This window comes from Rhizobium sp. SYY.PMSO (assembly GCF_046840415.1).
Taxonomy (GTDB): Bacteria; Pseudomonadota; Alphaproteobacteria; order Rhizobiales; family Rhizobiaceae; genus Rhizobium.
Genome location: NZ_CP177350.1, coordinates 514052 through 570858, shown reverse-complemented (window position 1 = coordinate 570858; position 56807 = coordinate 514052). Strand labels below are relative to the sequence as shown.

Genomic DNA, 56807 nt, shown 5'->3' with positions numbered 1-56807 from the left:
CTTACCGTAAACTGATTGGCATTGGCCGGATCGGTGGCGACGGTAACCGTCAGCTTGCTCTTGTTGATAAAGGCATCGTCGATGGTCGAGCGCGTGACGAAATCCTGAACCATCTGGCTGCGCTCATCCGCCGACAATCCCGCGATCGCGGTGCGCGCGGCGTCTGCCGTCAGTTGCTGCAGGGAATGGGCGGCGGTGAGATAGATGGCAAAAGCAATCAGCGTTAGAAGCAGAAGGACAAAAAGCGGGGCGATTAAAGCGAATTCGACCGCGGCGGCTCCCTCTTTCGCCCTGTTGAAATGAGAAACACGATACATGGTCCCGTCTCCTGCAATCGGCCTTCATCTATGCGATGACGGCCAGAAAGACTCTAGACTCCGGACGTTAATTTTATATTTCTAAATAAGATGTTTTCTAATATTATCATATCTTAAATATACTAAATACTGGACGAAATTGCCGTCGCACTCTTGACGTATGCCCAGTCGATCTACGAAGGCAGAGCAAGTGGGCCGATACACGAATTTACAACTTCCGGCGATGTCCCGCTCCTTCACCGGCCTGACGTTCTCCGGCCATGCCAGCGCAGCATGAACGGCATGCGTGTCGGCACGGGCGCTGCGTGTGAATAGCGACATTGATCCGGCGCTGACGTTGCATGACAGGACACCATCATCCTGACGCAGCGACGGGACTGCGAAAAAATTGCCGGTAAACATAAGTTGGGGTTATGAATCGGCCGCGCGTGTTGCGGCGATCGGCAGAACCAGGCCCTTCGGGCTTTTCGTCTTCAGGCCGGGTGCGTCCTGAGCATTTGCTGGACTTCGTGCAGCGGCATTCCCGGCTGATCGCCGGCCGCGGTCATCATTCCCCGCCCGTTCTTGCCGCCGCCCTCCTGGAGGGCCCTCATCGCATCGATGACTTTCTCGAAATCCTCGCCGCCCTCCGGGTAGGATGGCGACGTGAAGCCGTCAACCACGCCGCTGTAGACCATCTGGATCTTGTAGACGTGCCGCGGCTCGTCGGCGCCCCGGTGCTCGATACCCTTTGACACCCGGTAACACATGTTGCCGGGATGCGGTTCGCTTGCCGGCACGTCGATATAACTTATCGGGAAGTAGACTTTAGGCATCGCAAATTCCTCAATCCATAGCCCTCACGGAACCCGGATGAGAGAATCGTGTGCTGTCGACAGCCCCCGCACGCCCCCAGAGCCCCATAGCAGAACCCCGCCGAAAATATCGAGCGGGGCCATAATCTGGATATCTGCTCCTGGAAAACGATTTTTCCACCCCCAAAACGGGTAAGATGCGAAAAATAGGACCCTGGATATCGCCACGCGGATCGCGGTTCGGACCACGAACGGTTCCGAACCCGCGCGTCATTGGACCCGAGGTATCGCCGCCAGAAAAAAGCGGCCGGTGGGGACGGGGTCGGATTTTGACCGCAGCACGAATGCATCGGTATGATTGTCGATCGCGCTATACAGATCGTAGCCTTCTTCGAAGACAGCCAGCACATCGCGGTTTCGGCCGCCGAATTGCCCGATCGTGTCGTCTCCATGAACTTCGATGAGCCAGGACGCCGCCGATCCCAATGTCTCGCGCGCGCCCTTCAGAGCATGCACCTCGAAACCCTCGATATCCATGTAGACGAGGTCGGGAACGCCGTAGGTCTTCGTCAGCGTGTCGATGGAGACGCCGTCGACGCTCGCGGCCCGGAATTCCTTTTCGCTCAGCGCAATCGACCCGTTGCCGCGCTGCGTAAATAAAACGGGGCCATCTTCATGCACGACGGCCGCGTGGCGCACTTCGATATTGTCCATGGAATTCATGTCGGCGTTGCGCTTTGCCAGTTCCGCATTGCGCTGGGAAGCCTCGATTGCGACGACCCTTCCGTTTGGACCGACCTGCTTGGCAAGCATCATGGCAACCACACCCTGATGGGCGCCGAGATCGAATACCAGCGCGCCGAGATTCAGCCCCCGCCCCGCAAGCAAGGTAAATTCCTGTGGCAGATCGATGTCGCGCCCATACCACTGTTGAGCGACCCTATCCTCTATAATGACGCGAAGGCGATGTCCGCCGTACATCTGATTCTTGATGTGCGGCCGGAAACTCATGTCCGAGACCAGATGCTTTACGGTACGCATCTTGTTCGTCAAATTTGGAAATAGTTCGAACGCTGACTGCTTGATTGAATCATACATGGATAATACTGAAGCCCGTCGCTGAAATTGAATATTCCCGCTTGATAAATACTATCCACAAGGTTGTCATCCGAAACCGATCATGATGGTTAAATCGAAGATCTGATCCGGCGATCGCAGGCATTGTCCATAAATGGCACTCCGCGGCGTTCTGTCCCTTCGGCGGTCATGTCTGCTTCGCCAAGGACGCAGGGAAGCACCCCTTCCATATATCGCGTCCATGATTTCGCCTGATTGATACCGGATGCGGGAATTGGCGTCGTTGTGCCTGTATCGAATTGATCCATCGGGAATTAACCTTAATCGGATCCTCGCGGAGGCTTGGCGTGTCCGGACGTGCATGCGAATGCCCGGGAACGCGGTTCCGCACCGCCGACCCCAGGCGTTACCCCGCCATTTCGGGCCATAAACGGTCCGTTAGGGATTTATTGACCATAATTGGAGGCATAGCGATGCCGCGAGCGCGGCGCCTCTGATCTCTGTGTCTATTAGCAAAGGCGAAAATCGTATCGTGCATCACGCGATCTTTTCCATCTCGGCGACAGCCTTCGCCACGGTCTCCTCATTCGTCGCTTGCCGTGTGGCATTGATCGCGATGCTGATGCTCGGCGCCCTTGCCGGCTCCGCCGCAGCCGAGGACAGGGCGCTCAAGCTCTTCTTCACGCATACGGGCGAACGAGCGACGATCGTCTTCAAACGCGGCGGCAAATACGATCCGAGGGGCCTTGCCCAGATCAACCGCTTCCTGCGCGACTGGCGCAAGAACGAGCCGACGCGGATCGATCCGGAACTGCTCGATCTCGTCTGGGAAGTCTATCAGCGCAGCGGTGCAAGGGAATCCATTCACGTCGTCTCCGCCTATCGCTCGCCATCGACCAACAGCATGCTGCGCAACCGCTCGCGCAGCTCCGGCGTCGCAAAGCACAGCCAGCACACGCTCGGCAAGGCGATGGATTTCTATATTCCCGGCGTGAAGCTTGCGAGCCTGCGCGCGATCGCCATGCAGATGCAGATCGGCGGCGTGGGTTTCTATCCCAATTCCGGATCGCCCTTCGTCCATCTGGATGTCGGCAGGGTCCGCGCGTGGCCGAGAATGCCGCGCCAGGAACTTGCGCGGCTCTTCCCGAACGGGAAGACGCTCCATGTACCGGCGGATGGCAGGCCGCTGCCGGGCTATGAGGTGGCGGTCGCGCAATCCAGAAAGCGTCCGTCCCAGACGGCAGCCAGGCTCGCGGCGATTGCGGACGACGATGAGGGCGCCGGATCGTCGACAAGCCCGCGTGGCGATACGCCCGGCGGCAGCCTTCTGACCAGCATGCTTCCGACGCCCAGAAGCCGGGATGCGAACGGGCTGGAGCTTCAGCTCGGCAAACGAATGGCCGAGGAAGACAAGGCCCGGCCGTTTGCGGATCTGGCGGCCTATGCCGTTCCGCTGCCGGCATGGCGGCCGGCCAGCATTGTCGCAATTCCCGCGGCTGCCCCCGAAAGACCGGCCCCCGTCGCGCTGGCAAGCCTCGTGGTAGGGCGAAACGATGCGGGCAATCTGGTCGTTGCGGATCATGCGGGGCACGCGAAGGACAGCCCCATGGCGAAGATGCAGCCGATGGCGAACCTGCCGGCCTCCGCGGCACAGGACGTATCGGCAGGCGTCGGAGCCATGTCGACCGGAGCCATCGTCGCCTGGGCGCTGCAGCCGCCGGGCATGGCGGTCGCGATGACGCTTCCGAGCCTCGTCAGCGCTCCGATTCCCATGCGGGAGGATATGGCCGACATTCAGGGCGGCGCCGCCAGCTATGACGGCGACGATTTCGATGTCGAACGGTTCGGCTTCGAAGGGTAAAGCCGTCCGCCGCCTTGCGAAGCGTCGCCAACCGTTCGACATCGCATGCTGAGCGGCGCCTGCAAGTCAGTCCGATTGATCCCGTGACGGCGTCGCCTGCGCCGACAACGCAAGCTGGGCAAGGCCGCCCAGGGTAAAACGCACCAGCCGATCCGCCAGCTCTTCGTCCGTGGTCGTCTGCCGGCCGAGTGGCGGAATGATCTCGGTCAAACGCTTCTCGGCCACCAGGAGCATGAAGCACGGCGCCATCGTCGAAAGCGCGGCCTGAGCGACCAGCGGATGGTCCGGCGCCACGCCGATGATCTGGCCGATGACATCGAACAGCAATGCCTTCTTCGGCTCGATCTCCTCCCGGCGCAGCTTGTCGATGTGGGGCGTGGGCGCAATGAGCTCGCGCACGATCACCTTGGCCGGCCATGAATTCTCATTGCCGGTGCGCACGACTTTGACCAGAAGGCCGATAAACCGGCGCAGCTTCTCCTTCGGATCGATATCCGCCGACACGGCCCGCACCAGCACGTCATAACTCATCAGGCGATGATGCGCCTCGGCAAGAACGTCTTCGTACAAAGCCTCGATACCGCCGAAATGATAGTTGACCGCGGCCGCATTCGTTCCGGCGCGCAAGGCGATTTCCTTTGCGGTGGCGCGGTCGAAGCCGAATTCGGCGAAGACGGCGCCGCCTGCTTCGAGCAGGCTCGTACGCGTCGCCGCGCCATCCTGCCTGTCCCGGGATCGTGCCGTTCGCCTGCTGCCTCTGGCCATGCTCTCCGCCTTCCATTAATTCAAATATTAATTTGAAATTTGAATTTCACAAGTGCTATAATCTGTCCGGATCGACCTCGATCCCCATTCGTTTCAGCACCGCCGGCATCTCGTTCGGAGTTCAAATAAAGCATGCAGCGCGTCATCGTCATTCTGGTCCTCATGATCGCCGTCGCGGGCGGCGCCTGGTGGTATCTACATCGGGATAGCGGCTCCGCCGAGCTTGTCCTTTATGGAAACATAGACTTCAGGCAACTCTCCCTCGCCTTCAACGGCAGCGAACGTGTGGCCGAAGTCCTTGTCGAAGAAGGCGCGCAAGTCAAGAATGGGCAGATCCTCGGCAGGCTGGATACGAGCAGGCTGTTGCCTCAGGTCGCCCAGGCGGAGGCGCAGGCGGCAAGCCAGCGCGCCAATCTCGCTCGCCTCAGGAACGGCAGCCGCCCCGAGGAAATCGCTCAATCCCGCGCAAGTCTGGAATCGGCCAAGGCGGAGGCCGTCAACGCCCGCGCCCAGTTCGACCGTCAGAACGCGCTTGCCCCCAAGGCTGCGGTCAGCCAGCAGGCCCTGGACGAGGCGCGCTCGGCAGCGGCCGTCGCCGACGCCAAGGTTCTCGCAAACCAGAAGGCGCTCGATCTGCTCGTCGCAGGCTCCCGAATCGAGGATATCGAGGAGGCGAAAGCGCAGCTGCAAGCCGCAGAGGCCAATGTCTCGCTCCTGCACCAGCAGCTTGCGGATGCCGAACTGAAAGCCCCCGTCGATGCGATCGTCCAGTCCAGGCTTATCGAGCCCGGCGAAATGGCCTCGCCCACGCGGGCGGCCTTCTCGCTTGCAACCATCAGCCCGAAGTGGGTGCGTGCCTATGTTTCCGAAACGCAGCTCGGAATGCTCCGCCCCGGCATGAGAGCCGCCGTCACCGTGGATTCACTGCCCGGACATACGATTGACGGATGGATCGGTTTCATTTCCTCGGTTGCCGAGTTCACGCCGAAATCGGTCCAGACGGAAGAGCTGCGCACCAGCCTCGTCTATGAGGTCAGGGTGTTCGTCAAGGACCCCGATAATGCGTTGCGGCTCGGCATGCCGGCAACCGTGAGGCCGCTTCCGGGCGAGCCGGCGAATCCTCCCGCCGCGCAACAGCAATAGAACGAGGATTCCATGAGCCTCGGCGATCTCTCGGTAATAGCAAGCAATGTCCGCAAGACGTTTCGCCGAAATACCGGAGAAACGGTGGAGGCGCTCGCCGATGTCTCGCTCGACGTCAGGAAGGGCGCACTGACAGCGCTCGTCGGCCCGGACGGCGCCGGAAAGACGACATTGCTACGCCTGGCATGCGGCCTCATCGTTCCGGACGGCGGCAAGCTGCAGGTGATCGGCATCGACATCGCCGCGGATCCTCAAGGTGTCCAGGACCGGATTGGCTACATGCCGCAGAAGTTCGGCCTGTACGAAGACCTGAGCGTTCAGGAAAATCTCGATCTCTACGCCGATCTGCACGGAGTAACGCAATCCCAGCGCGACGAAGTCTATCCGCGTCTCTTCGAGATGACGCAGCTTGGCCGGTTCAAGCAGCGGCCGGCGGGGAAGCTGTCGGGCGGAATGAAGCAGAAGCTCGGCCTCGCCTGCACGCTGGTAAGGGCGCCGGAACTGCTGCTTCTCGACGAGCCGACCGTCGGCGTCGACCCGCTGTCGCGCCGCGAACTATGGGAAATCGTGTTCAGGCTGGTGAAGGAAGACGGCCTTTCGGTGATCGTGGCGACCTCCTATCTCGACGAGGCCGAACGCTGCGAGCACGCCGTTCTCATGCACGCCGGCAAGATCCTGGACCAGGGGCCTCCCGCCGAGATCACGGCAAAGGCGGACGGCTGCTGCTTCATGGTCCGAAGCCCCGACGGCATGCCGGCAAGATCCCTGCAAGCCCGCCTTTTCGCGCTGCCGGGCATTGTCGACGCCGTCCCGGAGGCCGGCCGCGTCAGGATCGTGCGCAAGCCCGACCGGAAGGATGAGCCGCTATTGCTGGATGACGCCGCGGTCGAGACCGAAAGCGTGGCGCCACGGTTCGAAGATGCTTTCATGATGCTGTTCGATGCGGTCGCCGGCGACGCCGAGCGCAGGACCCATACCGGCCCGTCGTCGGGCAACGGCAATGGCGTCGAAACGGTCGTGCAGGTTCACGACCTTGTTCGCACCTTTGGGGATTTCACGGCTGTCGATCATGTCAGCTTCAGCGTCCGCAAGGGTGAAGTCTATGGCCTTCTCGGTCCGAACGGGGCAGGAAAAAGCACGACGTTCCGCATGCTTTGCGGCCTGCTTCCCGCAAGCGGCGGCACGCTGATGGTCGCCAGCTCCGACCTGTTGACGGCGGGCGCCAGGGCGCGACAGCGGCTGGGCTACGTCGCACAGAAATTTTCGCTCTACGGCCAGCTCAGCGTCGACGAGAATCTCGAATTCTTCGCAAGCGCCTATGGGCTGCGCGGCAAGCGCAGAAAGGACAGGATCGCCGCATTGAAAACCCAGTTCGAGCTCGACCGGTTCTCGAAATTGCCCAGCGGACAGCTTCCCGGCGGCTTCAAGCAGCGGCTTGCCCTTGCCGCCGCCCTGCTGCATGAGCCCGACATCCTCTTCCTCGACGAGGCAACCAGCGGCGCCGACCCGCTGGCGAGGCGGCAATTCTGGGGCCGCATTACCGCGCTGTCGGAGCAGGGCGTGACCGTCATCGTAACCACGCATTTCATGGAGGAAGCCGAATATTGCGACCGCATCATCATTCTCGATGCCGGCAGGAACCTGGCAGAGGGAACGCCGGTTGAAATACGCGCCCATGCCGGAGCCCACGGCGAGGCCGCGGCGACGATGGAAGAGGCCTTCATCGCAATCGTCGAGAAGGAACGCCACAGGCAGGCGGAGAAGGCCGCATGAACGAGCCCGTCAACACCCCAGGCCAGGGATTGCGCGCCGCCTTGCGCCGCATACGCGCCCTCGTCCGCAAGGAGACGTGGCAGCTCCTGAGGGACCCGAGCAGCATTGCGATCGGCATCGTCATGCCGGTGGCGCTGCTGATCCTGTTCGGATACGGCATCAATCTCGACGTCAGGAACGTTCCCGTCGCCATCGTCATGGAAGAGAACTCGGCCGAGGCGCGCGGACTGGCCTCGGCCTTCGAGCTTTCCAGCTACTTCTCGCCGAAGCCCGTCAAAACGATGGCCGAAGCCGAAGAAATGCTTCTGGCCTCGCAGGTCCGGGCAATCCTGCGCATTCCCCCGGATTTCGCGCGCAAGGCGGCATCGGGCAATGGTGAGGTCCAGATCGTCGTCAACGGCAGCGATGCGAACACCGCGCGCATTTCGTTGAGCTATGCCCAGGCGGCGGTCGGCATATGGGCCGCCAAGGAAGCGGCGCGCGGTGCGATATCGAACGGCGCCGGCGTGACGATCCAATCCCGCCTGTGGTTCAACGAAGCCAACGACAGCAGCTATTTCCTCGTGCCCGGGCTCGTCGTTCTCGTCATGACCTTGATCGGCGCCCTCCTTACGGCCCTCGTCATGGCGCGGGAATGGGAGCGCGGCACTTTCGAGGCCTTGTTCGTGACGCCCGTTCGCTCGAGCGAAATCCTGCTCGGCAAGACCGTTCCCTATTTTCTCCTGGGGCTTGCCGGGCTCGCGCTCTGCGTCGTCGGCAGCAGGCTCCTCTTCGGCGTCCCGCTTCGAGGATCGCTGCTGGTCCTCACCGTCGTATCCATGCTCTACCTTCTGGTTGCACTCGGGCTCGGCCTGGCCATATCTTCGGTCACGAAGAGCCAGTTCATCGCGAGCCAGATCACCGTGCTCGCCACATTCCTGCCGGCCATGATGCTTTCGGGCTTCATGTTCGATCCCCGGAGCATGCCCTGGGCCGTGCAGATCGTCACCTACATCTTTCCGGGCCGGTATTTCGTCACCCTTCTGCAGACCCTGTTTCTCGCCGGCAATATATGGACCGTCATCCTGCCCAATGCCGCCGTTCTGGCCGGCATGGCCACGGCGCTTCTGGCTCTCGCCGTGCGAATGACGCGCAAGAGGATCGCCTGACCATGCTGATCGCATCGCTTCTGCGCATCGCAACCCTGATCCGCAAGGAGCTCCTCGTGATCCTGAAGGACCCGAGAAGCCGGACAAGCCTTGTCATCCCGCCCATCCTTCAATGCCTGATCTTCGGCTATGCCGCCACCTATGACCTCAATACCGTCCCCTATGCGCTCGTCGATCAGGACAGAACGACGGCATCGAGGGACCTGGTCGCGAAGCTGGAGGGATCGGGCATCTTCGAACGGGCGGCGACGCTGGCACAGACCGGCCAGGCCGTCAGGCTGCTCGATACCAAGCAGGTGCTCCTGATCGTCGTCATCGAGCATGATTTCGAAAGACAACTGGAGGCCGGCACCTCCGGCACGGTGCAGATCGTCGCGGACGGCAGGAATTCCAACACGAGCGGCATCGCCCAGGGCTACGCCAATACGATCGTCAGTGACTTCGCATCAAACTGGCTCGCGCAGAAGGGAAGTACCGGCAGCGGCGTGCAGGTCACGACCCGCGCATGGTACAACCCGCAACTGGAAACGCGGTGGAGCATGGTGCCCTCGCTCATCGGGACGATCACCATGCTGATGACGATGATGCTGACGGCCATGTCCGTTGCCCGCGAACGCGAGGAAGGAACCTTCGACCAGCTGCTGGTCGCCCCGTTCACGCCGACCGAGATCATGATCGGCAAGGCCGTGCCGTCGATGATCGTCGGCATCACGCAGGCAACCACGATCCTGCTGGTGGCGTTGTTCTGGTTCCATATCCCGTTTGCAGGCTCCTTTCTCACGCTTTATCTGGGGCTAAGCCTTTTCCTTGCCGCGGCCATCGGCTTCGGGCTGTTTCTGTCGTCAATCGCGGCCAACATGCAGCAGGCGATGATCCTGTGCTTCGTCTTCCTGATGCCGTTCATGCTGCTGTCCGGGCTGATGTCGCCGACGGACAACATGCCGGAAATTCTGCAATATGCGACGATGATCAATCCGCTGAAATATGCGATCAGCATTACCCGCAGCGTCTATCTCGAAGGCGCGGGCATCGATACGCTGCTTCCGGACATGCTGGCGCTGGTCGCCATCGCCGCAGTAACGATGCCGATCGCCGCATGGATGTTCCGCCACAGGTTGAACTGAAGCGGTTCCGCATGAAATCGCAGGCCCGCACCAACTTGTTTTTCCGCAATTCCGAACGATCGCGGCGTGGCCTTCCGCCTTTGCATGCTCCCGCCGCCGACGCCGTATTGACGAGCGCCTGCCGTGACATCAGTCCGCCATATACTGAATGTTGCAGCGACCGTGCACGGAGGATTTCTGGACATGCGCGCGCACGCCGAAAACCCGCGCGATCAGCTCCTGCGTCAGGACCTGCTCCGGCGGGCCGGCGGCGACCACCTCGCCTTTCTGCAACACGGCGAGTTGGTCGCAGAACATGGCCGCCAGATTGAGATCGTGCAGCGCGACGATGGAGGTCACATCGAGCCTGGAGACGAGACCGAGAATGTCGAGCTGATGCTGGATATCGAGATGATTGGTCGGCTCGTCGAGCAGCAGTTCGCTCGGAGTCTGGGCAAGCGCCCTGGCGATATGGACGCGCTGCCGTTCGCCGCCAGACAGGGTCTGCCATGACTGCGCGGCGCGATCCCGCATGCCGACGCGGGCAAGCGCTTCCGAGACGGCGGCATCGTCGCCGGCACTCCACGATGACAGCGGACCGCGATACGGCGTGCGACCGAGGCGCACGACGTCCATCACCGTGACCTGGGTGTCGGTCGTCGCCTGCTGTTCGACGAGCGCGATGCGGCGGGCGATATCCCCGCGCGAGATCGAGGCGATATCGCTGCCGCCAAGCCGGATGACGCCGCTCCTGACCTTTCGCAACCGGCAGATCAGCCGCAGCAGGCTGGATTTTCCGGAGCCATTCGGCCCGAGAAGGCCAAGGACCTTGCCCTTTTCGACCCTCAGGCTGACGCCGTTGACGATCAACGTATTACCGGCAGCAAATGTCACCGTATCGACTGCGATGCTCATGCCGTCCTCCGGGCACGATAGAGAATGATTGCGAAGGCCGGAGCGCCGAACAATGCCGTGACCACGCCGATCGGCAAGATCTGCTGGGGTATGATGATCCTCGAAATGATATCCGCGCCGACCATGAAGATGGCGCCGCTCAGCGCCGCCACCGGCAGCAGCCGGTCGTGGCCCGGGCCGACCGCAAAGCGGGCCGCATGTGGAATGACGAGGCCAACGAAACCGATCGACCCGACGATGCTGACGACCGCAGCCGTCATGAAGGCCGTCGCGCCGAGCAGGACGATCTGGGCCCGCCGCACGGCAATTCCGAGCGAGGCGGCGGCATCCGTGCCGAAGACAAAGGCATCGAGAACGCGGACATGCGCCATGCAGACCGCAAACCCGAGGATGGCGACCGGCCCCGAAAGATAAACGTCCGGCCAGCGCACGCCGCTCATGGAACCGAGCAGCCAGAACATGACGCCTCTTGCCTGCTCGGCATTGGCCGAGGTGGTGACGATATAGGAGGTAAGCGCATTGAAAAGCTGCGAACCGGCGACACCGCATAGAATGATACGCTCGCTCGTGCCGCCGACGCCTGCCGCGAGCAGGCCGACAAACAGAAAAGCCGCGACCGCGCCGAGAAAGGCGCCGGTGGAAAGACCCACGATCCCGTAACCGAGGCCGAGGATCATGATGCAGACCGCCCCCGTGGACGCGCCGGCGGAAATGCCGAGCACATAGGGCTCGGCAAGCGGATTGCGAAGCAGCGCCTGCAACACCGCCCCGCTCAACGCCAGCGACGCGCCGGCGCTTGCGGCGACCAGCGCACGGCTGAGGCGATAATCCCAGACGATGCCCTGATGGATCCGGCTAAGCTCGAACTGCGTCCCGAACAGCCGGTTCGACACGGCCTTGGCCGTCGTCGACAACGGGATCGAAATCTCGCCGATGGACACGGCGAGACTGATCATGAAGGCCAGAAGCACGAGCGCAGCCATGATAAGCACCGGAAGTGCCCACCATGACCGCCATCTTGAAAACAGGCGCAATTTACTGCGCCATGCCGAAGGACTTGATGCCCTTGGCCAATATTTCGATGCCGTCGATGGTCCGGATGGTCGGGTTCATCGATTGCGCATCCATCATGACGAAATGCTTGTTCTTGACGGCATCGAGCTCGCTCGTGACCGGGTCCTTCTCAAGGAAGTCGAGCTTCACCTTCGGATCGTCGGCCGCATAGCGGCGGCGATCCATCGTCGCGATGACGATGACGGCCGGATTGGCCTGTGCGATCGTTTCCCAGCCGACCAGCGGCCATTCCTCCTCGGTCGTCACGACATTCCTGGCGCCGAGCGTCTTCAGGATATAGGCCGGCGCGCTGTTCTTGCCGGCAATATAGGCATCGCCGTTGACCTCCTTGCTGGAAAACCAGAACACGATCGGCAGATCCTTGGATCTCGCGCCGGCGATCGAGGCGACCGCATTCGCTTCTCGCGTCTTCAGGTCGGCGATCAGCGCATCGCCGCGATCCTTGACGTCGAAGATCTGCGCGAGCTCATCGATCTCCTGGTAGACCAGATCCATCGTGAACAGCTCCTTGCGCACGCCGTCGCCGCCATCCGTATTGACCTTGGCGACGCAATCCGTCGGCGCGATATAGGTGTTGATGCCAAGCGCGGAAAATTGCTCACGCTTGCCGACGGCGCCCTGCGGGCCGACGTGCCATTCGAATTCGGCGGCGACCAGATCCGGCTCCTTGCCGACGACGGACTCAAAGCTCGGATCGTTGTCGGCAAGGCGCGGGATCTTGCTGTTGGCTTCGGCGTATTGCGGCAGGACCGGGCCGACCCAGACGGCCGTTCCCGCAATCTTGTCGGCAAGGCCGAGCGACAGCAGGATTTCGGTCATGCCCTGCCCGATCGAAACGATCTTGGCCGGCGCCTTCTCGAAGGTGATCTTCTGGCCGCAATTGTTGATGGTGAGGGGATATTGCGTTGCGGCGAAGCCGGACGCGGCAAACCCGGTCAAGCCGAGTGCAAATGTAGCGATCGTCAAAAAATGGCGCATGGGAGATCTCGATAGGATAGGAATACGGAGCAGCGTCAGCGCGACCGCGCCGAGAAAAACCGCCGCCGGTTGCGAAGATCCCAATCAAGGCCGATAAACGTCGGATAAGGTCGAAGGCTCAGGTCAATCATTCTCTGTCCCTTCCGGGCATCCCCGCCCGGCTGATTGGATTGTGATCGACGGCAGGTCTCCTGGCTCGCGGATATCTGACGATCATCTGCCTTCCCGCAAGCACGCTTGCAGTGGCATGGCTCAAGGCCCTCGGAGACGGCCGGCAAGTGGCCACTCCTGGATGATCGGCAATCCGCTTACAGTTGCGGGGGCAGCCACGGTTTCGGCCCTTCCTGGGTCGTCCTCACCGTGTTCCCTATTAATCCCCTCGAAGCCTTCCTCGGGGAACCGTCGGGTTCAGTTATTCCGCCGACCCCCTCGACGTCAAGAACGCATGGAGAGCAAAAAGCGGGAATGCCCGTTGCCGGTCACGAAAAGCGACGTTCTGCCTATGCGGCGTCCGCCAGCTCCACCCGGTTTCGTCCGGCCGCCTTTGCCCGATAGAGAGCCTTGTCGGCTGTCTCAAGCACATGCTTGAAATCGGTTGTCGGCTCCAGCGAGCAGGCGGTCCCGATGCTGACGGTGACGCGGATGGCCTCCTGCCCGAACATCAAAACGGTCGCTTCGATGTCCCTGCGGATTTTCTCGGCAACCGTCGCGGCTGCCCGCAGATCGGTGTTCGGCAGCAGAACGACGATTTCTTCCCCGCCATAGCGGGCGGCGATATCGGTCTTGCGCACGGTCCGCCGGATGACATCCGCCACCCGCGCCAGCACGGTATCGCCGAAGGAATGGCCCCAGCTGTCGTTGATCTTCTTGAAGTGATCGATATCGAGCATGATGATCGAAAAAGGGATGCGCCGGATGCCCGCTTCCTTGCAGCAGCGATCCCCTTCCCGCTGCAGGACCCGGCGGTTGGGAAGCCTTGTCAGCGGGTCGAGGCTCGCTTCATTCTCGAGCGCGCGCTGGATGCCGATGCGATATTGCTCCCGGCCCAGCAGATCCGAAAGAAGAAAGACGCCGAGTATATTGACGACCACGGTCGGCAACGTTGCCGAGAGAAGAAGCTCGCGCACCACCGCCCATGGCAGAAAGGCGAGAACGACGAGCGATGTGCAGGTGCCCAGGCCGAGCAACGCCGACCGCTTCCACCCCGTACCGATCCATTTTCGCGGCAGGAGGCTGAGCATATAACCCGCGAACGCAACGATAAAGATGCCGACGACACCGCCGATGGCGCCCACGCCGCCGACCATGAAACGAAACAGGCCCATCATCGCCGCGGCGACCACGGTTCCCAGAAGACCACCGTAAATAGGCGCAAGAACGAGCAGGATCGAGCGCCCGTCCTGGATGACGCCGGGCATCCACTGGATCGGGTCGGCCATCGACAACATGCCGATCAACCCGAACAGCAGCCCGACGGCGACAGATTTCAAAGGGCCGCGGTCGACGATCCGGATGACCCAGGAATAGGCGTAGACGATGATGGCCACCTGCCCCAGGACGCGGATCAGCGAGACCAGATGCGCATCAATTTCCATCGCCGTTCCCGATCTTCACGAGAGGGCCGGCATCCGCATGAACGCCGCCGGCAGGAGATCCCGGGCAATCTCCATGAAATGATCCAGTAAATCCCTCATGCGGGGAAGGCGCCGGGGCGGTCCGCGGCGGGGCACCTGCAATGTCGGTTATCTCCATGGCCGGGCGTTGAAGCGGAATTCCGTCGACGCGTCGACGCGGACTGACATTCCATGGTGCTTGCAAACTTTCCGGGAGAATATGATGCCGCATGAAGGAACGATACTACGTGTGGAGCAGGAAGCGAAAGCTTGCTGCCCGTTCAAGTAAGGGAACAGGCAATCAGCGCTATCTGGAACCATATACACCGGGGTCAAGAGCAAACAGTTAATCCGGCATCCATCTGGCGGAGACCGATGCATGGAGAACACACACCGTCCTCCCAGCGGCCTCGTTTCAATCCACGCGGAATTCTCCAGCTGCAACCGGGGCAAGTGCTTTTATTATTTTCCTCTGCTACAGTCCGTCGGCAATGACCATCGGAGATATGGTCGAGCGGTATCGTCCGGAGGATATGAAGAGGGCAACCGTCCCCCTCGTTCCATCATCCGCATAGCCGCCGCCGGTCCCCGGAAGATAGCGGACAACGGCTGTCGCCAGGCATGCGCCTCGACAACGGATTGCGGAGACGACGGAATGTGGCGAGCAGCTCGTGTTTTGATCGGCATCTTGATCCTGGCTGGTCTCGGCGTCCTTCTGTGGTTTGCCACAAGACCACCGCCGCTCATCGTCCAGGGCGAAGTCTCCGCCAATCGAGTCGACATCAGCCCGCGCGTTTCAGGCCGCGTTGCGAAATTGAACGCCGATGTCGGCGATAATGTCGAGCGCGGCGCAGTGATCGCCGAGCTCGAAAGCCCGCAGCTGACGGCCGCTCTCCATATGTCCGAAGCAGCGCTCGCCGTCGCGGAGGCCGATCTCGTCAGGGTCAACAGCACCCGGCCGGAAACCATCGCCGCTCGACAGGCCGAACTTGCGGCCGCCGCCGCGGACGTCACGCTCTATCAGGAAGAAGCGGGCCGCCAGGCAAGGTTGATCACGACAGGAGCATCGACACAGTCCCGCGTCGACGAGACGGCCCGCAACCTCGAAGCCGCCATCCGCAAGCGCGAGTCGGCCGAGGCCAATCTGCAGCTGGCCGTGGCCGGCGCGAGCAAGGAAGAAAAGGCGCTGGCGGCAACGCAGGTGGAGCAGGCAAGGGCTTCGCTCAACCAGCAGCAGACCGACGTTCACGAATTGAGGATCGTCGCGCCGATTTCCGGCCAGGTAACGACGCGCGTGGCCGAACTCGGCGAGAATTTCGCGGCTGGCGCTCCGATCTTCTCGCTCCTCGATCTGCAAAACCCGTGGTTCACCTTCAACCTTCGCGAAGATCTGTTGAAGGGCCTGAAGGTCGGCGACGCTTTCGATGTCACCGTGCCTGCGCTCGGCGACAGGAAGATCGCGGTGAAAGTGACTATAATCAACGCTCAGGGCCAATATGCGACCTGGCGCGCAACACGGGCGACGGGGGATTTCGATCTTCGTACCTTCGAGGTCCGCGCAAATCCGGTCCAGCCCGTCGAGGGCCTGCGTCCCGGCATGAGCGCTATCGCATCCTGGCCGCCGGAGCATTGAGATGATGGCAAAAGGGCGGTTGCGCCCTGGCTTCCTCACGGTATTCAGAAGAGAATTCGACCGCCTCCGGCGACGCCCCTTCCTGCTGTTCCTCACCACCATCCTGCCTCTCGTGCTGATGGGCGTGCTGGCTGCCGTTTTCAGCGCCGGTCTTGCCACACGGCTGCCGATCGCCGTGCTCGACCTCGACAATACCGATCTGTCGCGGACGATCATCCGTACGGTCGACGCCACGCCCGACACAGCCGTGGTGCGCAATGTCGGCGATCTTGCCGAGGGGCGGCGATTGATCCTGTCCGGCGAGGTTCACGGCCTGTTGATGCTGCCGCTCAATCTTGAGCGCGACGTGCTTTCCGGCCGCCGTCCGGAGGTCGTCTTCTTCTACAACACCCAGACGATGACGACCGGCAATCTGACGCTGCGCGGTGTGAGCGCCGCGGTTCCAAGTGTTGCGGCCGGCATCCGCCTGTCGCTCAGAACCGCCGAAGGGCAACCCGTCGACGCTGCCGAAGCGGCGCTGGCGCCGATACCGGTGCAGGTCAATCCGCTCTTCAACCCGACCCTCAACTATGCCCATTTCCTGCTCGCGGCCTTGCTGCCGAGCGTGCTTCAGGTGATCATCGTGACGTCGATGGCCTACGCAGTCGGGCTCGATGTGGAGACGGCGCACCGCCTGCGCATATTAAGACGCCTCGGCGGCGGCTTATGGCCGGCGATGGCCGGAAAGATCCTCCCCTATACGCTGCTGTTCCTCGTGGTGCTCGGCATCGCGGATTGGGTTCTGTTCGGCGCCCTGGACCTGCCGCTACGCGGCAACCGCTATGTGCTTCTGCTGGCGGGGATTCTCTTCGTTCTCGCCGATCAGTTCATCGGCGTGCTTCTGGCCTTGCTGCTTCGTCCGATGGCAAGCGCCATCAGCATCGGAACGCTCCTGATGGCGCCGGCTTTCGGCTTCATGGGCATCGGCTTTCCGAGAATCGGCATGAATGCGTTCGCCTACTACTGGGGCCAGATCATCCCCGGAACCTGGTATCTGATGGCGCGGATCGATCAGACGATCCGCGGTACGCCGCTCTATCTGTCCTGGAAGCCGATCGCCGTTCTTCTCTTCATGGTGCTCCTGCTCGCCGGCTTGACGGCATTGCGGCTGGAGGTGATCCGGGCGCGACGGCGGCGTGAAACGGCAACGGCGACCGTGAGCGGGAGGGCAGCCGGATGAAGGCAATTCTCACCATCTGCCGCATGGAACTCGGCCGCGTCCTCACCCTGAAACCGGCCTTTTCGGTCCTGATCGTCGCCACCCTCATCTATGCGGCCTTCTATCCACAGCCCTACCGGACCGAGGCTTTGCGCCACGTCCCGATCGCCGTCGTCGATCTCGACGGCACCGACAGCAGCCGCCAGCTCGCCAGACGCGTCGATGCATCGGCGGATGTCTCGGTGGCAGCCGTCTTTCCCGACCAGGCCACCGCCGAGCGGGAGGTGTATGCCCGCAATCTCTATGGCGTCCTCGTCATCCCCCAATATTTCGAGCGCGAGTTGCTGCACAATCGCCAGTCCCCCGTCGCGCTATACGCCGATGCGAGCTATTTCCTGATCTACCAGCGCATATCCGGCGGCGTTGCCGCCGTCGCAAGGACCATGGGAGCGGAAGTCGAAACGGCAAGGTTGATTGCCGCCAGGGTCGATCCCCGGATCGCGGCCGCAGCGTCGGACCCCATGCCCCTGATCCCCGTGCCGCTTTTCAACCCGCAAGGGGGATATGCGACCTATATCCTGCCGGCGGCCTTCGTGCTGATCATGCAGCAGACGCTGCTTATCGGCGTAGGCTTGCTCGGCACTTATAGAAACGACGCGCTCAAAACCGGGCCTGCCGCCTCGATCGGGCCGATCGCGGTCGTTGCCGGCAAACTGCTCGCCTATCTGATTCTCGAAGTCCTCATCGTGCCCTTCTACCTGATCGTGGTTCCCTATCTCTACAATATACCGCGTCTGGGGACGCCGCTTTCGATCTTCATCTTCGCCCTCCCCTTCGTGCTTGCCGTCAGCGCTTTGGGGTTGATCATCGCCGGCCTCTTCCGCAGTCCGCTGACCGTGCAGCTCGTTTCCGCCGCGCTCGGCATACCGTTTCTCTTCCTTGCCGGATTTTCATGGCCGACCGAGGCGATACCGCCCTTCCTGCACGCCATCGCAATGCTTTTGCCGAGCACCTCCGCCATCAACGGCATCGTCGCCGTCTCGCAGCTCGGCGCTCCCCTTTCCTACGTTCGCCCGGCATTTCTGACGCTGTGGATTCTCGCAGCGGTCTATATCCTGATCGCCATCGCGCTCGAAACCGGACGCCAGCGCCGACGCCCGGCCGCAGGAGCATAGGAAGTTTCCGCGAACAAATGTCCGTGCCGGCTCGATAGCGCCTCGGGGATTGACGACGCACTTGGCCCGCACGGCTTTTGGCTTCGAACCCCGGAGCAGGCCCGGGAAAATTTTCCGCGGTTTTCCGTCCGGAATTGCATAAAAACAACGAGATAGGATGGCTCCGCGATTCCATGAAATGCGAATCCGCCCTAGCCATGCGGTGAAGTTCGTCCTAAGGACAAGGCAGTTTTGAATCGCCTGGAGACGAGCTCATGAACCAAGAAGTCCAGAAAACGATCGGCACCTGGTATGTCGATCCGGACGCCGAGGACCGGATGGCGGACGGGCATGCGCCGATCTGGAGACATCTCATCGACCTGATCGTCGAGCGGGACCTGTCCGCCAAGAGCGTTCTCGACTTCGGCTGCAATCAGGGCGGCCTGCTGCGTCATCTCTACGCCATCAGGCCGTTTCGCAAGGCGCTCGGCATCGACATTGCCGAACAATCGATCGCCAAGGCCGAAGCCTTCAAGGGCAACCTGCCGGTCCAGCATGCGGTCGGCGGCACGCTCGATGGCTGGGTCGAAGAGTTCGATCTCGCGATCAGCCACGAGGTCATCTACCTTGTCGAGGATATCGATGCCCATGCCGCCGATATCTGGAAGGCGCTGAAGCCCGGCGGTGTCTATTATGCCGTCACCGGCTGCCATACGGACAATCCGCTTTGGCCGAAGTGGCGCGATCTCGTCGCCAAACGCACCAATACCGTCGTCCAGGATCGGTCGATTTCCGATTACGGCCGCGCCTTCGCAAAGGCCGGTTTCGCAGTCTCCGGCCGCAAGCTGGAGTATGACGGCTTCATCCCCTTCGTCGAGGATGGCTGGACACCCGATTTCGCCGACGCGCTCGACTATTACACGCAGACCAAGATCGTCTTCCGGCTCGTCAAGCCTCTGGCCGGCTGAGCCGCGTAAGCTCGACATCGAAGTGCGGCGGATTGTCGGGGCTGACCTGGACGAACCGCCCCTTCACCCGAAAGGTCTTCTCGATCAGGCCACTTTCGGCAAGCGCTCTCGGCTCGCCGTCGAAGCGCAGCTCGCCCTTTTCCAGCAGTGAAATGCGGTCGCTGACGGCGATGGCCTGATTGATGTCGTGGATCGCCATGATGATAGTGACGCCCCTCTCCCGGCTGAGACGATGCACGAGATCGAGAACTTCGACCTGATATCCGATATCGAGAAACGATGTCGGCTCATCGAGAAGCAATATGCCCGCCTCCTGCGCAAGCGCGGCCGATATCCAGGCCCGTTGCCGTTCGCCGCCGGAGAGTTCCTGCAGCGTACGGTCGGATAGGCCGGAAAGCCCCGTGCTTTCCAGCGCCCATTCGATCGCCTGCTCATCCTTGCGGTCGTAGCCGCGGAAGAGCCCGACATGCGCGAAGCGACCCTGCCGCACCAGCTGGGCAATCGTCATCTCGTCAGGTGCGGACGGCTGCTGCGGCAGGAAGGCGAGCTTCTTTGCGATCGTCCGCCGGGACATTGTCGAGACCGGAACATCCTCGATCGTCACCCGGCCCCCGGCCGGAACGATAAGGCCGGCAAGCGCCTGCAGTGCCGTGCTCTTGCCCGAGCCGTTCGGACCGATCAATGCCCGGATCTCACCTTGCTTCATGGAGAGCCGGAAGCCATCGAGCGCCTTGCGGCGACCGTAGTAGACAGACAGTTGCGAGCAGGAAAGGGGCATATCGATCTCAGGGAATTTTTCTCAAGAGGGCAAGCAGCACAGGCACGCCGGCGATCGCCGTCACGACTCCGATCGGCACTTCCTCGGCCTGTCCGACGAGGCGGCCGATAAGGTCGCCCAGAGTAACGAAAATTGCGCCAAGCACCACCGTCAGGGGCAGGACCAGAGGAAAATGCCGGCCGGCCAGGAAGCGCGCCAGATGCGGAACAACCAAACCCACGAAGACGATCGGGCCGACGGCACCGACCGCGCTTGCCGCAAGGGCGCAGGACACCAGCAGCACGACCGAAAACTGCCTGCGATAGGAGATCCCGAACGAGCGGGCGACCTGCGCATCGAACTGCAGCAAGATCAGGGGCCGATAGATCAGCGGCAATATCAGAAGACCGACGACGGTAAAGGGCAGAAGAAACAGCGCATGGTCCCAGGTGCGGGCGTAAAGGCTTCCCGAGAGCCATTCGAGAATGATTTCGATACGCGCAGACCCCCAGCCCGCGATCAGGCCGACGGCCAGGGCATGCAGGATCGCGCCGATGGCGACCCCGCATAGCGTGATGCGCAGCGGGCTGAGCTCCAGCCGAAAGGCGAGCATGTAGATGATGCCGCCGGCAATCATCCCGCCAGCAAGGCCCGCGACGGGAAGCCAGGCGATCGGCAGCTCCGCCACCGTATTTTCACCCGGGTTGAAGATATAGACGGTGAAGAGGAGAAACAGCGTTACGGTCAGCGTCGCCCCTTGCGAAACGCCCATCAACGAGGGATCGGCCAGCGGATTGCGCGTGATCGTCTGAAGCAGCAGGCCGGCCACAGCAAACTGAATGCCGGCAAGAACGCCGGTAACGATGCGCGGCAAGCGGATATCGAGGATGATCGACTGCGCTTCGGGCGAGCCCTTTCCGCTGAGGACGGCCAGCACGTCGGCCGCCGGCAGATCGACGACGCCGAGAAATATGGCGGCGACGAGGGAGAGAAGCGCGATTGCCAGCATGATCGGCAACATGCTTCGCCGCGGCAGGTGCATTGCGGGCGCATCGGCGGTCATAGGCCTTGCCCTCTGAATTGCAGTCGCCCGCGCTGGATGAGGTAGACGAAGACAGGCCCGCCGATCAGCGCGGTGACGATGCCGACCGGAAGCTCCTTCGGAATCGCGATCGTGCGGGCGATGAGATCGGCGACCGTCACGATCAGGGCTCCGATAGCAGCACAGAGCGCGATCTCCCACGCCACGCCGCGCGGCTTCAGCAATCGGGTAATGTGCGGGGCGGCCAATCCGACGAAGGCAACCGGACCTGCCACGGGCGCAACACCCGCGACCGGACAGATGCCGAGCACGAGCAGAACGGGTTTCCAGAGGCTGAGCTGCAAACCCATGCCCGCCGCCGCGTGATCGCTGAGCGCAAACATGGCGATCACGCGATGAAGCGCCAAAGCTCCGGCAAGCCCGATGAGGATCCAGGGCAGCATATAGGCGAGATGCGGCCACGAGCGCCCCTGAAAGCCGCCGGACAGCCAGAAAAGAAGCGATGTCGATTGCGGCCCGGTCAGCAGCAGGACGTAGATCGTGATCGCGCCGAGAAACAGCGAGACGCTGACGCCGCCGAGCGCCAGATGCAACGGCCGCCCCTGACCGCCTTTCGCGACCCAGAATGTGACGGCGGCGGCGGCAAGGCCGCCCGCAAGGCCGATGAAGGGATAATAGACCGACGAGAGCCAGGGAAGGAAAACGAAGCAGCAGACGATCGGCGTGATCGCGCCCGCGGTCACGCCGGTAATCCCCGGATCGGCGAGCGGATTGCGCGTCAACGTCTGCAGAAGATAGCCGGAGACGGCAAGTCCCGCGCCCGCGAATGCGGCAACAAGGCTTCGCGGCAACCTCAATGTCCAGACGAGGATGGAATCGACCTTGCCATCCGGCGCCAGCAGGACACGGGTCGCATCCCCGATCGTCAAAGCCTTGGCGCCGGGCAGCAGGCCGAGGAAGACGACCAGCAGGATCGCGGCGACGAGGAGTGCGATCACCGCCAGGGATTTGCGCGCATTCATCGTGGCCTCGGCCCGAAGCATTTACTTCTGAATGTCAGCCGGGATGATCTTGGCGGCTTCCGCTTTCACATCGACAGCCGGGAAGACATCGGGGTAGAGGTAGTGTGCGGCTTCACGCAGCACGACTTCGCGGGCGATGGGGCCGTTTGTCTCGACCCATTGATCGCCAACATAGAAGACCTTCTTGTTCTTGACGGCCGTGAGTTCCTGCCAGATCGGGTTATTCTCATGCGGACGATCCGGCCCGGAGTCGTAGATGAAGAGGACTTCGGGATCCTTCTCCAGCATGGTTTCGAGGCTCAGATCGATGCCGAAAGGGCCGCCGGGCGTCTTCGGTCCGGCAATATTGTCGCCGCCGATGGCTGCGACGATGGAGGCAGCGGTGTTTTCCGTATGAAACGCGAAAGGCGTCTCTCCGCCCCACATGATCGCAAAGCGCGGATGCACGTTCTTCGGCGCCTTGGCAGCGATCTCATCGAGGTGTTTGTGGAAATCGGCATTAAGCTGGAGGCCACGCTCGGGCTTGCCGAGAATCTTCGAGAACTCGGCGATTTCCTTATCGCTCTCGGTCAGGAGCTCCATGTTGTAGGCGATATAAGGCGCGATCTTTTCAAGCTGCGGCGCGTTGCCGACCGTGTAGCGGCGGATCGCGACGATCAGGTCGGGCTTGGCTTGCGACAGCAACTCCAGATTGGGCTTGGCACGCTGACCGATCTGCGCCATCTGCGAGGTCAGGCCCAGCAGAAAGTCGGGCTGGCGGCCGGCCGTCATATATGTGCTGGCTACCGGCTTGATGCCGAGGGCGAGCGCGACGTCATCGGCAAAATAGGAGATTGCGGCAATCCGCTTCGGTTGCGCGGGCACGTCCACCTTGACGCCACGGTCATCCGTCACGGAAACGGTTTTTGCATCCTCCGCCCCGGCCGAGTGCGCTGCCATCACGACGAGCAGGCCAAAAACTGAAGCGATCTTGTGTGCTCTGTTCGCCATAGCGGGTCCTCCATCAGATGCGAGACAAGGCTTTAGTAAATAAAGCGGAGTTTTGCAATCCACTTACACCTCATCTTCCACGCGCAAAGCGCCCGCCGGCGGACCAGTTCCATGGCCGCATCGGGAGGCCGATCACGTGGCCTCAAGCAGCGGCGAACGGATCGATCTGCGCTGATTTGACCTCTTAAAATTCGGAGACGCCGCCAACCTGGCCCGGACAGGAAAGCCGGGCTGGAACGCCGGATGCTGAAGCGCTGACCGTCAACGACGGTACGGTTCCGCAGCGGCTCCCGGGCGGACGCAGCGCAGGCAAGCATCGAGAACGATACCGCTTACCGCCGCTGCGACCCCTCGTATCGTTGCACGGTCTGTTCTATCGCTCCGAAGATCGAGTGTCCGGCACGATCCTGCATCTCGATGCGGACCTGATCGCCGAAGCGCATGAACTGTGTCTTCGGCGATCCGGTTTCGATCATCTCGATCATGCGGATCTCGGCGATGCAGGAATAGCCGTCGCCGCCCTTGTCGACCGGCTTGCCCGGCCCGTCGTCGAGCTTGTTGGAAACCGTTCCCGAGCCGATGATCGTGCCGGCCACCAGGCTGCGCGTTCTGGCGGCATGGGCGATCAACTGGCCGAAATCGAAGGTCATGTCGATGCCGGCATTGGCCTTGCCGAAAGGCTTGCCGTTCAATGTCACCAGCAGCGGCAGATGCAGCTTGCCACCGTCCCACACATCGCCAAGCTCATCCGGCGTGACCGCAACCGGAGAGAACGCCGATGACGGCTTGGATTGGAAGAAGCCGAAGCCTTTTGCGAGCTCCTGCGGGATCAAGCCGCGCAGCGACACGTCGTTGACGAGCATCACCAGCTTGATGGCCTGCCGGGCGGCATCCGGATCGACCCCCATGGGAACGTCGCCGACCACGACGGCGACCTCGCCTTCCATGTCGATGCCATAGGCTTCGTCGGCCGCGAGAATGGGGTCGCGCGGCGCGAGGAAGCCGTCCGAACCGCCTTGATACATCAGCGGATCGACCCAGAAGCTTGCCGGCATTTCGGCATTGCGCGCCTTGCGCACCAGCTCGACATGATTGACGTAAGCCGAGCCGTCGGCCCACTGATAGGCCCGAGGCAGCGGCGAAGCTGCGTCATGCTCGTGGAACCGGATCGTCGGCTGGGCGCCGGTCTCGATACCCTGTGCGATCAAGGCAAGTCTGGGTGCCACATGCTCCCAGTCGTCGAGCGCCGCCTGCAACGTGCGTGCGATGTGACCGACCTCGGAGCAGCGGGTCAGATCACGCGAGACGACGACAAGCCGGCCGTCCCTTGTGGAGTCTTTCAAAGTCGCAAGCTTCATGTCCTGGTTCCAATATCAGAGGATGCGTGACCGATCTTCACTTGATGCCGGGAGTGCCGTCGAACCGGCGCTCCAGACCGTCCCAGCATTCCAGGTAGTCGTCCTGCAGCGTTTCGAGCTCGGCGGCATATTTCGTCAGCTGCTGCGGAAATCTGGTCTCGAACATGAAAGCCATGGTCTGATCGAGCTTCACCGGCTTCAGCTCGGCATTCGATGCCTTTTCGTAGCCCGAAGCATCCGGCCCATGCGGAAGCATCATATTGTGCAGGCTCATGCCACCCGGCACGAAGCCTTTTTCCTTGGCATCATACTGGCCGTGGATCAGCCCCATGAACTCGCTCATGATATTGCGGTGATACCAGGGCGGACGGAACGTATGTTCGGCGACCAGCCAGCGCGGCGGGAAGATGACGAAATCGACATTCGCAGTGCCCGCACTTTCCGTCGGGGCCGTCAGCACCGTGAAAATCGACGGATCGGGGTGATCGAAGAGAATCGCGCCGACCGGCGAAAATGTCCGCAGGTCGTATTTGTAAGGGATGTAGTTGCCATGCCAGGCGACGACGTCGAGCGGCGAGTGGCCGATGTCGGTGACATAGAACTTGCCGCACCATTTGACATGCACGCGGCAGGGCGTTTCCTTGTCTTCATAGGCGGCAACGGGCGTCTTGAAATCGCGGGGATTGGCAAGGCAATTGGCGCCGATCGGCCCGCGCTCCGGCAGCGTGAACTTCGCGCCGTAATTCTCGCAGACATAGCCGCGCCAGACGTCGCCCTCGCCCTTGCGCGTCACCTTGAACATCATGCCGCGCGGAATGACGCAGATTTCCAGGGGCTCGACATCCATCATGCCCATCTCGGTGAAGACGCGAATGGCGCCCACCTGGGGAACGACGAGCAGCTCTCCATCGGCATCGAAGAAATAGTCGTCGGCCATGTCCTCGTTGAAGACGTAGGCATGGGCGGCCATGCCCGTCTGGGTCAGCACGTCGCCACCCGTCGTGATCGTGCGGATGCCTTCCAGAAAATTCAGCCGCCCGGTCGGAGCCGGAACCGGGTCCCAACGAAGCTGGCCGAGCGGAAGCGAATGGTCGTCCAGGCAGGGTGCCGATTTCCAGAACGGATAGGAAGCGTTGGAAAACCGGCGGGTGTGACGCACGCTCGGTCGGATGCGATAGAGCCAGGACCGCTCGTTCGTTCCGCGCGGAGCGGTGAAGGGCGAGCCGGAAAGCTGCTCGGCGTAGAGACCGTAATTGCATTTCTGCGGGCTGTTCTGGCCCTGCGGCAGCGCACCCGGAAGCGACTCCGTTTCAAAGTCGTTGCCGAAGCCGGGCATGTATTGCAGCGTCTCCTCCGCCGTGACCTGGCGGTCGGAAGCCTTGGATATCGTCTGGTCCATCGCTTCACTTCTCCCGAAATGCAGGCGATCCGTTGCGCACGGATCGCCTGGATATCACTCGGCCGCCGTGCCGATGACGCCGCGCTTGATCTGATCGGCTTCGATCGACTCGAAAAGCGCACGGAAATTGCCTTCGCCGAAGCCTTCGTCACCCTTGCGCTGGATGAACTCGAAGAAGATCGGGCCGATGACGGTCTTGGAGAATATCTGCAGCAGGATCTTCGTCATGCCGCCATTCACCACGCCTTCACCGTCGATGAGGATACCATGCTTCTTCATGCGCGCTATGGGTTCTTCATGCCCGTTCACGCGCGCATAGGACATATCGTAATAGGTCTCGGGCGGGCCGGGCATGAAGCGCAGGCCGTTCTCGGCAAGCGTGTCCGTCGCCTGGTAGATATCGTCCGTTCCGACGGCGATGTGCTGAATGCCCTCGCCCTTGTATTTCTTCAGAAACTCCTCGATCTGGCTGGTATCGTCCTTCGATTCGTTCAGCGGGATGCGGATCTTGCCGCAGGGGGACGTGATGGCGCGGCTCACGAGACCGGTAATGCGCCCGTCGATATCGAAGAAATGGATCTGCTTGAAATTGAACAGGTCGCGATAGAAATCCCACCACTTGTCCATGTTGCCGCGAAAGACGTTGTGCGTCAGATGGTCGAGATAGTAGAAGCCGACGCCTTTGGGAGTGGGATTGGCTTCGCCGATCCAATCGAACTCCGCCGCGTAGGGCGATCCCTTCTTGCCGTATGTCTCGACGAAATAGAGCAGCGAGCCGCCGATGCCGACGATCGCGGGAACGTCGAGCGCTTTGTCGTTTCCTTCATAAGGCACGGCACCCTTCGAAACAGCGTGTTCGAAAGCGTGCCCGGCATCGACAACGCGCCAGGCCATGGACGGTGCCGCAGGCCCGTGCTCCGCGATGAAACAGGCGGCATGGCTGCCAGGCTCGGCGTTCAGGATATAGTTGATATCACCCTGCCGCCAGACGGTGATGTCCTTCGTCTTGTGCCTGGCGACCGTGACGTAACCCATGCGGGTGAAGAGCTCGCGCAGCTTCTCGGGCTCGGGATGAGCGAATTCGACGAACTCGAAACCATCGGTGCCGGCCGGGTTATCGGCAGTGATTTCCGACGGCGGCGCATCGTGTGGAAAGGGACCCATTTTCTCCTCCTCGGAAGACTCGACTTTGACTATGCAAAGTATGGCCCCAAACACGCGCAAAGTGCTTGCATTATCCGTGCAAAGCGAAAATATTATACACGATCTGTGAGCATTTCGAAAGTTTCACGCAATGGATGAGCCACTCGATAAACTGGATCTGCGTCTTCTCGAAGAGCTTCAGAAAGACGGCAGGCTGACGAACAATGAGCTGGGCGAGCGCATTGCGCTTTCACCCTCGCAATGCTCGCGCCGGCGCAGCAGGCTGGAGGCCGAGGGATATATTCGCGGCTACCAGGCCAATCTCGACAGGCAGAAGCTGGGATTGGATATGCTGGTGGTCATTTCGGTGACGCTCGCCACCCATAACCGCGACAATGCGCGCCGGTTTTCGCAGCTGATCAACGGGTTGCCGGAAGTCCTGGAAGCCTATGCGCTGACCGGCGAGATGGACTATCACCTGAAGGTCGCGACCCGCGGGCTCGCGGGCCTTTCGAGGTTCGTCAACGACGTGCTGCTGCCGCATGAGTCGGTGCAGCATGTGAAGACCTCGATCGTCCTCGATACGCTCAAGACCTTTGAAGGGTTTCCTGTTCCCGTGTCGCATGGCTGGCATGGCGACAGCCTTCGATGATGGCAATCATGCTGCCTTCCCCGAGGAAAATGGGATAAGGCTTCTGCCGCTGACAGCTCCCTCTCCGGCGCTCCTGTCTTGCCGGAAGTATAAATATCGCGGGACACGCTTTCTCGCCTCAAACCGAGCGGGACCTATGGCCCTGCGTCCGCCATCAAACCGGACCGGGATGAGTTCTTTTGCTGGACAAAGAAAAGTCGCGTGCGCAATATGTCGCCGATAAAAACGGCAGTAACATAAACTGCCTCAACAACGAGCAGGGAACTTCACATTATGAAAAAGGCATTGTTTCTCGCCGCCTTTACAGCTCTGGCCGGCTTCGGCCACGCCTATGCCGCGGATACGAAAGTATCGATCGGCATTTCGGGCTGGACGGGGTTTGCACCGCTGACGCTGGCCAAGGAAGCCGGCATCTTCAAGAAGCACGGGCTTGACGTCACCGTGGCGAAGGTGCCGCAGGCAAGCCGTCATCTGGCTCTGGCCTCCGGCGATATTCAATGCGCGGCAACGACGGTGGAAACCTGGATCGTCTGGAACGCGGCCGGCGTCGCCACCACGCAATTGTTCCAGCTCGATGTTTCGCACGGCGCCGACGGAATCGCGGCCAAGCCGGGCATCGAGAAAGTGGCCGACCTGAAGGGCAAGACGGTCGCGGCATCGGCGCCGGGAACGTCGCCCTACTTCCTCCTGGCCTTCATTCTTGCCAAGAACGGCATGACCATGAAGGACGTGAAGATCGTCAACATGGAGCCGGGTCCTGCGGCACAGGCTCTGCTTGCGGGCCAGAACGACGCCGCCGTCACCTACGAACCCTATCTGTCTGCCGTGCGCGCGGCCCCCGACAAGGGCAAGATCATCGCGACGACGATAGACTATCCGGCCGTCATGGATACGTTCGGCTGCACCACGGGCTTCCTGAAGGACCATCCGGATGCCGCCAAGGCATTGGCCGCGAGCTACTATGACGCCCTTGAGATGATCAAGACCGACAAGGACAAGTCGTTCGAGATCATGGGCAAGGATGTGAAACAGACCGGCAAGGAATTCGGTGAATCGGCTGCCTACCTGGAATGGCAGGACAAGGCGGCCACGAAGAAGTTCTTCGAGACGACCTTCAAGAGCTTCAATGTGGAAGCGGCCAAGATTTTGCTCGATGCCGGCGTCATCAAGCAGAAGCCGGATCTTTCAAAGCTGGCTGATCCATCCTTCATCGAGTAGGCCACGGGCCATCGATAAGCGTGCCGACCCCTCGGCACGCCTTTCCAAGACAAGAGATACAATGCGCCCACTCGAACCCATCAGTCCCGGCAGCCGCTTGGTCTACGGCCTGCTTTTTTTCGTTCTTTTCTTCGCCGGCTGGGGCTATCTGACCCTCGGCGGCTTCGTATCCAAGACCTTCCTCGCCGACCCCATCACCATGGTAAGCGATGGCTATGATCTTCTTGCCAACCAGGGCTTTCTCTTCGATATCGGCATGACGATCTGGCGCGTTCTCGGCGGTTTCGTGTTGTCGGCGCTCGTTGCCGTGCCGCTCGGCATCCTCATGGGAGCCTACAAGCCGATCGAGGCGCTTCTCGAGCCTTTCGTCTCCTTCGCCCGCTATTTGCCGGCGTCGGCCTTCGTGCCGCTATTGATCCTGTGGGCCGGCATCGGAGAGACGCAGAAGCTGCTCGTCATATTCATCGGAGCGGTGTTTCAGATCATTCTGATGGTGGCGGTTTCGGTTTCCGGGACACGGCGGGATCTGGTGGAGGCCGCCTATACGTTGGGCGCCACCGATCGCGGAGTCGTGCGGCGCGTGCTGATTCCGGCGGCCGCTCCCGATATCGGTGAAACGCTGCGGCTCGTTCTCGGCTGGGCCTGGACCTATGTCATCGTCGCCGAACTCATCGGCGCATCCTCGGGCATCGGCTATATGATCATCAACAGCCAGGCGCTTCTCGCCACCGGCCAGATTATCTTCGGCATCATCGTGATCGGCCTGATCGGCCTCGTTTCCGATTTCGCCTTCAAGTTCGTGAACCGCAAGCTGTTCGCATGGAGGTTCGCATGAGTGCTCCCGGCGAACTTCGGATCCTGGATGTCAGCCGCACCTTTCCCGGCGTGCGGGGCGGCGCGCCGACCCTCGCCCTGCAGCCCACGACGCTCGATATTCCCCGCAACGACTTCGTTACCATTCTGGGACCTTCGGGGTGCGGCAAGTCCACCCTCCTGCGGATCATTGCCGGCCTCGACCGGCCGACGACCGGCAAGGTGACGCTGGACGGCAAGGAAGTGACCGGTCCCAGCGCGGATCGCGGCATGGTATTCCAGTCCTATACGCTGTTCCCATGGCTGACGATACGCGACAACGTTGCCTTCGGCCTGCGCGAACGCGGCATCGCGGAGAAGGAAAGAAACGACATCGTCGCGAGCTACATGGACAAGGTCGGACTGCGCGGTTTCGAGAATCATTGGCCGAAGCAATTGTCCGGCGGCATGCAGCAGCGCACGGCGATAGCGCGCGCTTTGGCCAACGACCCGAAAATACTTCTGCTCGACGAGCCTTTCGGCGCGCTCGACAATCAGACGCGCGGCCTCATGCAGGAATTGCTGCTCGGAATATGGGAACGGGAGCAGAAGACCGTGGTCTTCGTGACGCACGACATCGAGGAGGCCGTATTCATGGCATCGCGCGTGGTGACGATGACGGCGCGCCCCGGCCGCATCAAATCCATCACCCCCGTAGATCTGCCCCACCCGCGCCATTACACCGTCAAGGCAAGCCCGGAATTCTCCGCGCTACGGCTAAAATTGACGGAAGAAATCAGAAGCGAGGCAATAGCTGCGGCTTCGCACGGCTGAAAATCGCCGATCGAGACCGCTATGGCAGACGCTGCGCGCGTGACGGTAAAGCCCGGCTGCCGGGATCGCCCGCGTTGCGTATCGCGACCATGTCGCCGGCCTCAAGATCGGTGAAGCTCCATGCGCATCCCGAGCCGGAAATCTTTCCGATCGGGATGCGTATGGATAAAGCCGGCTTTGGCGATCCGGATTGACGACAAACCGATCCGCAAGCGCCCTGCGCCGCAGGTGCGCGCCGTGGAGAAATCGCGCTCCCGGCGCGACCTCTCCTTGAGCTTAACCCCGGCGCTGCCGTGCAGCGCCTCAGTGATCGGAATCGATAATCACTTCCTCTCCGAGCCCGCCATTCTTGGGCATCGGCTTGTAGGTGGTGTTCGAGGCGCGAAGCACCCGGATCGGCCGTGCGCCGATCTCCATGGCCTGACGCATGTCACCGTCGGCATCGCCATAATAAATCTTGACGCCATGATCCCGGAGGAAGGAGGTTTTCGTACTATCCCCCGCCGTGAAGACGACCGCATTGATCTTTTCCATCTTGAAGTCGCGTTTGATGGTCTCGGTCAGCCGCTCGCCCGGGCTCTTGGTCCGGCCGGTGATAAAGTAGATCGTGTCGCCACGCTTTGTATGCATAGCGATCAGCTTGGCGGCGACCTCTTTCGGGATCGAGTAGTTGATATCGCAATTGGCGTTGATATCAGTCCAAAAGGCGTCATTCTTCAGATAGTCATAGCTGCCCGGCGAATACTTCTGCTGCCCGTAGAAAAAGCAAGGGCTGGAAAACAGCACGGTATCGTCGACATCGAATCCGACGGTCATCGGAGGCTGGCCTTCAAGAGATTTCTCGATCTGCTCGACGCTAACCCAATGGATGGGATCGTGATGCGCCAGGGCGTCCGTCGTTGCGCCTGAGAAGTTCGCCTCGTCGGCAAACACCGGTCCAGCACCCAAAAGCGCTGCGATAATTAGGTAGGACGAAAATCGTCTCATGCAGGTCCTCCACTCGTTCCCTATTGTCATGTTTCTGTCATCAAACTGTCACATTAGAATTACGAGGACGGCGACTGCAATATTGAACGGCATCTTTTTCGTGGATAGATCGGCCGGGCGAACTCGCCCAGGCAGTCATTTCGATAGCCGGATTAAAAAAGGCGTCCGCTTCAATGCATGGACCTCCCGACATGACAATCGGCCTGACTTATCCGAAGCAAGCCGCTGTCTGTGGGCCGCAGACTTGATCGGCGCAGAGCCACGAAATTGGGTTCGCAGCTTCGCCCGCAGACACATTTCGCAATTATTCGAAAATACATATTTAACATGTAAAATACCTTGACATGTCGCAACCTCTAGGCAACTCTTGTATTGAGCCGGCGGTTCAAATAACGAACCGGCGGCGATAACTTCCACTTGTCGAAGTGGGTGCGCCGGTTGTTTTTCGACCGCGCATTTGTCCAGGAGGAGGACACCAGTGCCAATCCGGCTCGGCCGCCTTTTCAACGCATGCCCAGGGAGCACCACCGGCAGCGTCTGAAAAAGCGCCGGCTTTGCATGTGCTTGAAATCACAGGGCACGGCGGCAGGCTTACTCATAAAGTCATATCTATCAACTGCGCATTCGGAACACTCACTTGGCGCCGTTAAGGTCGCCGGATAATGATAGGGAACACCATGACTTCGATCGGCGGTATATTAACTGGCGGCATTTTCACGATGCTCGCCATCTCGGGATATGCATCTTCGGCGCAAGCGGCCCCCACCTGCAAGAACGGGCCAATCCAGGTCGGCGCCATTTCCACCATCACGGGTCTGTCAGATTTCTCCGACGCGCCGAAGGCGACCAAAGCCACTTTCGACCAACTCAACGACGCTGGCGGCATCAATGGCTGCAAGATCGAATTTACCATCGCCGATGACAAAGGCGATCCGCAGGTCGCGGCTCAGGCTGCTCGCGATTTGATCGACAACAAGGGTGTCGTCGCGCTTGCGGGCGGCGCAAGCCATCTCGACTGCGCGGTCAATGCAGGCATTTACAATCGCAATGGAATATTATCGGTGCCGGCCGTCGGCATCGACCCGCTCTGCTTCAACGCGCCGAGTATTTCCCCGGTCAATGTTGGCCCCTACACGCTTAGCACCGTGATGCTCGACTATGCCGCCAAGGACCTTGGCGCCAAGAAGCTATGTGCATTCTTCATTATCATCGGCGGTACAAAGGAAGCTTATGCGAATGCTCTTGCCGCCTGGGAAAAGGCAAGCGGCAAGAAGGTGGCGCTGGTCGACATGACCCTGCCGCCGCAAGGCGACCTGACACCTTACGTCATCAAGGCTCGCGACACGGGTTGCGACGCCGTGCTTACCAATCAGGTCGAACCCGGAGCGGTGCAATGGGTGAAAACCGCCGATGCGCAGAAGATCTCCGGTATAAACTGGCTCTTCCTGGCCGCCAGCTATACCGAAGGAGTTGCCAAGGCGCTCGCCTATAGCAAGCAGCCCATCTACATCGGCACCGAATGGGAGCCTTACACAGAAAACAGTGCGGCAAATTCCGACTGGACCAAGACGACGGATAAGGCCGGCCTGAAGAAGACGGCATTCTCGCAGGGCGGTTATCTCGCGGCGAAGGTGATGATCGACACCATTTCCGGTATCGATGGCGAGGTGACGCGCGACTCCGTCACGGCCGCGTTGAAGGAGGGCAAGAAGCTCAAATACCCGATGGCCGGCAGCACATACGTCTTCGGAGATGCAAAGGCTCACTCTCCGATGAAGTCAACGAAGGTTATGCAGCTGGTCGACGGCAAGTGGACAGTCAAGACGAGCGACTGGTATTCGCTGCCGCAGGCAGAGTAGCTTTCGATCCAATGGGTATGATCCATATCGGGATCATACCCACCCTTCGCCCTTTGAGCGCCCCGAAGGCAAACGGGGCGCCGATCGGAATTCACATCAGGAAAGATAATCGATGACGCCGTTTTCCAAGTTCACCGGTTCGGAGCTTTGCTCAAAAGAGGCTCACGAGGTCGTGACGCTGCTGCTGCGAAAGGAAGTCAGTCCGTCGGAGCTGCTGAATGCGGCGTATGATCGCGTCGCCGAAGTCGAGCCCGCAGTCAATGCGATGCCGACACTTTGCCGTGCCCGGGCCGAGGCCGCCGCCGCTCGGATCGATACAAGCTCCACCGACGCGCGCGGTGCGCTGGCCGGGTTGCCGATCTCCATCAAGGATCTGACAAGTGTTGCCGGCGTGCGCACGACGATGGGTTCAAAGGGGCTGGCCGAGTATGTTCCGGAAGAAAGCGATCCATTGGTCTTGCGCCTCGAAAAGCGCGGCGGCATCGTCGTCGGCAAGACCAATACTCCCGAATTCGGCGCCGGCGCAAATACGTTCAACGCTGTTTTCGGCATGACACGCAACCCCTGGAACACCTCGAAAAACGCCGGCGGATCCTCTGGCGGAGCCGCGGCTTCGCTGGCGACCGGCGAGGTTTGGCTCGCGCATGGATCCGATCTTGCCGGATCGCTGCGCACGCCCGCCGCCTATTGCGGCGTCGTCGGCTTCCGTCCCAGCCCGGGCATTACCGGTGCAGGCCCCGGGCCGATCAAATTCCATACGGAAGGCGTACAGGGCCCTATGGCGCGCAGCGTACGCGATTGCGCCCTGTTCCTCGACACGATGGCCGGCTTCGATCCGAAGTCGCCCATCTCCTTCCCGCCGCCGCAAGGGACCTATCAGGATGCCGTCATCCGGGCGGAGGGCAAGCTCCGGATCGCCTATACGCCGGATCTGAACGGCTATGCCCTCACGTCAAAAGCGATGGACGAACATCTTCGGGCTGCATTGCTTCGCGTGGAGCGTTCCGGCGCCATTGTGGAGGAGGCCTGCCCTCCGCTGCCCGATCTGGATCGAAGCTATCGCGTACTCCGCTCGATGCTCTGGGCAGCCCTGCCAGGCCGCGCCCCGCTCGAAGTGCAGCGCCACTTCAAGGATACGCTTCGCGAGAACATTGAATTCGGAAAATCGATCACGATCGAGGACGTCTATGATGCGCAGTATGGCCGAACTCGAATTTTCGACAATATGATCGCCTTCCTTGAGAAGTTCGATGTCCTCGCATGCCCGGTCGTCGGTCTCATGCCGGGGCCGATCGAGGAAGAATATCCGACAGAAGTCGATGGCGTCCCGCTCAGCGATTACATCAGCTGGCTGCGGTTCTCCTATCTCGCCACGGTTACAGGGCTGCCGGCCATCTCCGTGCCGGTCGGCCTGAACAAGGACGGATTGCCGGTCGGCCTGCAGCTGATAGGGCACCCGAGGGGGGAGGCTGCGCTTCTTGCAGCCGCGCGCATCGTGGAAGTCGCGATGGATGGCCCGCTTGGCCCCATCGATCCGATCATAACCCACAGCAGCTAAAGCAACTCCAGGAAAACTGCGCAGCGGTTTCCATCTGGATTTGCGTCAAAACAAAAGGATGGGGCGTTTTCGCGATTCGAAGAAAAGCGGAAGCGCTCCAGGCAACCACGTTCCGGGTCACGCCGGAGTTCCCTGGCTTCTGTCCGAATCGGGCAAAACAAGGAACTGGAGCGGTTCGGAGCTTTCGTGAGAAGCTGGACCGCTCCGGATAGCATCCTGTAAACCAGCGTCGCTTCGAATAGCGACATGATGCAATCTCCTTGAAAGGAGATCGCGGTGCCTCGCCATAAATCAGGGGATGAGGAATGGGCCGTCATGCCGCCATTTCTGCCACGCTCTCCATCGCCGCTCCCCGACACGGCTGCCTGACGCGGCCGGCACGGCCGAAGCTCCTTGCCGGTTTACGCCGCCATTGCCATTAATCGACTTCATTTCCGGCAGGAGGCTCGACGGGCATCGCAAGTGCATAGATCAAACGTGTGACCGAGCGCATTCGCAACGAATAGAAAATCACCTGGGATTCCCGGCGGCTTCCCACAATTTCTGCGTCGCGAAGCTTTTTCAGATGCTGCGAAAGCGCCGAGTTGCTCATTCCCATCGCCTGCGCAAGCGCGCCGACATTTCGCTCGCCGTTCAGCAGCAGGAGCACAATCTCCAGACGCTTGGAATTGCCCAGCGCCTTCAATAGCACTGCAGCCTGATGAAGCTCGATGGTACTCTCCATTACCCTATCCTGTAGCCGATCTGATCGGGCTCTGGGGTAAGATGATTTATCGTAAAATAAAGTTAATTTTGAAACCGACAAGCCGCTGCTGCTTCCTCCTGCCGGCCTATCGGGACAAGGAAAGACGGCTTCATGCGACATAAATTACGAAAATATATCGTAAAATACCTCTAAATTAATCCTGATCCGCCGCCGCGGCATCAGCCAGAATCATGGAAATCGAATTTTGATGCTCTTTTCCAAGCCTGCCACATAAGATAGCTATTATAAGACAGCTATTATAGTATTTTCTATAAAGTCGCCGGCACCAACCACAGGACTGGCCGAGGCAGTGAAATACGCTTAAAAGGTTTCGGTCCAGCTGAAATCGTATATTCCGATAGATATTTAAAGCGGCATTGATCTACACGACGGGAAGCCTCATCGCCAATCAATCCGCTGTATATCGTATTTTACGATAACAATGATGAAATCCAAAAATCACGATGAATGCGCGCACGCCTCGCATCGGAACCGAACTGCCGTTCATCAACCTTGCTCGAACGACAACGACATGTCTGGCGCGCTTGCCTGCCATGATCGCCGCGCCAGCAATCATGGCAGACTGCGTGGCACCGGAATGGTCGCAGGCGCTCAACACTGAATCTCTGATCCGCCAAGCCGGCTTATCGCGCGGCAACCGAAGAACCGCGATCATTAAGCCACGCGACGCGCCGGCAAACCCCATGTCCGGAAAAGCCTTTGCAAGTCGCGACGCGGAACCATTTATTTCGTTTATCCGATTGCTGATATCGGTGAATCCGATATACCATACGCATGGATATGCTGTCAGCGATGCGAGTGTTTGTTAAGGTTGTGGAAGCGGGAAGCGTCTCCGTCGCCGCGCGCGATCTTGGCATGGGACAACCTACCGTCAGCGAGCGGATTGCCCGCCTGGAAGACTATCTGCAGGAGCAACTGCTTATACGCACCACCCGGTCATTGCGTGCGACGCAAACCGGCCTCATCTTCTACGAACGGAGCAAGAAAGCGCTTGAAGCCGCCGCGACGGCGGAAAGCGTGACCATGCGCAATGGGGAAGCCTTGCGCGGGAAGGTGCGGCTGGCCGCGCCGCACTGGATCGGCGAGATAGTGCTGCCGCAAATTCTGATGCGCTTCCGGCGACTTCATCCGCATATCAAGGTTGAGCTGGTGGTTGACGACCGCATCACGAATCCGGACGCCGCCGGCGTGGATATATCCCTGCGCCTCGGCAACATAGGCGCCGACAATTGCGTCGATGAGGAAATCGGCGTGGTGCAGCGCGTCCTGGCCGCGTCGCCGGACTATCTGGCCGAATATGGCACGCCGCGCACGACGAGTGAATTGATGGCTCACAGTTTCATAACCGTATCCGGCATCTACGATGCCGGTGTGGTTCCCCTGACGCGGGACGGCAAAGATGAGCCGACCGATGTCAATGTGGTATGGACGGTCGGCCATTGGCGCCCTCTGATTGCCTTGCTGCTTTCGGGCGCGGGCATCGGAGTCTTGCAGGTGCCGGCTGGTGCGCAAGCCTTGTCCGCCGGACAACTGAAGCGCGTCCTGCCGGAATATCAGGCCCCCGGCTTTCGCCTGCGGATGCTGTATCCGCGAAACGACACGACCTCGGAGATATCGAAGCGACTTATCGATTTCTTGCGCGCCGAGCTGCGGTCTTACGCGGAATATGCGCTGGCTCCGCGCCAGTGGTGAATGACGGCTGACACGCCTTTGCCTTGGGCCATACCTGCTTTCCAAAGCATTCCGCAAAGAATGTGCAGCGGTCTCCCTGCGGAATTCCATGGAAACAAGGAGATAGAGCAGCTCGAAGCTTCGGCGAAGCGTGTCAGGATTCGCCGTCGCTTCCCAGAAACCGAAATTCCTCTCTGAGAAATGCAACGATCCGGCGTGTCTTTTCAGGGACCGGCGCGGTTTTCGGATAGAGAAGCCGGCACGCAAAGCTCGGCGCTTCATACTCGGGCAGGACGCGCTTCAGCTGCCTCGTGGCAAGAGCGTCCGCAGCGGCCAAGGTCTCGAGCGGCCGCGGAGATACTGCCTCTCTCTACGACACGAATAAAAATGCGCGTTGCCAACAACATATCCATATCAGAAACGATATCGAAATTTACGATAAATTTAATCTGGAGGTCGCACGAACTCATCGTTCCTCCATAGTTCCGGCAGCATAAGTTCAGCGGACAAATCCCTGGAAGCAAGCGGCTCCGGCCATACGCCGGCGCAACTGTCATACAAAGGCTTTCAATAACTAATCGGAAATCAAAATAAATTGCCCCACATCCGGCGGAGCAAGCCGGCACTGTCACTCAGTGTCTGCTGTAGAATGCGATATGTAGATAATTTACATTTCAGTTGACATTTGTAGCTTTCTTTAACATAGCTTGTCTCGCTTCAGCTGGGAGCTGGGCCTTTCTCGCCTTGGGCGAACCAATCTCTGGGAGGAAATTCGTATGTCACGTCGTTTCGCGCTGGCTTCAGCGCTGGTCTTACTGTGCGCGCAAGGATTGTCCGCTGCCGGTGCCAGCGCAGCCGGGTTAACCGTCTACTGCCCGATGTCGGATGCCGATTGCGATTCCGTTCTGAAGGCCTTCAAGACCGATACCGGCATCGAGGCGCAGTTCGTCCGTATCGGCGCCGGGGAAATCCTTGCCCGTATCCGCGCCGAAAAGAACAATCCGCAAGCCGGACTGTGGCTTGCCGGCGCGGCCGACAATTTCATACAGGCCGCCGACGAGGGCCTGCTCGCCTCGCACAAGGCCGCCGGCATCGAGAAAGTCGACCAGCGCTACACCGACAAGGACGGCCGATGGACGCCGATTTCGCTCTCCCCCATCGTCTTCGCCTATAGCCAGCAGGTGCTCGACGAACTGAACGCCAAGCCCCCGACAAGCTGGAGCTCCTTCGCCGATCCGGTCTTCAAGGACAGCGTCGCGCTTGCCCACCCGGCATCGTCGGGAACAGCCTATGTCGCGCTTGCATCCGTCGTTCAGCTCGATGGCGAGGACAAGGCGTTCGACCTGATGAAGAAGATCGACGAAAATGTCGTGCAATACACCCGCTCCGGCGTTGCTCCATCTCGCATGGTTGCCAACAACGAAATCGCGCTGGCCATGGCCTACACCCAGGATATCGAAGCGGCCCTGGAACAGGGCTACCCGGTCGGCTACTCCTTCCCGGAGGAAGGCACGGGTTTCGAGGTCAACGCCGCCGCCGCGATCGCCAATGCGCCGGAAGACCAGGCGAAATCCGCCGACAAGTTTCTCGATTGGGTTTTGACGGAAAAGGGGCAGGCAGCCATCGGCGCCACTTTCCGCGGCCCCATCATCCCCGGATACAAGAACCCCAAGGCCAGGATCGATCTCTCCAAGGTCAAGATGATCGACTACAATTTCGCCTGGGCCGGTGAGAACCGGGCACGCCTGCTGCAGCGTTACGAAACGGAAGTCCGCCAAAAGTCAGACGCCAAGTAACTCGGTAGACGGGAGCTTCCGCCATGTCGTCCACAACCAATATCACCCCGTCCGTCAGGACGGGGAATGCGGCCGCGCCGTTTCTGCGCAGCATCATCGTCGACCCCTGGCTGTTCGGCATTTTCGCGCTCATCACCCTGTCGGTGATGGTCTTTGCCGTGCTGCCGATTCTCACGGTGCTGAAGCAGGCGGTAATTACCGATAGCGGCTTCGACGCCGCCGCCCTGCTTGCGACACTGGCCAAGCCGTTCGTCTGGCAGTCGCTGTACCATACGCTGCTGCTCGGCGCGACGTCCGCGGTCGCGGCCACGGCGGCGGGTTTCGTCCTCGCCTTTACCGTTACCCGCACGACGATGCGCGGCAAGACTTTCGTCCATGGCGTGGCGCTGCTGCCGATCATCTCGCCGCCCTTCGTCATGGCGCTCGCCGTCGTTATCCTGTTCGGGCGCTCCGGCCTTATCACCCGCGAGCTGCTCGGCATCCGCAATGCCAATGTCTATGGCTTCCACAGCCTGGTGCTGATTCAATCCCTGGCCTTCACGCCGATTGCCTATCTCAACATCAAGGGCATGCTGCAATCGATCGACAGCGCCCTGGAAGATGCCTCGGCCTCCCTCGGCGGATCGCGCTGGACGACCTTTTCGCGCATCACGCTGCCGCTCGTCACGCCGGCGATCCTGAGCTCGACGCTGCTGGTCTTTGTGAAATCCGTCGAGGATTTCGGCAATCCGATGCTGATCGGCGGCAATTTCAACACGCTGGCGGTCGAGGCCTATTCGCAGATGGTCGGCTATTTCGACCTGCATTCCGGCGCGCTGCTGGCGAGCCTCATGCTGGTGCCCTCCATGACGGCCTTCCTCGTGCATCGTTACTGGGTGAGCAAGCGCAGCTACGTCACCGTCACCGGCAAGCCGACGGCCCAGACCATCCGCATCTCCGGACCCGGCGTGGTGCTGCCGCTGTCGCTCGTCTGCTATGCGATCGTCTTCGCCATCCTGCTCTTCTATCTGACGGTCGTGTATGTCTCCTTCACCAAATTGCCCGGCGTCAACAATACCCTGACGGTCGAGCACTATATGACGGTGTTCATTGCCGGATTTCAGACGCTCAGCAACTCTCTGATCCTCGCCAGCATCGCTACGCCGATAACGGCAATCGCGGGCATGTTCATCGCCTATCTCTTGATCCGCCGGGCCTTTCCGGGAAGCGCCTTGCTGCGCTGGGGCACGCTTCTGTCCTTTGCCGCTCCCGGAACCATCCTCGGCATCGGTTACATCAGTACCTTCAACGCACCGCCGCTGCTCCTGACGGGCACCGCTTTCATCGTCATCGCCGCCATGGTGGTGAAGAACCTCCAGGTCGGCATAGAGGCAGGCTCCAACCAGCTGCGGCAGATCGACCGCTCCATCGAGGAAGCGTCGACCATCCTCGGTGCATCGAACACGCGCACCTTTTTCACCGTCACATTGCCGCTCCTGAAGCCCGCGCTGTTCACTTCGCTTTCCTATGCCTTCACACGGTCGCTGACCACGCTGAGCGCCGTCATCTTTCTGGTTTCGGCCAACTGGACGCTCATAACCGTGACGATCCTGTCGCAGGTCGAAACGCTGAAACTTGGGGTTGCCGCAGCCTATTGCACCATTCTGGTCGTCGTCGTGCTCGCCATTCTGGCAGTCCTGCAATTGCTCCTGTCGTCCGTATCGACCAAAAGGTGATCTCATGTCCAAAGTCGTCTTTTCCAATGTCAGCAAGCGTTTCCCCGGGGCTGCCGGCGCGGCGGCAGGTCTTGCCGTCAACAATTTGAACCTCACGATCGAGGAAGGCACGCTGGTGACGCTGCTCGGCCCTTCGGGCTGCGGCAAGACCACGACGCTGCGCATGCTTGCCGGCTTCGAGAATCCGACCGGGGGGTCGATCCTGATCGGCGGCCGCGACGTTACCAATGTTCCCGTCAATGCCCGCAATGTCGGCATGGTGTTCCAGAGCTATGCGCTTTTTCCGCATATGAGCGTTCGTGAAAACGTCGAATACGGCGTACGGCTGCTGAATCTGAAGCGCTCGGAGATGAAAGAGCGTGTCGATTCGATGCTCGAAACCATGGCGCTGACCCAATATGCGGATCGTTCGCCGTCGCGCCTGTCGGGCGGCCAGCAGCAGCGGGTGGCGCTTGCCCGCGCCGTTGCCACCCAACCCAAGGTGCTGCTGTTCGACGAACCCTTGTCCAATCTGGATGCCCAGCTGCGCGAGCGCATGCGGGACGAATTGCGCACCATCCAGCTTCGCCTCGGCATCACGAGCCTTTATGTCACCCACGACCAGAGCGAGGCCATGGCGATTTCCGACCGGGTGGTGGTGATGCGCAACGGCATCATCGAACAGGATGACACGCCGCTGAATGTCTATGCCCGCCCCGGCACGGCCTTCGTCGCCGAGTTCATGGGCAAAGCCAATATCCTCGACGGCACCGTGGAAGCCATCGGGGACGATAGCGTGCAGGTGCGTATCAGCGCTTCGCTCGTCTTCTCCCTGCCGCGCGGCAACCGCACGTTCCGCCTGGGCGAGGGCGTTCGTTGCGTGGTGCGGCCCGAGCATATCCGCGTCGATCCGCAGGGGTTGTTGCAGGTCACGGTGCGCCGCGTCGTCTTCCAAGGCGCCCATGTCGAATATCTGACCGATATCGAAGGTCAGGAATGCGTACTCGCAGATACCGACTACATCCGCACCGGTGTCGCCGAGACCGGCCAACCGATCCGCCTTTCCATCGACAGCAGGCCGGTCTGGCTCTTGCCCAACACTCAAACCGAAATCAGGACTGCCGCATGACCATCCATCGGACCACCCCTTCCAGCCTCCGCCAAACCATCACCGATGTCGCCCGCGAAGCGGCGCTTGCCGCCGGTGCCGTGGCCAGAAAAGGCTTCATCGAGGCCAGTCCCGAAAGCCTTCAGACCCAGCAGAAAGCCGGCTTCTTCGATATCGTCACCGTTTCCGACAAGGCAGCAGAAAAAGCTGCCTGCGACATCATCTGGTCACGCCTGCCGCAATCGCGCATTCTCAGCGAGGAAAGCGGCTGGCAGGGCGAAGGCGACACGACCTGGATCATCGATCCGATCGACGGCACCAGCAACTTCGCCTCCGGCTTGCCGTTTTTCTGCGTCTCGATTGCTGCCTACCATGCCGGCGAGCCCGTATGCGGGATCGTTTATGACCCGATCCGCGACGAGATCTTCATGGCAAGCGACGGGAAGCTGACGCTCAACGGCGAAGAGGTCAAACCCTTCCTGCGCGGCCGCACCGACCGCGAGGTCGAGCTTCTGACCAATGCGCCTTATGAAGGAGAGCGCCCCTCCCCCGCCGCGCTTGAAGCCTATGCCGATCTCGTCATCTCCTTCCGCGCCGTGCGGCGCCTCGGTTCCTGTGCGCTGCATCTGGCTTATGCGGCTGTCGGACGCGCGGCAGTCACCTACGAATGCAAATTCAGCGCCTGGGATGTGGCCGCCGGCATACAGCTGGTTCAGGCAGGGGCCGGGCAGATCATCGCCCAGGATTCGGAAGGGCGCCCGGTCGATGTGAGTGAACATACACTCGGGTCCATAAAAAGGCTCGTTGTCGCGCAGGCCGGCTTTGAGTATCAATCGTCCTGCCTGTCACAACTGATGGCCGATGGGAACTTGTAGTCCGCATCTCCGAAAGGCCGCGTCCTGAAAGTGCTACGATGATGTTTGAGCAGTGAGCCTCATGCTGGATTTGATCAGACAGTCACTGTCCACTTTCACGCCGGCCGAGCGCAGGATCGCGGAAGCGATCCTGGATACGCCCAGCACCGCAATAACCTGGTCCATTACGGATGCCGCGCGTATCGCCAAGGTGAGCGAGCCGTCGATCATCCGTTTCTGCCGCAGGCTTGAATGCGACGGGTTTCCGGATTTCCGTCTGAAACTGGCGCAGCAACTCGCCGTGCGACAGGTGCTGCCGGCAGCAACGGAAAGCGGCGCCGACCCTTTCACAGATCTCGTCGACGACGTCTTCAACCGCGCGGCGGATACCTTGAGGGAAACGCGCCTCGATCTGGACCTGGCGTCGCTTCGCCGAACCGTGCGGCTTTTGGCAAATGCGCGCAGGATCGATGTCTACGGCTACGGCGGGTCGGGCTTTCTGGCGGCCGAGGCGCAGCACCGCATGGCATCGCTCGGCATTGCAAGCGTTGCATATTCCGATCCGACCTTGCAGATGGTTTCGGCCGCCCGTCTCACGGCATCGGATGTGCTTTTCGTTCTATCGTTCTCGGGGCGCACCAGCTATCTGATCTCCAATGTCGAGATAGCGCGAAAGGCCGGCGCGCGTATCGTCGCGATCTCGCCGGGCGGGTCCGAGGTCGCGTTGCTGGCGGATGAAAACATCAATCTCAACGCCTATCGGGCATCGGCCTCCCGGCTGATCGTGCCCACCGGCCGGGCGCCAATGTATGTGATGCTCGACGTGATATTCGGCCTTCTCGCCCGCGAGCTTGCCGGCGAGACGTGAGGTCGACGGACGGCTGGCCGATCAACCGGCGCTGTCGGAACTATCCCGCAAATGCCGTGGCTCGCCGCTTTCGAAAGATACGCGAGAACCGAGCCGACCTGATCAGGTCAGAATGGGATAGCTCGGCGAGAAAATCTCCGACACCGGCGGATGCTGCCAGCTTCTGTCGGGATATTTGGCAATCAAACCTTCGAACTGTCTTTGTGCACGCTCGCGCGCCGCACGGATGTCGAAACCGGCGAGCTTGCCGTCAAGCATCGACAACCGCCCGTCGACAAACACCGCCTGCGTGACCCTGCCCGAACCGCCCAGCACCAGTGTCGTGATGGGATCGACCGTCGGCGTCATATAGGGATCGTCGAGACGAAACACCGCGATGTCGGCCTTCGCGCCGGGGGCGAGGCGCCCGAGATCGCTGCGGCCCAGCGCCTTGGCACCGCCCAGCGTGGCTGCGTCGTAGAGGTCCTTGCTCAGCACCGCATCCGACGCCTTCTCGCTGATGCGGCAGGCGATAAGACCGACCAAAAGGTTCATGAGCAGGTCGGGCGGCGAGGTATCCGTCGCCATGCCGATATTGATACCGAGCTTCCTGCATGCGGCAAACGAATTCAGCGTGCTTCCCATGCGCGCCGACACCAGCGGCGAATGCGCGATGGACACGCCGTTGTCTGCATAATGCTGGAGATCCGCAGGCAAAGCGTAGGTGGCATGCGGCGCGATCAGCCGCTCGCTGAGCAAACCGTGGTCTGCCATCCACTGCGGTCCGGAAACGCCATGCAGCCGGCGCATGGTGTCGAGCTCCAGCTTGCCCTGAGCCATGTGCAGGCGCACCCGGCAATCGAGATCGCGAGCCGCCGCCATGGTCCGCCGCAGGACGTCGAGCGTGCAGGTCTCGACCCGGTCGGGCGCGAACATGCCGTTGATCAGCCCGCCATGCCGGCCGTGCTGCCGCTCGATGAAGGCGATCGCATCGGTGAGGCCGGCCAACCCTCTTTCCTCATCGAACATCGGCAGGATTTGACCGGGCGCCTCCAGTACCATGCCGCCGGAACGATAGGCCGGGCTGAGGAAGACGCGCAAACCGAGATCGCCGGCCGCATCCGCTGCGGCGTCGAATTCGGCGACCGTCTCGCCCCACTCGCGATAATAGAGCGACGCGATGGGCGCTGCCGTGGTGACGCCGTTAAGCAGCGACAGCCCGAAGGAAAAGCGCTTCTGGAAAGCCAGCTCTTCCGGACTGTACATCTCATATGGCCCACGCTCGACATAGGACCGCGGCCAGATCCGCCCCTTGGCCCATCCCGGCTGGTTGTCGGTGACCAATACATAGGTGTCGATATCCGACAGAGCGTCGAGATCGACCAGACCGGGGCTTATCAATGCGCTGCCGAAGTCGAGCTTGCGGGCAACCTCGCCATCGAAGCAACGGCCGGCAAAGATGACGTTGCCATTCTCCATCACCAGTTCGCCGCGCGGCACCAGGCAATGGCCTTCGCCATGGTAGGCAAGCAGCCAGTCGGCCGTCATCAGCGTGCGGCCTGCCGGTCGCCGGCCCAGGGTCAGATCATCGGAAGATATCATCGTCGCTCACTCCATCCTGCATGCACCGCTCCGACGCTTCGCCTGATGATGAAGCAGCCGAAGTCCTGGGTATAGTCTGTCGCGGCAATCGAGGCCGAACTTCCGCACATGTCGAGAGATCCGCATTCCGGAGACCCCGATGCCGTAAACCGGCGCTATTCGGCAACGATCAGGCCCGGCACCGCCGCTGCCAGCGCATCGAATTGCGGTCTCGTCCGCGCCTTCGCATCCACCACGAGATGATCGATCTCCGATGTCGGGCAAAAGACCGATCGGCTGACCACCCCGATTTTCGAATGATCTGCGAGAACGATGGTCTTGGCGGCATTGCGAACCATGGCGCGCGCGATCTCGGCGCCGTGGAGGAAGTGATTCATCGCCCCCATTGTGGCATCGATCCCCCATGGCGCCAGCAGGGCTATATCGGCCCGAAACCGCTGGATGTCGTTGATCGTCGCAGGGCCGTGGGTCTCCATGGGATCGAGCTTCACGTCGCCGGCAAGCAGTATGACACGAGTCCCGCGGCTCAACTCTCCGGACTTTTCAGCCAGCTGGCTGGCGACATCGATCGAATTGGTGATGATCGTCAGATCGGTCAGGCCGGTCGGTCCGGCAAGCGCCTCGGCCATGGTCGAACTGGTCGAGCCTGCATCCATGAAGATCGTCAGGCCGCTTTGCAGCAGCCCCAGCGCAGTCGCGCAGATAGCCCGCTTTTCCTGAAGGCGCAGCGTGATGCGCACGCCGAACGTTGTGTCCTCGCGCGCCACGGGAACCGCGCCGCCCCGCACGCGGCGCAGGTCGCCCGACACCTCGAGCTCCATCAGGTCGCGGCGAATCGTTTCGCGCGACACGCCGAAGTCCTCGACGATCTTGTCGATCGAAACCTGGCCATAAGCGGCCAGCAAACTGCGTATTTTTTGGTGACGCTCTTCCTGCCACATACCCGCGCTCCTGTTCTCATCACAGATAGCCGATGCCGCACCTTGCCTCAAGCGGCAGATCCTATGCCTCACAAAAACAAATATTGCCAATAAAAACCTATATTGCCACATTCGCCAAAGTCTTGTAGGTAGAAGCCGAGGGTTGGCAAAAATGCCGACTGACCAGCAGCACCGGCTTCAATTCGGCTTCCTTCCCACGAAGGGAGAACGGAGACGTACGCCCGGGCGGACAGTCGAAGTCACCCGTATAGGACGAGTGTGAGGAGGCCGGATGTCCGGGGTTGCACCAATCGAAAATAGCCATATTGCCTTTGCCGGTGAACTCGCAGACGCCGCGCGCCGTTTGCTGGCGGAGTTTGCCGGAGATCCGCTTGCTGTCGACGTCAAGCCGGATCGCAGTCTGGTCACGCAAATGGACATGATGATCGAGACGCGCCTGCGCGAGATGATCGCCGCACGGTTTCCAGACCATGGAATCATCGGAGAAGAGCAGGACTGGGACAGGGCGGGAGCTCACGCCGTCTGGGTCCTCGACCCCATCGACGGGACCGCAGCTTTCATCGCCGGCATGCCGGTCTACGGGACACTCATCGCGCTCGCGATCGACGGCGTGCCGCGCCTCGGCATCATCGATATCCCTGCCATCGACGCACGCTGGATCGGGGCGGAAGGCCGCCCGACGACGAGGAACGGAGAAACGGTCCGGGTGCGGCCCTGCCCCGACCTCTCCAGGTCGATTCTGACCAACAGCAACCAGGATTATCTTTCCGCGGCCGAACGCCCGGTTCTCGAACGCCTGCGGCGCGTCACCGGCAACCGTGTCTATGGCGGTGCCAGTCTGAACTACGGGCTCCTGGCGACCGGCCGCACCGACATTGCCATCGATGGCGGCCAGAAGGTCTTCGACTTCGCTCCCTTCCGGCCCATCGTCGAGGGCGCAGGCGGCATCGTCACCGATTGGGAGGGCAAGCCGCTGTCTCTCGAAAGCGGGGGAAGCGTGCTTGCGGCCGGCGATGCCGACAGGCATCGCGAGGTGCTGGATATCATCGCCGAGGTCTTCAGCGACACACAACAAGAGACGCTTGCCGGTTGAAACCAAACCAATAAGAACGCGAGGGGAATTTGCATGAGCATTGAGATTTCCGACCTATCTGTAACCTACGGACAGGAGAGGGTAATTTCCGGCTTGTCGCTGGATATTCCGGAAGGATGCTTCTTCACGCTGCTCGGTCCGTCCGGCTGCGGCAAGACGACATTGCTGCGCACCATTGCCGGTTTCGTGCCCGCATCCGGGGGACACATCGTCTTCAACGGCAAGGACGTCACGGACCTGCCCGCGTACAAGCGCAATATCGGCATGGTGTTTCAGGACTATGCGCTCTTCCCCGACAAGACGGTTGCCGAAAACGTCGCCTATGGCCTCAGGGCGCGCGGCGAGAGCGGAGCGGCCATGCTCAAGAAGGTCGAGGCCGCACTCGATCGTGTCGGCATGGCTCATCTGATGGCACGTCATCCCGCGGCGCTTTCGGGCGGCCAGCGCCAGCGCGTGGCGCTCGCCCGCGCCATGGTGATCAAGCCGCAGGTGCTTCTGATGGACGAGCCGCTCTCCAATCTCGACGCGAAGCTGCGCATACAAATCCGCGAGACGATTTCCGACCTTCAGCGCGAAGCCAACATCACCACGGTCTTCGTGACCCACGATCAGGAAGAAGCCCTGTCGATGTCGGACAAGATCGGCGTCATGAACAGGGGCGCCGTCGAGCAGCTGGGCACGCCAAAGGAAATATACGCAACACCCCGGACCGCCTATGTCGCCGATTTCGTCGGTGCGGCAAACCGCATCGACGTCGCGCTTTCCGGGCCTGCGCAAGACGGAATGGTGCGTGTCGATTTCGGCGGCGAGGCTCTGCTGGCGAGCAGCGCATTGCCTGCCGGTGCCTCGGGCGGCATCCTGATCATGCGGCCTGAGGACCTGCAGCTTGCGGCAAGCCCGGCCGATCTCCGGCAGCCGCTGCGCGGAACCATTCTGAAGCGCCAGTATCTCGGCGGCAAGACCAGCTACAAGATCTCTCTGGCGAACGGCGCCGTGATCAGCGCCGAGTGCCATGGCGACGGCCATGACAGGCACGCGATCGGCGCGCATGTCTTTGCAGGCGTCGATCCCGCAAAAGCCATGGTGATCGCGGCATGAGCAGGTCGTCCAATCTTCGCTCACCCTGGCTGTGGCTTTCGCTTGCGTCGCTCGTCATTCTCGCGACGTTCATCGTCTATCCGCTGGCCAACATCCTGACCGCCAGCTTCGCCGGCGAAGGGCAATCCGGCTGGATGAGGCTGGTCAGCGATCCGCGTGGCCTCACCGCGATCGGCAATACGCTGATCCTCGCGTCGGTCGTGACCGTGACATGCATGCTTCTCGGCGTACCGCTGGCCTATGTCACGGCGCGATTTCGCTTCCCCGGAAAGTCGATCATCGCGCTCCTGCCGATCATAACACTGGTCATCCCCGAGGTGATCTCGGCGCAGACCTGGCTGATGGTTCTCGGCAACAACGGGGTCGTGACGCGTTTCATGCGCGATTTCGGCATCGGCCTGCCAAGCTTCTACGGCTGGTTTGGCCTGATCGTCGTGATGACCTTCATCTATTACAGCTACATCTACATCGGCACGGTCGCCGCGATCAGCGGCTTCGATGTCCATCTCGAGGAGGCCGCGCAAAGCCTGGGTACGTCGCCAGCGAAATCACGCATCAAGGTGATGCTGCCGGTCATTCTGCCGTCGATCCTGGCCAGCGCGCTGCTTGTTTTTACCATGGTGGTCGGGAATTTTGCGGTCTCGATGATCCTGTCGAACCGCCTGCCGCTGCTGTCCGTTGCCACCTACCAGGCGGCGATCGCCGAGGGCGGCGCATCGCCGGTCATGCAGAGCACCTTCGCCAGCGTCTCGGTCCTGATGGTGATGACGGTGCTGTTCTTCAATCGCTGGATCATCGCACGCGGGCGGTTCGAAATCGCGCAGGGACGTGGCGCGAGACCGGTTCCGCTTGCCGGCATCAAGGGTCTTGCCGTCGGCGGCGCGGCCAGCCTGATCGTTATTCTATCGCTGCTGCCCTTGTGCGTGGTCGTGATCGGCGCCTTCACGGTATCGCGCGGCCCGGTCATGCAGTGGGGCAACTGGACATTCGCCAATCTGGAGCGTGTGTTTACGACTGCACCGCAGCCGCTGATCAACTCGCTGAGCTATTCCGCCCTTGCGACGATCATCGGCATCTGCTTCAGCGCGGTCGTCAGCTATCTGATCGTCAAGAAGCGCAACGCCATGACGCCGTGGCTGGATTATATCTCCGCCGTTCCGCTCGCCTTGTCCGGAACCGTGCTCGGCATCGGCCTGGTCGTTTCCTTCAACGGCGGCTGGCTTCCGCTGACCGGAACGGCAACCATCATGGTCCTCGCCCTGCTCGTGCGCCGCCTTCCCTTCGGGATGCGCAGTTCGCAGGCGACGCTGCACAACATCCCGAACTCCATCGAGGAGGCGTCGATCAGCCTCGGCTCGCCGCCGGTGCGGACGTTCCTCAAGGTGGTGCTGCCGATGATGGCGCCGGCCATCGCCTCGGCGGCGGTCCTGACCTGGACCACCACGGTCTCCGAACTCAGCGCGTCGATCCTCGTCTATTCCGGCGGCCGCGAAACCCTGACGATCCAGATCTTCCGCCTGATCGGAAGCAATCTCATGGCCTATGCGTCGGCATACGGGCTCGTGCTGATCGCCGTGATCCTCCTGCCCATCGTGATCGCTTCGAAAGTGTTCAAGGTGGATGTCTTCTCTTCGAAATGACTTTCGAAACCAGGCTCTGCGCGTGAATGAACAACAGAAATGGGGAAATGAACATGAATGCTAAGTTTCGCACCAAAATAGCCGCGGCCGTGCTCGGCCTGTTCATGGCTGCACCGGCGTTTGCCGGGAACAGCAACGTGGTCCTTTACACGACCAATCCGGAACAATCGGTAGAGGCCCTTTCCGGAGTAATCACGGCGAAGGTACCCGGCATATCGGTGAACTCGATCGCCGGCGGCAGCGGCGTTTTGTTGCGCCGTCTCGAGGCGGAAGCCGGCAATGTGCAGGGCGATCTGTTCTGGAGTTCCAGCATCAACACGCTCGGAGCGTTTGAGAAACTATTCGAACCCTACGCATCGCCCGAGCTTGCGTCGGTCCCCGATAAATTTCGTTATCCCGGCGATCTTTTCGCGCCGAGCAACGTACACGTCGTCGTGCTGATGGTGAACAAGGATCAGCTCGGCGGCCTTCCCGCTCCGAAGACCTGGTCCGATCTGCTGGACCCGGCCTGGAAGGGCAAGATCGTCGTCGCGGACCCCGCCAACAGCTCGACGGCATACACGATCCTGTGGGGTGTGGAGAAGTTGCTTGGCGAGGAAGGGCTGAAAAAACTGGCCGCCAACGTCACGGTCAGCTCGTCCTCCTCGGCCGTGCAAAGCGGCGTCGCCATGGGTGAGTACGCGGTCGGTCTGGCGTTTGAAGCCAACGCCTATCCGTACGTCGATGGCGGTCAGACGGAAATTCAGCTTGTCTATCCCACGGAAGGAACGTTCACGAGCGTCGAATATGCCGGCCTGGTGAAGAACGCACCCGCTGGGGAGAAGGCAAAGGCCGCGTTCGACGCGCTGATCTCGAAGGACGCCGAGATCGCACTTCTGCAGACGGCATTTCGCCGACCGACCCGCAGCGATATCGAGGTCTCGAAATATGTAGCGCTTCCGGAGCTGGCCGACATCAAGGTAATTCCCGTGGACGAAAAGGAAGCCGCAGCCAAACGCGACGACTTCCTCAAGCGCTGGAGCAGCTACGCTGTCGGTACAGCGAAATAATCGAACGTGCTTCCGTCCGATTAATGCGCGATGTCCGCATCGATGATTATGGCGGCGACACCATCCGTCTCGGCCGGCAACACACGCTTCACGGCACCGTTCACAGATCGGCGGCAACCCTGAAGCCGACGTTGCCGACCGAACTGTCGGGGTCCAGAACAGGCAGGCGCTCGACCGGCGCCAGCGGGCCAGATGGATCGCTCACCCATTCCCGGCTGTTGCCGGTCATATTGTGCATGCCGTACCGGTTCGGCCGGCATGCGTCGGCGGGCGCGGCAGCCACAATCTTTTCCCGCGGCTCTCCTTCATTCCACATGAACCGATAGGTAAACCCGCCGGAAGCGTGGGCGCGATCTGCAAAATGCCGGCTATCAGGCCATCCAGGATGAACTTTCGCCGAAAATTCCTCATTAGTTTTGCAAAAAACATACGCATGGAGAATGGCTAAGATATTTGTGCATCACTCAAGTTAGTTCGGCTTGAAATACATACTTTTGTTCACTGCTTGGGCAGTCATTGTCGAAAGGCAGCCGGACGACTAACGAATTCCTTGCCTGTTTCCGTGCCTGCCGGCGCGGAAGCCAATGGGAAAGCTGATATTTTTGTTAAAATAAACAAACGCGACCGAAATTTGCGTTGAAATAAACTCCCCTTTGGCCTAGAACGCGGACAACGGGAAGGATTGGCTTTGCAATCGACGGAAGACCTCTATCGAGCCGTTCAGGCTTCAGCGCCAAAACTGACCCCGAAGCTGCGGGGCATCTGCCTGTTGATCGAAAGTGATCCGGTGGGCTTCATTCGCTCCACCGCGCGAGAACTTTGCAGCCAGCTCGGAACATCCGAGCCGACCCTGATCCGCTTCTGTCAGCGTTTCGGTTATGCGGGCCTTGCCGATTTCCGCATCGATCTTGCCTTGTCCCTTGCCCAACGGCCGGCGCTCGCTCCCATCGGGGTCGAATCCAACCCCATCGACCGCCGGGCCGTCAATTTTGCGGCAAAGGATGCGATCGGCCGCAAGGCCGTGCATCTGCTCGAAGGCGATACCGCCGTTCTTTTCGACAACGGCTCCAGCGTGGAGCGCCTGGCGGCGCATCTGGGCGGGCTGGCGCCGCTGATCGTCATGACCAGAAGTCTCGACGTCGCCCAGACCGTGCTCGGGCACAAGCAGCATCAGGTCATGCTGACAGGCGGCAGCATACGGCGCGAAACCATGTCGCTGACAGGCCGTCAGGTCGACGCCGCCCTCTCGGAAATGCGTTTCGACACCTTCGTCATGGGTGCTGACAGCGTCGATCCTGAAAAGGGCATCAGTACATTCCTGGAAGACGAAGCGCATCAGAACCGCGCGATGATCGAAGCTTCGGAACGCGTGATCGTCGTGGCGGACAAAACAAAATTCAGCAAACCACGCCTGCACCGGATTTGCACCATCGAGCGGATCCATGCCATCGTGACGGATATCGATCCCGATCATGAACTGGCAGGCCGCATGCGCGAGCGCGGCGTACGCGTCATCAGCACACAAGAGGACCGGCATCAATGACCCAACTGGAAACGACTCATACCTGGCGCGAAATTCATGCACAGCCGGATATCTGGCAGGCATGGGCAAATACGCTGGCCAGGCAGTCGGCGGATATCCGGACGTGGATTGCCGCAAAGGGCATCAGGCGCATCATCTTCAGCGGCGCCGGAACCTCCGCCTTTATCGGCCAGACGCTTGCGAGCGCCAAAGCCGGCGACATCTCTCTTGCCGCCGTTCCGACGACCGATATCGTCTCCAACCCTTCCGAAACGCTTTGCAACGACGAGGGATTGCTGGTCGTCCAGTTTGGCCGCAGCGGCAACAGTTCCGAAACGATCGCGACGCTCGACCTGCTCGATGCCCATTTCCCCAAGGCTCATCGCCTGAACATCACCTGTAATGCCGAAAGCGCCCTGGCTGTCCGCCCGACAAAAGGCCCCGGCGAACAACGCGTCATCGTCTTGCCCGATGCCACTCACGACCAGGCCTTCGCCATGACGTCGAGCTACACGACGATGCTTCTGTCGGCTCTTGCATGCATTGACGGAACCGTCGACGTCGCGGCAATGCTTGGCCAGCTTTCGAGCGCCGCGCGGGAAGCGATCGCCCGGCTGGATACACAGCCGGCACCGCATCCCGAACGCGCCATTTTTCTCGGCTCCGGCGCATTGACCGGCGTCGCCCGCGAAAGCGCCCTGAAGGTTCTGGAGCTGACGGCAGGCCGCGTCATGACGAACTGGGACAGCACGCTCGGTTTCCGTCACGGACCGAAGGCGTCGGTCGTCGGCGATACGCGGGTTGTCGTTTTCATTCATCCGGACGGCCATACCGCACGCTACGATCTCGACATCGCGCGCGAGATCGCACAGCAGTTTCCCGCGGCAACGGTCACGACCGTTGGCGGCGAGGGTTGCGACCTGGCGCTTGGCCTGACCGGGAAGAGCCGCTGGGATGCGGTGCTTTACGTTCTTCTCGCGCAGATCTGGGCGGCTCGCTGGTCGGCCGAGCTGAACCTCAACATCGATAATCCGTTCATCGATCAGGGCAATCTGACACGCGTGGTGTCCGGCGTCACCATTTATCCTTTCGCAGCATGATCTGCGGGGCGATTGATCTGGGCGGCACCAAGATCGAGGGCCGCCTCTTCGACGCGAACATGGAAACTGTCCTGACACGACGGATTCCCACGCCCGTCAGCGATTTCGATGCTTTCGCCGTGGGTCTGGCCGAGCAGATCGAATGGCTGACCACGAAAGCCGGCAAGCCGGCTCTGCCTGTGGGCATCAGCCTCCCGGGCTGGGTCGATCCCGCCACGAACGAAGCATTCGCCTCCAACATTCCGATTACCGGGCGGGATGTCGGCGCGGCGCTTTTCAAGCGCTTCGGCCGCCATTTCCCGCTGATGAACGATTGCATGGCCTTTGCCTATTCGGAGGCGCATGGCGGTGCGGCCGCAGGCGCAAAAGTCGTGATCGGCCTCATTATCGGCACGGGCATGGGAGCAGGCATCGTCATCGGCGGCGAGATCCCTCCCCGCTTCAACGGGCTTGCCCTGGAAATAGGTCACACCGGAATGCCCGCCCGCGTTCTCGTCGAGCAGAACCTTCCGTTGATCCCGTGCGGCTGCGGCAAGAGCGGCTGTATGGAACGCTACGTCTCCGGCACCGGCCTTGCGGATATTTCGAAGATCAAGCTCGGCATCGCCATATCCAACGAAGAGCTGAGCCGGCGCGCCGAAGCCGGCGATCCGGCCGCCGGGAAGGTTCTGGACGACTGGGCGGAGCTGACGGCAGAAGCGCTCGTCACCATGCAGCTCGTGGTCGATCCGGATTGCATCGTCCTCGGTGGCGGTCTTTCCAACATAACCGGCGTCGCCGAACGCGTGACGCAGGCGTTCGAGCGGCGCAAGCTCGGCACGACGCGAATTCCCGCGGTCCGGACAGCGCGCTTCGGCGACAGTTCCGGCGCGCGCGGCGTTGCGCTTTTCGCACTCAACAAGGCAGGAGAACGTCATTGAACCGCCTCGTCGCTCCGGATTTCGTTTTTCTCAACGGCAGGCTTCAATCGGGCCTTGTCGCGGAAATGGACGCCTCGGGCCTGCGATGCCTGCGCCCGCGCCGCGAAAGCGAAACACCGGACCTGAAACCGCATGTGCTGATGCCCGCCTGCATCGACCTGCAGGTCAACGGCGCAGGCGGCGTCATGCTGAACTCGGATACAAGCGCAGCCGGGATCGCCCATATCGTCTCCACATTGCGTATGCTGGGTACAGGCTGGGTCATGCCGACGCTCATCACCTGTGAGCCTGAACGCATTCTCGCCGCTGCGGATGCCGCGATCGAGTGCAAAGGCATGGATGGCTTTTTCGGCCTTCACATCGAAGGTCCTCACATCAATGTCGCCCGCAAGGGAACGCATCAGGCGTCCTATATCCGTCCCGTGGATGGCGCCACGCTTGAAGCGTTGTCACGTCTTCGCAAGGCGGATGTTTCCGTCATGCTGACCCTTGCTCCGGAAACGGTGCCGGCGGAAACAATCCGGCGGATCGCCGACATGGGCGTCGTCATTTCCGCTGGGCACACGGATGCCTCGGCCGAAGAGACACGCGAGGGGCTGGATGCCGGCGTGACGTGCTTCACCCATCTTTTCAACGGAATGCCGCAAATGTCGTCACGCGCACCGGGCGTGGTGGGGACGGCGATCGGCAGCGACGCCTATTGCGGCATCATCGTCGACGGTCATCACGTCAGCTGGGAAATGGCCGGCATTGCATGGCGTGCGCGTCGTGAAAAGGGCCGCATGTTTCTGGTATCCGACGCCATGTCGACCATCGGGGGGCCGGATCATTTCGAGCTCTACGGAGAGCGGATAGCCGTGAGCAACGGCGCGCTCGTCAACGCCGCCGGCTCTCTGGCCGGCGCACATATCGACATGGCCGGTTGCCTTTCCAATCTCGTGCGGAAGGTCGGAGTGCCGCTCGATGAGGCCATTCACGCTGCCTGTGTCGCCCCGGCCGATGCCATGCATCGCAATGCACCCGGCTTGGCCGATGGCACACCGTTGCAGGCACTGCTGCTTCTCGATCACAACCTGAAACGCCTTCCGGTCTGATCTCTCCATCATGAAGATGCAGGCCTTCGGCACGGTTCGACCGGCCTGTCCCTGCCTTACGCCGCGATCGCCTACATGAACCGGCGAAATCCGACTTGTCGTTGCAGAACGAATTGAAAGAACGCGCACAGCCGTTGCAGAAGGCAAAATGGAGCCCACACTGCACGCCCTGATGGTTGAAGCCGTTGGCATCATGGTGGTGCGCGCCTACGGCAAGGCCGTCGGAACCCACCGACATCTGCAATGAAAGCCGGCTTCAGGCACGTTACGCGCCGGATAGCTTGCGATCCTCCCTGGCTATAGCAACAATGCCGATGGTCGCCTGGATATGCGCTGGAAGAGTCCGTTTCTCAGCGCGGCTACACGCTCGCTGGCTGACCTTCAAAACCAGCCTTTCGCCTTGAACCAAACCAACGGTATGATGGCGCTGATCAGGATTACGGCCCAGCCATATTGATAGCCCCATGCCCAATCGTATTCCGGCATGTTTTTGAAGTTCATGCCGTAAACCCCGGCCATGAGGGTCGGCGGAATGCCGACGATCGAAACAATCGTCAGGACCTTGAAAATATCGTTTTGCGCTATGCCGATGAGGCCGACGAGCGCATCCAGAACGAATTGTACCTTGTTGGCGAGTTGCTCTTCGTAATCGGAAAGCGAATGGATATCCTGGCGCAGTCTGGCAATCCGTTGCGTCAATGCTCCATCCGACCAATTGCATACATCTTCGTCGGCATAGGCTATAACACGCGCCAGTCCTTGCAGGCCGTCTCGCATTTCGGCGAACCGATCTCCCAACCGTCCTACCTGCCGCAACTGGATGCGCAAGATGCGATTGGCTCTGTTGGCATGGCGACCGCGGGTATCGTCGGCGTGAAACGTCTCCG

The 56807-nt window shown here is 61.0% G+C and carries 51 protein-coding genes, 1 pseudogene and 1 riboswitch (2 of these 53 running past the window's edge); of the genes and pseudogenes, 30 read left to right on the top strand and 22 right to left on the bottom strand.

All coding sequences use genetic code 11. From position 1 onward, the window contains the following. The 3 genes from ACJJVH_RS21035 to ACJJVH_RS21025 all read right to left on the bottom strand — a co-directional run. Positions 1 to 317: the 5' portion of a TadE/TadG family type IV pilus assembly protein gene (locus ACJJVH_RS21035; protein WP_112799318.1), read on the bottom strand. Its footprint begins 106 nt before the window's first position; only the first 317 of its 423 coding nucleotides appear in the window; it begins with the start codon at positions 315 to 317; its stop codon lies off the left edge, out of view. 473 nt (positions 318 to 790) lie between these two features. Further along, positions 791 to 1132 carry a hypothetical protein gene (locus ACJJVH_RS21030; protein ID WP_412066036.1) on the bottom strand — a complete coding sequence of 114 codons (342 nt, stop codon included), beginning with the start codon at positions 1130 to 1132 and terminating at the stop codon, positions 791 to 793. 249 nt (positions 1133 to 1381) lie between these two features. Then, the gene (locus ACJJVH_RS21025) at positions 1382 to 2152 is read right to left on the bottom strand and encodes an FkbM family methyltransferase (protein ID WP_412066035.1); all 771 of its coding nucleotides are present in this window, start codon (positions 2150 to 2152) and stop codon (positions 1382 to 1384) included. A gap of 568 nt (positions 2153 to 2720) precedes the next feature. Between ACJJVH_RS21025 and ACJJVH_RS21020 the strand changes: the two genes are divergently transcribed. Next, positions 2721 to 4049: a DUF882 domain-containing protein gene (locus ACJJVH_RS21020; RefSeq protein ID WP_412066034.1), complete on the top strand. Its 1329-nt coding sequence runs from the start codon at positions 2721 to 2723 to the stop codon at positions 4047 to 4049. A 66-nt stretch (positions 4050 to 4115) separates the two neighbouring features. Here the strand turns inward: ACJJVH_RS21020 and ACJJVH_RS21015 are convergent, their stop codons facing one another. Continuing rightward, positions 4116 to 4814 carry a TetR/AcrR family transcriptional regulator gene (locus tag ACJJVH_RS21015; RefSeq protein ID WP_412066033.1) on the bottom strand — a complete coding sequence of 233 codons (699 nt, stop codon included), beginning with the start codon at positions 4812 to 4814 and terminating at the stop codon, positions 4116 to 4118. A 132-nt stretch (positions 4815 to 4946) separates the two neighbouring features. On the opposite strand from ACJJVH_RS21015, the gene ACJJVH_RS21010 reads away from it, so the two are divergent. Genes ACJJVH_RS21010 through ACJJVH_RS20995 form a run of 4 tightly spaced genes read left to right on the top strand, consistent with a single transcriptional unit; the run spans position 4947 to position 10002 of the window. Beyond that, the gene (locus ACJJVH_RS21010; protein WP_412066032.1) at positions 4947 to 5957 is read left to right on the top strand and encodes an efflux RND transporter periplasmic adaptor subunit; all 1011 of its coding nucleotides are present in this window, start codon (positions 4947 to 4949) and stop codon (positions 5955 to 5957) included. A gap of 12 nt (positions 5958 to 5969) precedes the next feature. Next, complete coding sequence (locus ACJJVH_RS21005) at positions 5970 to 7730, top strand: ATP-binding cassette domain-containing protein (protein WP_412066031.1); 1761 nt, start codon at positions 5970 to 5972, stop codon at positions 7728 to 7730. Next, positions 7727 to 8878, top strand: coding sequence for an ABC transporter permease (locus ACJJVH_RS21000; RefSeq protein ID WP_412066030.1), 1152 nt, complete (start codon positions 7727 to 7729; stop codon positions 8876 to 8878). Before ACJJVH_RS21005 ends, ACJJVH_RS21000 begins: the two co-directional genes overlap by 4 nt. Before the next feature lie 2 nt (positions 8879 to 8880). Continuing rightward, positions 8881 to 10002 carry an ABC transporter permease gene (locus ACJJVH_RS20995; RefSeq protein WP_412066029.1) on the top strand — a complete coding sequence of 374 codons (1122 nt, stop codon included), beginning with the start codon at positions 8881 to 8883 and terminating at the stop codon, positions 10000 to 10002. 129 nt (positions 10003 to 10131) lie between these two features. Here ACJJVH_RS20995 and ACJJVH_RS20990 read toward each other — a convergent pair whose 3' ends face one another. The 4 genes from ACJJVH_RS20990 to ACJJVH_RS20975 form a co-directional block, all read right to left on the bottom strand. Then, positions 10132 to 10896 (bottom strand): ABC transporter ATP-binding protein, encoded by a 765-nt coding sequence (locus tag ACJJVH_RS20990; protein ID WP_112799302.1) that lies wholly within the window; start codon positions 10894 to 10896, stop codon positions 10132 to 10134. After that, complete coding sequence (locus ACJJVH_RS20985) at positions 10893 to 11879, bottom strand: FecCD family ABC transporter permease (RefSeq protein ID WP_412066028.1); 987 nt, start codon at positions 11877 to 11879, stop codon at positions 10893 to 10895. The genes ACJJVH_RS20990 and ACJJVH_RS20985 overlap by 4 nt, the downstream gene beginning before the upstream one ends. 52 nt (positions 11880 to 11931) lie before the next feature. After that, on the bottom strand, positions 11932 to 12948 hold the full coding sequence (locus ACJJVH_RS20980; RefSeq protein WP_113384293.1) for an ABC transporter substrate-binding protein: 1017 nt from the start codon (positions 12946 to 12948) through the stop codon (positions 11932 to 11934). A gap of 163 nt (positions 12949 to 13111) precedes the next feature. Beyond that, a riboswitch (cobalamin riboswitch) is annotated at positions 13112 to 13367 on the bottom strand. An 81-nt stretch (positions 13368 to 13448) separates the two neighbouring features. After that, positions 13449 to 14543 carry a diguanylate cyclase gene (locus ACJJVH_RS20975; protein ID WP_412066027.1) on the bottom strand — a complete coding sequence of 365 codons (1095 nt, stop codon included), beginning with the start codon at positions 14541 to 14543 and terminating at the stop codon, positions 13449 to 13451. Between the two features lie 673 nt (positions 14544 to 15216). On the opposite strand from ACJJVH_RS20975, the gene ACJJVH_RS20970 reads away from it, so the two are divergent. The 4 genes from ACJJVH_RS20970 (at position 15217) to ACJJVH_RS20955 (ending at position 19514) form a co-directional block, all read left to right on the top strand. Then, a complete protein-coding gene (locus ACJJVH_RS20970) occupies positions 15217 to 16194 on the top strand; it encodes an HlyD family secretion protein (RefSeq protein WP_112799294.1) in 978 nt (325 codons plus the stop codon). A gap of 1 nt (position 16195) precedes the next feature. Continuing rightward, positions 16196 to 17413 carry an ABC transporter permease gene (locus ACJJVH_RS20965; RefSeq protein ID WP_113372203.1) on the top strand — a complete coding sequence of 406 codons (1218 nt, stop codon included), beginning with the start codon at positions 16196 to 16198 and terminating at the stop codon, positions 17411 to 17413. After that, positions 17410 to 18567: an ABC transporter permease gene (locus tag ACJJVH_RS20960; protein WP_412066026.1), complete on the top strand. Its 1158-nt coding sequence runs from the start codon at positions 17410 to 17412 to the stop codon at positions 18565 to 18567. The genes ACJJVH_RS20965 and ACJJVH_RS20960 overlap by 4 nt, the downstream gene beginning before the upstream one ends. A 254-nt stretch (positions 18568 to 18821) precedes the next feature. Next, on the top strand, positions 18822 to 19514 hold the full coding sequence (locus ACJJVH_RS20955; RefSeq protein WP_113400596.1) for a class I SAM-dependent methyltransferase: 693 nt from the start codon (positions 18822 to 18824) through the stop codon (positions 19512 to 19514). Here ACJJVH_RS20955 and ACJJVH_RS20950 read toward each other — a convergent pair. From ACJJVH_RS20950 to hppD, 7 genes are all read right to left on the bottom strand, one after another. Then, a complete protein-coding gene (locus ACJJVH_RS20950; RefSeq protein WP_113434185.1) occupies positions 19495 to 20292 on the bottom strand; it encodes an ABC transporter ATP-binding protein in 798 nt (265 codons plus the stop codon). The genes ACJJVH_RS20955 and ACJJVH_RS20950 overlap by 20 nt on opposite strands. A 7-nt stretch (positions 20293 to 20299) precedes the next feature. Continuing rightward, positions 20300 to 21313, bottom strand: coding sequence for a FecCD family ABC transporter permease (locus ACJJVH_RS20945; RefSeq protein WP_412066250.1), 1014 nt, complete (start codon positions 21311 to 21313; stop codon positions 20300 to 20302). Positions 21314 to 21330: 17 nt separating this feature from the next. After that, a complete protein-coding gene (locus tag ACJJVH_RS20940; protein WP_112800209.1) occupies positions 21331 to 22335 on the bottom strand; it encodes an iron ABC transporter permease in 1005 nt (334 codons plus the stop codon). 21 nt (positions 22336 to 22356) lie between these two features. Further along, positions 22357 to 23325 (bottom strand): ABC transporter substrate-binding protein, encoded by a 969-nt coding sequence (locus tag ACJJVH_RS20935; protein WP_412066025.1) that lies wholly within the window; start codon positions 23323 to 23325, stop codon positions 22357 to 22359. A gap of 332 nt (positions 23326 to 23657) precedes the next feature. Then, complete coding sequence (locus tag ACJJVH_RS20930; protein ID WP_412066024.1) at positions 23658 to 24683, bottom strand: fumarylacetoacetate hydrolase family protein; 1026 nt, start codon at positions 24681 to 24683, stop codon at positions 23658 to 23660. Between the two features lie 37 nt (positions 24684 to 24720). Then, the gene (hmgA, locus tag ACJJVH_RS20925; protein ID WP_412066023.1) at positions 24721 to 26082 is read right to left on the bottom strand and encodes a homogentisate 1,2-dioxygenase; all 1362 of its coding nucleotides are present in this window, start codon (positions 26080 to 26082) and stop codon (positions 24721 to 24723) included. 54 nt (positions 26083 to 26136) lie between these two features. Continuing rightward, positions 26137 to 27246: a 4-hydroxyphenylpyruvate dioxygenase gene (gene hppD / locus ACJJVH_RS20920; protein WP_412066022.1), complete on the bottom strand. Its 1110-nt coding sequence runs from the start codon at positions 27244 to 27246 to the stop codon at positions 26137 to 26139. Positions 27247 to 27376: 130 nt separating this feature from the next. Here hppD and ACJJVH_RS20915 point away from each other — a divergent pair, with 130 nt between their 5' ends. The 4 genes from ACJJVH_RS20915 (at position 27377) to ACJJVH_RS20900 (ending at position 30721) form a co-directional block, all read left to right on the top strand. After that, positions 27377 to 27877, top strand: coding sequence for an Lrp/AsnC family transcriptional regulator (locus ACJJVH_RS20915; RefSeq protein ID WP_113357095.1), 501 nt, complete (start codon positions 27377 to 27379; stop codon positions 27875 to 27877). A 273-nt stretch (positions 27878 to 28150) separates the two neighbouring features. Continuing rightward, positions 28151 to 29095, top strand: a complete 945-nt coding sequence (locus ACJJVH_RS20910) for an ABC transporter substrate-binding protein (protein WP_412066021.1) — start codon at positions 28151 to 28153, stop codon at positions 29093 to 29095. Positions 29096 to 29156: 61 nt separating this feature from the next. Next, complete coding sequence (locus tag ACJJVH_RS20905; protein ID WP_112799269.1) at positions 29157 to 29930, top strand: ABC transporter permease; 774 nt, start codon at positions 29157 to 29159, stop codon at positions 29928 to 29930. Then, complete coding sequence (locus ACJJVH_RS20900; RefSeq protein ID WP_112800207.1) at positions 29927 to 30721, top strand: ABC transporter ATP-binding protein; 795 nt, start codon at positions 29927 to 29929, stop codon at positions 30719 to 30721. Before ACJJVH_RS20905 ends, ACJJVH_RS20900 begins: the two co-directional genes overlap by 4 nt. A gap of 303 nt (positions 30722 to 31024) precedes the next feature. Here ACJJVH_RS20900 and aphA read toward each other — a convergent pair whose 3' ends face one another. Then, complete coding sequence (aphA, locus tag ACJJVH_RS20895; protein ID WP_412066020.1) at positions 31025 to 31708, bottom strand: acid phosphatase AphA; 684 nt, start codon at positions 31706 to 31708, stop codon at positions 31025 to 31027. A 719-nt stretch (positions 31709 to 32427) separates the two neighbouring features. Between aphA and ACJJVH_RS20890 the strand changes: the two genes are divergently transcribed. Both ACJJVH_RS20890 and ACJJVH_RS20885 read left to right on the top strand, forming a co-directional pair. Continuing rightward, a complete protein-coding gene (locus ACJJVH_RS20890; protein ID WP_412066249.1) occupies positions 32428 to 33567 on the top strand; it encodes an ABC transporter substrate-binding protein in 1140 nt (379 codons plus the stop codon). Positions 33568 to 33679: 112 nt separating this feature from the next. Then, on the top strand, positions 33680 to 35125 hold the full coding sequence (locus ACJJVH_RS20885; RefSeq protein ID WP_412066019.1) for an amidase: 1446 nt from the start codon (positions 33680 to 33682) through the stop codon (positions 35123 to 35125). 418 nt (positions 35126 to 35543) lie between these two features. On the opposite strand, the gene ACJJVH_RS20880 is transcribed toward ACJJVH_RS20885, so the two are convergent. Beyond that, entirely contained in the window at positions 35544 to 35849 is a 306-nt protein-coding gene (locus ACJJVH_RS20880) for an ArsR/SmtB family transcription factor (RefSeq protein ID WP_412066018.1), read from the bottom strand. 485 nt (positions 35850 to 36334) lie between these two features. Between ACJJVH_RS20880 and ACJJVH_RS20875 the strand changes: the two genes are divergently transcribed. Continuing rightward, positions 36335 to 36700: a hypothetical protein gene (locus ACJJVH_RS20875; RefSeq protein WP_412066017.1), complete on the top strand. Its 366-nt coding sequence runs from the start codon at positions 36335 to 36337 to the stop codon at positions 36698 to 36700. Beyond that, entirely contained in the window at positions 36672 to 37583 is a 912-nt protein-coding gene (locus ACJJVH_RS20870) for a LysR family transcriptional regulator (RefSeq protein WP_412066016.1), read from the top strand. Before ACJJVH_RS20875 ends, ACJJVH_RS20870 begins: the two co-directional genes overlap by 29 nt. 311 nt (positions 37584 to 37894) lie before the next feature. Here ACJJVH_RS20870 and ACJJVH_RS20865 read toward each other — a convergent pair. Beyond that, positions 37895 to 37975, bottom strand: a pseudogene (locus ACJJVH_RS20865) (helix-turn-helix domain-containing protein); the annotation flags it as partial. A gap of 363 nt (positions 37976 to 38338) precedes the next feature. On the opposite strand from ACJJVH_RS20865, the gene ACJJVH_RS20860 reads away from it, so the two are divergent. The 5 genes from ACJJVH_RS20860 to ACJJVH_RS20840 all read left to right on the top strand — a co-directional run bounded on the left by ACJJVH_RS20860 (position 38339) and on the right by ACJJVH_RS20840 (position 43882). Further along, positions 38339 to 39358, top strand: a complete 1020-nt coding sequence (locus tag ACJJVH_RS20860; RefSeq protein WP_412066015.1) for an ABC transporter substrate-binding protein — start codon at positions 38339 to 38341, stop codon at positions 39356 to 39358. A 23-nt stretch (positions 39359 to 39381) separates the two neighbouring features. Then, positions 39382 to 41073, top strand: coding sequence for an ABC transporter permease (locus ACJJVH_RS20855; RefSeq protein WP_412066014.1), 1692 nt, complete (start codon positions 39382 to 39384; stop codon positions 41071 to 41073). Between the two features lie 4 nt (positions 41074 to 41077). Next, on the top strand, positions 41078 to 42181 hold the full coding sequence (locus tag ACJJVH_RS20850; RefSeq protein ID WP_412066013.1) for an ABC transporter ATP-binding protein: 1104 nt from the start codon (positions 41078 to 41080) through the stop codon (positions 42179 to 42181). Next, positions 42178 to 43035, top strand: a complete 858-nt coding sequence (locus ACJJVH_RS20845) for an inositol monophosphatase family protein (protein WP_412066012.1) — start codon at positions 42178 to 42180, stop codon at positions 43033 to 43035. Before ACJJVH_RS20850 ends, ACJJVH_RS20845 begins: the two co-directional genes overlap by 4 nt. 61 nt (positions 43036 to 43096) lie before the next feature. Next, positions 43097 to 43882: a MurR/RpiR family transcriptional regulator gene (locus tag ACJJVH_RS20840; protein WP_113393187.1), complete on the top strand. Its 786-nt coding sequence runs from the start codon at positions 43097 to 43099 to the stop codon at positions 43880 to 43882. A 102-nt stretch (positions 43883 to 43984) separates the two neighbouring features. Here the strand turns inward: ACJJVH_RS20840 and ACJJVH_RS20835 are convergent, their stop codons facing one another. Both ACJJVH_RS20835 and ACJJVH_RS20830 read right to left on the bottom strand, forming a co-directional pair. Continuing rightward, positions 43985 to 45463, bottom strand: a complete 1479-nt coding sequence (locus tag ACJJVH_RS20835; protein ID WP_412066011.1) for an amidohydrolase family protein — start codon at positions 45461 to 45463, stop codon at positions 43985 to 43987. Positions 45464 to 45618: 155 nt separating this feature from the next. Beyond that, positions 45619 to 46404 (bottom strand): DeoR/GlpR family DNA-binding transcription regulator, encoded by a 786-nt coding sequence (locus ACJJVH_RS20830; RefSeq protein WP_112799243.1) that lies wholly within the window; start codon positions 46402 to 46404, stop codon positions 45619 to 45621. Positions 46405 to 46675: 271 nt separating this feature from the next. Between ACJJVH_RS20830 and ACJJVH_RS20825 the strand changes: the two genes are divergently transcribed. Genes ACJJVH_RS20825 through ACJJVH_RS20810 form a run of 4 tightly spaced genes read left to right on the top strand, consistent with a single transcriptional unit; the run spans position 46676 to position 51284 of the window. Next, positions 46676 to 47497 carry an inositol monophosphatase family protein gene (locus tag ACJJVH_RS20825; protein WP_112799241.1) on the top strand — a complete coding sequence of 274 codons (822 nt, stop codon included), beginning with the start codon at positions 46676 to 46678 and terminating at the stop codon, positions 47495 to 47497. A gap of 33 nt (positions 47498 to 47530) precedes the next feature. Continuing rightward, positions 47531 to 48595, top strand: a complete 1065-nt coding sequence (locus ACJJVH_RS20820; RefSeq protein ID WP_112799239.1) for an ABC transporter ATP-binding protein — start codon at positions 47531 to 47533, stop codon at positions 48593 to 48595. Next, positions 48592 to 50235 (top strand): ABC transporter permease, encoded by a 1644-nt coding sequence (locus tag ACJJVH_RS20815; RefSeq protein ID WP_412066010.1) that lies wholly within the window; start codon positions 48592 to 48594, stop codon positions 50233 to 50235. Before ACJJVH_RS20820 ends, ACJJVH_RS20815 begins: the two co-directional genes overlap by 4 nt. Positions 50236 to 50288: 53 nt before the next feature. Then, positions 50289 to 51284, top strand: a complete 996-nt coding sequence (locus tag ACJJVH_RS20810) for an extracellular solute-binding protein (protein ID WP_162749244.1) — start codon at positions 50289 to 50291, stop codon at positions 51282 to 51284. A gap of 100 nt (positions 51285 to 51384) precedes the next feature. Here the strand turns inward: ACJJVH_RS20810 and ACJJVH_RS20805 are convergent, their stop codons facing one another. Then, positions 51385 to 51600: an SUMF1/EgtB/PvdO family nonheme iron enzyme gene (locus tag ACJJVH_RS20805; RefSeq protein ID WP_113357113.1), complete on the bottom strand. Its 216-nt coding sequence runs from the start codon at positions 51598 to 51600 to the stop codon at positions 51385 to 51387. 372 nt (positions 51601 to 51972) lie between these two features. Here ACJJVH_RS20805 and ACJJVH_RS20800 point away from each other — a divergent pair, with 372 nt between their 5' ends. From ACJJVH_RS20800 to ACJJVH_RS20785, 4 genes are read left to right on the top strand one after another with little or no spacing between them, the layout of a single operon-like run. Next, entirely contained in the window at positions 51973 to 52827 is an 855-nt protein-coding gene (locus ACJJVH_RS20800) for a DeoR/GlpR family DNA-binding transcription regulator (RefSeq protein ID WP_412066009.1), read from the top strand. Continuing rightward, positions 52824 to 53906, top strand: a complete 1083-nt coding sequence (locus ACJJVH_RS20795) for an SIS domain-containing protein (protein ID WP_412066008.1) — start codon at positions 52824 to 52826, stop codon at positions 53904 to 53906. Before ACJJVH_RS20800 ends, ACJJVH_RS20795 begins: the two co-directional genes overlap by 4 nt. A gap of 59 nt (positions 53907 to 53965) precedes the next feature. Then, entirely contained in the window at positions 53966 to 54826 is an 861-nt protein-coding gene (locus ACJJVH_RS20790) for an ROK family protein (RefSeq protein ID WP_412066007.1), read from the top strand. Beyond that, a complete protein-coding gene (locus tag ACJJVH_RS20785; RefSeq protein ID WP_113393196.1) occupies positions 54823 to 55920 on the top strand; it encodes an N-acetylglucosamine-6-phosphate deacetylase in 1098 nt (365 codons plus the stop codon). The genes ACJJVH_RS20790 and ACJJVH_RS20785 overlap by 4 nt, the downstream gene beginning before the upstream one ends. Before the next feature lie 381 nt (positions 55921 to 56301). On the opposite strand, the gene ACJJVH_RS20780 is transcribed toward ACJJVH_RS20785, so the two are convergent. Continuing rightward, positions 56302 to 56807, bottom strand: partial view of a magnesium transporter CorA family protein gene (locus tag ACJJVH_RS20780; protein WP_113384269.1) — the 3' portion only. The gene runs 469 nt beyond the window's last position; only the last 506 of its 975 coding nucleotides appear in the window; the start codon falls outside the window, past its right edge — the gene reads right to left on this strand; its stop codon occupies positions 56302 to 56304.

Excerpts from the sequence above, each read along its gene's own strand:
- ACJJVH_RS20910 (WP_412066021.1), top strand. The coding sequence starts at position 28,151 with ATGAAAAAGGCATTGTTTCTCGCCGCCTTTACAGCTCTGGCCGGCTTC.
- ACJJVH_RS20890 (WP_412066249.1), top strand. The coding sequence starts at position 32,428 with ATGCTCGCCATCTCGGGATATGCATCTTCGGCGCAAGCGGCCCCCACC.
- ACJJVH_RS20930 (WP_412066024.1), bottom strand. The coding sequence starts at position 24,683 with ATGAAGCTTGCGACTTTGAAAGACTCCACAAGGGACGGCCGGCTTGTC.
- ACJJVH_RS20855 (WP_412066014.1), top strand. The coding sequence starts at position 39,382 with ATGTCGTCCACAACCAATATCACCCCGTCCGTCAGGACGGGGAATGCG.
- ACJJVH_RS20840 (WP_113393187.1), top strand. The coding sequence starts at position 43,097 with ATGCTGGATTTGATCAGACAGTCACTGTCCACTTTCACGCCGGCCGAG.
- ACJJVH_RS20990 (WP_112799302.1), bottom strand. The coding sequence starts at position 10,896 with ATGAGCATCGCAGTCGATACGGTGACATTTGCTGCCGGTAATACGTTG.
- ACJJVH_RS20935 (WP_412066025.1), bottom strand. The coding sequence starts at position 23,325 with ATGGCGAACAGAGCACACAAGATCGCTTCAGTTTTTGGCCTGCTCGTC.
- hmgA (WP_412066023.1), bottom strand. The coding sequence starts at position 26,082 with ATGGACCAGACGATATCCAAGGCTTCCGACCGCCAGGTCACGGCGGAG.
- ACJJVH_RS20905 (WP_112799269.1), top strand. The coding sequence starts at position 29,157 with ATGCGCCCACTCGAACCCATCAGTCCCGGCAGCCGCTTGGTCTACGGC.
- ACJJVH_RS20875 (WP_412066017.1), top strand. The coding sequence starts at position 36,335 with ATGAATGCGCGCACGCCTCGCATCGGAACCGAACTGCCGTTCATCAAC.
- ACJJVH_RS20820 (WP_112799239.1), top strand. The coding sequence starts at position 47,531 with ATGAGCATTGAGATTTCCGACCTATCTGTAACCTACGGACAGGAGAGG.
- ACJJVH_RS20950 (WP_113434185.1), bottom strand. The coding sequence starts at position 20,292 with ATGCCCCTTTCCTGCTCGCAACTGTCTGTCTACTACGGTCGCCGCAAG.
- ACJJVH_RS20850 (WP_412066013.1), top strand. The coding sequence starts at position 41,078 with ATGTCCAAAGTCGTCTTTTCCAATGTCAGCAAGCGTTTCCCCGGGGCT.
- ACJJVH_RS20810 (WP_162749244.1), top strand. The coding sequence starts at position 50,289 with ATGAATGCTAAGTTTCGCACCAAAATAGCCGCGGCCGTGCTCGGCCTG.
- ACJJVH_RS20915 (WP_113357095.1), top strand. The coding sequence starts at position 27,377 with ATGGATGAGCCACTCGATAAACTGGATCTGCGTCTTCTCGAAGAGCTT.
- aphA (WP_412066020.1), bottom strand. The coding sequence starts at position 31,708 with ATGAGACGATTTTCGTCCTACCTAATTATCGCAGCGCTTTTGGGTGCT.
- ACJJVH_RS20795 (WP_412066008.1), top strand. The coding sequence starts at position 52,824 with ATGACCCAACTGGAAACGACTCATACCTGGCGCGAAATTCATGCACAG.
- ACJJVH_RS20900 (WP_112800207.1), top strand. The coding sequence starts at position 29,927 with ATGAGTGCTCCCGGCGAACTTCGGATCCTGGATGTCAGCCGCACCTTT.
- ACJJVH_RS21000 (WP_412066030.1), top strand. The coding sequence starts at position 7,727 with ATGAACGAGCCCGTCAACACCCCAGGCCAGGGATTGCGCGCCGCCTTG.
- ACJJVH_RS20960 (WP_412066026.1), top strand. The coding sequence starts at position 17,410 with ATGAAGGCAATTCTCACCATCTGCCGCATGGAACTCGGCCGCGTCCTC.
- ACJJVH_RS20805 (WP_113357113.1), bottom strand. The coding sequence starts at position 51,600 with ATGTGGAATGAAGGAGAGCCGCGGGAAAAGATTGTGGCTGCCGCGCCC.
- ACJJVH_RS20995 (WP_412066029.1), top strand. The coding sequence starts at position 8,881 with ATGCTGATCGCATCGCTTCTGCGCATCGCAACCCTGATCCGCAAGGAG.
- ACJJVH_RS21025 (WP_412066035.1), bottom strand. The coding sequence starts at position 2,152 with ATGCGTACCGTAAAGCATCTGGTCTCGGACATGAGTTTCCGGCCGCAC.
- hppD (WP_412066022.1), bottom strand. The coding sequence starts at position 27,246 with ATGGGTCCCTTTCCACACGATGCGCCGCCGTCGGAAATCACTGCCGAT.
- ACJJVH_RS21010 (WP_412066032.1), top strand. The coding sequence starts at position 4,947 with ATGCAGCGCGTCATCGTCATTCTGGTCCTCATGATCGCCGTCGCGGGC.
- ACJJVH_RS20945 (WP_412066250.1), bottom strand. The coding sequence starts at position 21,313 with ATGCACCTGCCGCGGCGAAGCATGTTGCCGATCATGCTGGCAATCGCG.
- ACJJVH_RS20965 (WP_113372203.1), top strand. The coding sequence starts at position 16,196 with ATGATGGCAAAAGGGCGGTTGCGCCCTGGCTTCCTCACGGTATTCAGA.
- ACJJVH_RS20940 (WP_112800209.1), bottom strand. The coding sequence starts at position 22,335 with ATGAATGCGCGCAAATCCCTGGCGGTGATCGCACTCCTCGTCGCCGCG.
- ACJJVH_RS20845 (WP_412066012.1), top strand. The coding sequence starts at position 42,178 with ATGACCATCCATCGGACCACCCCTTCCAGCCTCCGCCAAACCATCACC.
- ACJJVH_RS20815 (WP_412066010.1), top strand. The coding sequence starts at position 48,592 with ATGAGCAGGTCGTCCAATCTTCGCTCACCCTGGCTGTGGCTTTCGCTT.
- ACJJVH_RS20790 (WP_412066007.1), top strand. The coding sequence starts at position 53,966 with ATGGAAACTGTCCTGACACGACGGATTCCCACGCCCGTCAGCGATTTC.
- ACJJVH_RS21030 (WP_412066036.1), bottom strand. The coding sequence starts at position 1,132 with ATGCCTAAAGTCTACTTCCCGATAAGTTATATCGACGTGCCGGCAAGC.
- ACJJVH_RS20885 (WP_412066019.1), top strand. The coding sequence starts at position 33,680 with ATGACGCCGTTTTCCAAGTTCACCGGTTCGGAGCTTTGCTCAAAAGAG.
- ACJJVH_RS20825 (WP_112799241.1), top strand. The coding sequence starts at position 46,676 with ATGTCCGGGGTTGCACCAATCGAAAATAGCCATATTGCCTTTGCCGGT.
- ACJJVH_RS20980 (WP_113384293.1), bottom strand. The coding sequence starts at position 12,948 with ATGCGCCATTTTTTGACGATCGCTACATTTGCACTCGGCTTGACCGGG.
- ACJJVH_RS20835 (WP_412066011.1), bottom strand. The coding sequence starts at position 45,463 with ATGATATCTTCCGATGATCTGACCCTGGGCCGGCGACCGGCAGGCCGC.
- ACJJVH_RS20985 (WP_412066028.1), bottom strand. The coding sequence starts at position 11,879 with ATGGCTGCGCTCGTGCTTCTGGCCTTCATGATCAGTCTCGCCGTGTCC.
- ACJJVH_RS20870 (WP_412066016.1), top strand. The coding sequence starts at position 36,672 with ATGCTGTCAGCGATGCGAGTGTTTGTTAAGGTTGTGGAAGCGGGAAGC.
- ACJJVH_RS21015 (WP_412066033.1), bottom strand. The coding sequence starts at position 4,814 with ATGGCCAGAGGCAGCAGGCGAACGGCACGATCCCGGGACAGGCAGGAT.
- ACJJVH_RS20830 (WP_112799243.1), bottom strand. The coding sequence starts at position 46,404 with ATGTGGCAGGAAGAGCGTCACCAAAAAATACGCAGTTTGCTGGCCGCT.
- ACJJVH_RS20860 (WP_412066015.1), top strand. The coding sequence starts at position 38,339 with ATGTCACGTCGTTTCGCGCTGGCTTCAGCGCTGGTCTTACTGTGCGCG.
- ACJJVH_RS21005 (WP_412066031.1), top strand. The coding sequence starts at position 5,970 with ATGAGCCTCGGCGATCTCTCGGTAATAGCAAGCAATGTCCGCAAGACG.
- ACJJVH_RS20975 (WP_412066027.1), bottom strand. The coding sequence starts at position 14,543 with ATGGAAATTGATGCGCATCTGGTCTCGCTGATCCGCGTCCTGGGGCAG.
- ACJJVH_RS20880 (WP_412066018.1), bottom strand. The coding sequence starts at position 35,849 with ATGGAGAGTACCATCGAGCTTCATCAGGCTGCAGTGCTATTGAAGGCG.
- ACJJVH_RS20970 (WP_112799294.1), top strand. The coding sequence starts at position 15,217 with ATGTGGCGAGCAGCTCGTGTTTTGATCGGCATCTTGATCCTGGCTGGT.
- ACJJVH_RS20955 (WP_113400596.1), top strand. The coding sequence starts at position 18,822 with ATGAACCAAGAAGTCCAGAAAACGATCGGCACCTGGTATGTCGATCCG.